Below are 46,663 nucleotides of genomic sequence, written 5' to 3'. Positions count from 1 at the left end.
CAAGACCACGGTCTCCCGGGTCCTCAACACCAGGGCGGATGTGGACTCCCACACCGCGGCCCGTGTTCGTGAAGTGATCGCTTCCCTCGGCTACATCGGCGCCGCCTGCCGCCGGATCGGCTCCGGGTCCGGCGGCGCGTAGGGCTTGGAGAAGAGGGCCAGGACCCCGGGGTGGACGGCGGTGAGTGGAATCTGGTCGTTCTCCGACGCAGCCTCACGCAGCCGTTCGTCGGCGGCCAGCCGTTCCGTGCTGACGTAGAGGTAGGCGTTCTGCGCGTACCAGGGTTCGATCTCCGGGTCCGCCCACAGGCGGCTGCGCAGGCAGTCGACGAGCTGGTGGCCCTGCCGCTCGAACCGGGCCCGCCAGTAGGGCGGCCACTGCTCGTTGCGGTGGTCGCTGCCTGTCTGACCGGGGATGGCGGCGGAGAACAGCACGCACTCGGAGAGGGCGCACAGATTGGCGATGAGAGAGTCGGCGCGGTCGGCGTCGAGGTGCTCCGCCGCTTCCAGGGACATGGCGAGCCCGAACCGGCTGCCGGGCCCGTCGGGGCGCAGCTCCTTGACGTCCAGGGGTTGCGAGAGGTCGTGGGACAGGAAGCTGTCGTACGGGATGTGCAGGGTCTCCTGGGTGACCCATGGGCCGTCCACCCCGAGGACCGTGTCGACTCCGAGCCGCAGTGCGGTGGCGAGCCAGGCGCCGGTACCGCAGCCGAGGTCGACAACGCTGGAGGGCTGGACAAGATCGAGGACGACGGGGAGGACGCGTTCGGCGGAGCGCACCGAACCGTCCTGCTGACTTGCGTAGAACCATGCGCCGTAGGCGTCGTTTTGAGGCATGGCGGGAGAGTTTCACAGCGGGCGGCGCGGGCGGACGAGGCACGCACGGCCCCCGCCGAGGTCGGATAATCGCCTGGCCCGGGTGGGCGAGCCGTGCGGACGGCCTTCGCATGACCTCGCAACAGAGGCCGTTTCAGGGCACGGACACCGGGCCCATGTCCGGGCCGTGCGATATGGCCCGCCCCCGTCGCAGTCGTACTGCGGCGCATCGAAGGTCACCCGGTACGCCACCGGGGCGGGTCCCCGGCACGGGATCCGGCGGGTCACGTACAGGCAGGCCAGAGCTGGTTCGGGCAGGTACGGGGGAGCGGCGGGCCGGCCGCGGAGAGCTGACACTGCGTGCGGGCGGGAGGGCCCGGTGCCATGGCCCTCCCGCCCGTCCTGTCCGGACCGCTCAGGAGATCAGTTCGATCTCCGCGAGCGTCGCCTCGCCCGTGAGCACCAGCCGGTAGTGCTGGTACGAGCGGGGCCTGTCGACCGTGAAGACCCTGGTCTGCCGGTCCCAGGCGAACGACTCGCCCGATCGCCGGTCCAGGTCGGTCCACTCCTCGCCGTCGGCGGAACCCTGCAACACCCAGCCGGCCGGGGCCTTGTCCTTGGCCGACGAGGTGAGCGTGTACTGCACCGCCCGCGTCGCCTGCTTCACCGGCAGCTCCACCGACCCGACCGGTGCGGAGGTGCCGGAGGAGTTGTCGAACAGCGCGCCGTCACCCGTGATCACGTCATGCCGCGGCGTGGGCGCCTTGTCGTCCTGGGTGATGGAGACCGGTGCGGCGTTCTTCCCCGTGCCCCAGGCCGACGGCTTCGGCCCCATCGCGAACTCCAGCGTGCCGCCCTTGGCGATCAGGCTGTGCGGCAGCGCCGTGGACGTCCATGGTTTGCCGCCCACCTTCAGACCCTGCACGTAGATGTTCTTCGCGCTGTTCTTCGGGGCCTTGACGACGAGGTCGCGGCCGTTCTCCAGGTGCACGGTCGCCTTGGTGAACAGGGGTGAGCCGATCGCGTACTCGCCGCTGCCCATCACCAGCGGGTAGAAGCCGAGCGCGGAGAAGAGGTACCAGGCCGACTGCTCGCCGTTGTCCTCGTCGCCGTGGTAACCCTGCCCGATCTCGCTGCCGGTGTAGAGGCGGGAGAGCACCTCGCGCACCTTCTGCTGCGTCTTCCACGGCTGCGAGGCCGCGTTGTACATGTAGGTGGCGTGGTGGGCGACCTGGTTGGAGTGCCCGTACATACCCATCCGCACATCACGCGCCTCGGTCATCTCATGGATGACGGAGCCGTACGAGCCGACGAACTCCGGGGAGGCCGTCTCGGGCGTGGAGAAGTAGGTGTCGAGCTTCTCGCCGAGACCGGAGCGGCCGCCGTACAGATTCGCCAGACCGCGGCTGTCCTGCGGAGCGGTGAAGGCGTATCCCCAGCCGTTGGTCTCGGTGTAGTCGTAGCCCCACACCCGCGGGTCGAACTTGCCGCTCTCGACCCGCCAGTCGCCCTTGAGGTTGCGGCCCTGGAAGAAGCCGGCCTTCGTGTCGAAGAGGGTGACGTAGTTTCGGGCCCGGTCGAGGAAGTACTGCGACTCCTCCTTGTAGCGGTCCTTCCCGGTCTTCGAGTGGAGCGCCTGGCCCATCTTCGCCAGCCCGTAGTCGTTGAGGTAACCCTCCAGCGACCAGGACAGACCCTCATGCGTCTCGGTGGAGGCGTAGCCGAGGAACGGAGAGGTCTCCATGCCCTTGCGGCCGACGCCCGGGGACGGGGGCACCACGGTCGCGTTCTTCAGCGCCGCCTCGTATGCCGCCTCGGCGTCGAACTTCACGCCCTTGACATAAGCGTCGGCGAAGGCCACGTCCGAGCTGGTACCGGTCATCAGATCGGCATAGCCGGGCGACGACCAGCGCGAGATCCAGCCGCCGTCCTTGTACTGCTGGACGAAGCCGTCCACCAGCTCGCCCGCCTTCTTCGGGGTGAGGAAGGAGTACGCGGGCCAGGTCGTGCGATACGTGTCCCAGAAACCGTTGTTGACGTACACCTTGCCGTCGACGATCTTCGCGCCGGTACGGGTCGGCGTGTCGGGACCGGTCATCGGCGAGAACGGGCTCGCGTACTGGTGCTTCGGGCGCGCCTTGGTGCCGGTGTTCTCGAAGCCGGAGTTCGGGTACAGGTACAGCCGGTACAGGCTGGAGTAGAGCGTGGTGAGCTGGTCGCGGGTCGCGCCCTCGACCTCCACCTTGCCCAGCAGACCGTCCCAGGCGTCCTGCGCCTTGCCGCGCACCCGCTCGAAGCGGGTGCCCGCCGGGATCTCGTCGGCCAGGTTCTTCTTCGCCTGGTCGATGCTGATGAGCGAGGTGGCGATACGCAGATTGACGCTGCGGTCCTCGCCCGCGTCGAAGCGGAGCCGGCCGGTGACGCCTTCGGACGCCGAGTCGGTCACCGGCGCGTCGAAGACGCCGTACACGAACAGCCGGGTGGCGCCCGTGGACAGACCGCTCTTGACGTCCGAGAAGGCGGTGAAGGAGCGGGTGTCCGGGTCGAGGGTGAGCCCGGCCTCCTTCGTGACGTTGTCGAGGATGACGCTCGCGTCGCCCGCGGGATAGGTGAAGCGCATCATCGCCGCATGGTCGGCCGGAGCCATCTCGGCCTTGACCCCGTTCTCGAACGTCACGCCGTAGTAGTGCGGACGGGCCGTCTCGTTCTCGTGACGGAAGGGCAGCGCCCGGGCCGTGCGCGAGGTGTCCGGCGTGCCGGCCGCCGCCGACGGCATCACCTGGAAGGTCTGCCGGTCGCCCATCCACGGGCTCGGCTCATGGCTGGTGCTGAAGGCCTGCACGGTCGGCAGATTGTCCGCGTTGTTGCCGCGGGAGTACTCGTACAGCCAGCTGCGTGACCCGGCATTGGTCACCGGCGTCCAGAAGTTGAAGCCGTGCGGGACGGCGGTGGCGGGGAAGTTGTTGCCGCGGGAGAACGAACCGCTGGAGTTGGTGCCACGGGTCGTCGAGGCGTAGTCCGAGAGGTGGGCGAGCCGCTTCTCGGGAGCCTTGGGCGCGAGGGTGATGTCGTCGACCCAGCCCTGGAACTTCGCCGGGCCCTTGGGGGAGTCGTATGCCACCAGCACCCGGTCGACGGTCTTGCCGGCCGCGACCGTGCCGATGCCGGCCGCGACACTGTTCCACTGATTGACGTACATCCGCTTCGCGGCGCCCTGTCCGGTGGGGGTCAGCAGGCCGCCGTGCGAGTCGACCGCACGAAGATCACTCAGATAGGTGCCATCGTTGAAGGCGAGGTCCACCGACACGTTGGTGGCCGGGTAGTTCAGATCGGTTTCGGCCATGGAGGGGAAGATCTTGTACGACAGTTCGGTGTCGCGGCGCACCGTGACATCGATGTCAAAGATCTTGTTGTACGAATACGCCCGGCCGTCGGCCTTGTGCGTGCCGGCGTACTTCAGCGCCCGCGTGCCGGTGAACCCGGCATTGGCCTTGGCGGTGGGGGAGCCGCTGGGGCCGCGGTCGACCTGGCTGCGCATGTCGTCGGGGACCGGGGTGCTGGTGTCGCCGTTGGACAACTGGACGTCGGCCAACTGGGTGGCGTCGGACGCCCCGTTGTTCCTGGTGATCTCCAGCCGGTAGTGCCCGTACGCCTGCACCTCGGACGGAGCGCCGATGTCGAAGGTCCTGGTCTGGAAGCGCTCGGCGAACGTCTCGCCGGTGCGCGAGTCCAGCACCACCCACTCCTTGCCGTCGACCGAGCCCTTGAGCGTCCAGTCCCTGGGGTCGCGGGAGGCGAAGTCGTTGGCGGACGTGAGGGCGTAGGTGGCCACCTTGACCGGTGTGTCGGTGTCGAACTCGATCCAGGCGGTGGGCCGGAACCCCAGCCATTTGCTGCTCGGCAGCAGATCGACCAGGTTCTCCTTCGTCTCACCCCCGCCGGTGTTCTCGTCGCTGGCGCGCAGTTCGATCACCTTGTCGGTGACATTGCCCGGTATTCCGCTGGAGAAGCCGCCATCGACACCGGACGACCGCTTCCTTCCGTCGGTGCCGACATCAACGGTATTGCGCCAGTCCGGCTGCGGTTCGTCCGATTCGAAGGATGACCTGAATTCCAGGCCGGCGGCCGGGGATTGTCCGGACTGCGGGGGCAGTGCTACAGCGGCCGAGGGGGTCGTCAACACGAGCAGAGAAGCGGTCACCGCCAGGGTGACCGCGTGAAAGTTTCTCTGCCGGGCTCTGGTTCTGGGCTGCATCCCGGTCTTTCCTCCAGGGGAAGGTCGCCATGGACAACGTTGTCATCGGTGAAGTGCAGCCACTAGTACGGGGGCAAGTGACATACGGTGTCAAGAGTGTTGACGGAGCGAGGCGGTCCGTTTCGGCCCATCCGCGAAGAATGCAGTGGTCATAAGGGTGCGCAAAGTGCTCATGTATCCGCGAGGTCTCAACTCGGGAAAGACTGCCGGCCAACCTTGTTTTCGATCTTGCCCAGTTGACGTGAAGTGGACTATACCTGTCGGCGTCCGGATAGCTGTTCCAACTGGCAAGGGCCCTAGGGGCGACGGGCGTGCGCAGCGTGCGCATCGCCGATCGCACCAGACTCCGTTGCCCGCCGGCAGCCGTGCACGACCCGAGCTTCACTGAGTTTCCCCCCGGGAATACACAGCAACTGACCGCGGTGGCGGGGCCCTTCGCCTGAGGCGACCAAGAACGGGCGACCGGTACACCGCCTGAGTCCTGGAGAAGGCGAGGACTTGAGCATGGGATCCACCTCCGCCCACGACAACAGTGAGGGTTTCGGCCGCCGAGACCTGATCAAGCGGTCCGCCGCACTCGGCCTGATCGCCGTGCCGACGATGAGTTTCCTGTCCGCCTGCGCCAGCAGCAGCAGCGGTGACGACCAGTCCAAGCAGAAGGGTGAGGTGACGAAGGACAACCCGTTCGGAGTCGCCAAGGGCGGCACCCTTGACGTCGTCATCTTCAAGGGCGGCTTCGGCGACCAGTACGCGATCGAGTGGGAGAAGAAGTACAAGACGGCCTGGGGCGGCAAGATCTCCCACCTGGGCACCCAGGAGATCACCGGCAAGCTCCAGCCCCGCTTCGTCGGCGGCAACCCGCCGGACGTCATCGACAACTCCGGCGCCCAGCAGATCAAGCTCGACACCCTCTACAAGGACGGCCAGCTCGCCAGCCTCGAGGAGCTGCTCGACGCCCCGTCCTTCGACGACCCGTCGAAGAAGGTCCGGGACATCCTGATCCCCGGCACCGCCGAAAAGGGCAACTTCGACGAGAAGATGTACTCGCTGAACTACATCTACACCGTCTGGGGTGTGTGGTACTCGGGCAAGCTCTTCAAGGACAAGGGCTGGGAGGTGCCGAAGACCTGGGACGCCTTCCTCACCATCATGAAGGAGGCCAAGAAGGACGGCGTCGGCGGCCTCGCCCACCAGGGCAAGCACCCGTACTACATCAACGTCATGATCATGGACCTGATCGCCAAGACCGGCGGTCTGGACGCGATGAAGGCGATCGACAACCTCGACCCGAAGGCCTTCGTGGGCAGCGACTCGGCGCAGGCTTCCATCGAGGCGATCTACGAGATCGTCGACAAGGGCCTGCTGCTCCCGGGCACCAACTCACTCGACCACATCGAGTCGCAGACCGCCTGGAACAAGGGCAAGGCCGTCTTCATCCCCTCGGGCTCCTGGCTGGAGAACGAGCAGCTGAAGCAGACGCCCGCGGACTTCGACATGAAGTTCCTGCCGATGCCGCTGCTGCCCGACAGCAAGCTGCCCTTCGAGGCGATCCGGGCTGGTGCCGGCGAGCCGTTCATCGTCCCCGAGAAGGCGAAGAACAAGGCGGGCGGTCTCGAATTCCTCCGCCGGATGCTGTCCAAGGAGTGGTCGACGATCTTCGCCCAGCAGGCGAACTCGCTGACCATCGTCAAGGACGGCGTGGACACCTCGGTCCAGCTGCGGCCCGGTACCAAGTCCGCCGTCGACGCGGTCGCGGCGGCCGGTGAGAACACCTTCGACTACTACTACGTCAACTGGTACAGCGAGATGGACGAGACCATCCGCAACGCGTCCGCCGAGCTGATGGCCAAGCGCATCCAGCCGAAGGAATGGCTCAAGCGGGCCCAGGCGGCGGTCGACAAGGCCGCCAAGGACCCGGCCAGCAAGAACAACAAGCGTCCGTAGGCCCGTTCTCGCACTGACCAGGGGCAGAGTTTCATGCACAAGGGCAAGAACCGGTTCGTCGCCGGCTTCCTGATCGGTCCGCTCGGCCTGTATCTGATCTTCATGATCTGGCCGTACGTCCAGACGTTCGGATACTCCTTCACCAACTGGCGTGGCCAGTCCTCGCAGATGGAGTTCGTCGGTCTCGACAACTACGCGGAGCTGTTCTCCGACAGCGTCTTCCTCCAGGCGCTGTGGAACAACTTCCTGATCCTGGTGAGCCTGCCCCTGGCCACCATCCTGCTCGCCCTCTTCTTCGCCTTCATGGTGAATGTGGGCGGGCGGGGTGGTGCGGCCGGTATCCGGGGCGTACGGGGCTCCGGCCTCTACAAGGTCGTCTTCTTCCTCCCGCACGTCCTGTCGGTGGTCATCCTGGCCATCCTGTGGCGGGCGGTCTACCGCGGCGATGTCGCCGGCCTCATCAACGGCACGCTGATCAAGCTCGGCATCTCCGACGCCGAGCACCCCGTCGAGTGGCTCAATTCCCCGAACCTCGTCCTGTGGTGCGTCGCCTTCGTGCTCCTGTGGTGGGGCGTGGGCTTCTACCTCGTCCTGTTCTCGGCCGCCATGCAGTCGATCCCGAAGGAGATCTACGAGGCGGCGCTGCTCGACGGCGCCGGCCGCTCGCAGACCTTCTTCAAGGTGACGCTGCCCCTGCTGTGGGACACGGTGCAGACCGCCTGGGTCTATCTCGCGATCCTGGCCATGGACTGCTTCGCGCTCATCTCGGTGATGACACCGGGCAGCAGCTACGGCGGCGGGCCCGACCACAGCAGTGAGGTGATGGCCACCTACCTCATGCGCAACTTCCTGGCGTTCGGCAAGAGCGGCTACGCCTGCGCCATGGGCGTGGTGATCCTTCTCCTCACGCTGATCCTGTCCGTCGTCACGCTGCGGATCAGCCGCCGCGAGCGTATCGAGTACTGAGCGGGGAAGCACGAGATGTCCACAACACCCACCATCGACGGCGTGACCAAGGACGCCGTCCCGGTCCAGCGCGGCTCAGGCAAGGAGGCCGGCGGCGCGCGCAGCCGCGACAGTGAGGGCAGGGTCCTCAACGTCTTCTCGCACGGCTTCCTCATCCTGTGGGCCGTGATGATCATCCTGCCGCTGATCTGGATTCTGCTCGGCTCCTTCAAGACCGACGCGGAGATCGGCGCCAGCTCCTGGTCCTGGCCCTCCAACTGGAACTTCGACGCCTTCTCGCGGGCCTGGACCAAGGGCCACATCGGCTCGTACTTCCTCAACACCGTCATCGTGCTGGTCTTCTCCGTGCCGCTGACGATGCTCCTGGGCGCTATGGGTGCTTATGTGCTGGCCCGCTACCAGTTCTGGGGCAACCGCCTCATCTACTACTTCTTCATCGCCGGCGCGATGTTCCCGGTGTACCTGGGGCTCATCCCGCTGTACTTCCTCATCAAACAGCTCGGCATGCTCAACACGTACCAGGGACTGATCCTGGTCTACGTCGCCTACTCCATGCCGTTCACGGTCTTCTTCATGCACGCGTTCTTCCGGACGCTGCCGACCGCGATCCACGAGGCGGCGGTGATCGACGGCGCCTCGCACACCCGGATCTTCTTCCAGGTGATGCTGCCGATGGCCAAGCCCGGTCTGATCAGCGTCGGCATCTTCAACCTGCTCGGCCAGTGGAACCAGTACATCCTTCCGCTGGTGCTCATGCAGCAGCAGAGCGGCTTCGACCCCGACCGCTCGATGCTGACGCAGGGCCTGGTGCTGCTCAGCCAGCAGCAGGGCTATGCGGGCGACCTGCCCGTGATCTTCGCGGGCATGACCATCGCGATCCTTCCCGTGGTCGTCGTCTATCTCACCTTCCAGCGACAGGTCCAATCGGGTCTCACCGCGGGAACGCTCAAGTAACGATCACAGGCGCCCCAGACGCCGCACAGCCCCGGCCGGGCCCCGTTCGACGCATGTCGGGCGGGGCTCGGCCGTTGTGGTCGGGATGCTCAAGGTCTTGACGCGACAGGCCCCCAAGAGTTGAGCTAAGAGTTCACAAGTTGGAGAAACGTCGGGGTTCCGTTGCGGTGACCCCGACCGGGGGCGGTCGTCGTGCCGCCCACCGGGGGCAGGAGTGGATGAGTCGATGGAGACTCCGGGGTCGCAGACATCTCTGCACCGGGCCAACCTCGAGCGGGTCGTGCGCGCCGTGCGCCTGGCCGGCTCGCTCACGCAGGCCGAGATCGCGAGAAGCACCGGCCTCTCCGCGGCGACGGTCTCCAACATCGTTCGTGAGCTGAAGGATGGCGGCACGGTCGAGGTGACGCCGACCTCGGCGGGCGGCCGACGGGCCCGCAGCGTCTCGCTCAGCGGTGACGCGGGCATCGTGATAGGGGTCGACTTCGGCCACACCCATCTGCGCGTCGCCATCGGCAACCTCGCCCACCAGGTGCTCGCCGAGGAATCCGAGCCGCTGGACGTGGACGCCTCGTCCGCCGAGGGCTTCGACCGGGCGGAAGCGCTCGTCAACCGGCTGATCGAGGCCACCGGGATCGGCCTGGACAAGGTGATCGGTGTGGGGCTCGGCGTACCGGGCCCCATCGATGTGGAGTCGGGCACGCTCGGGTCCACCGCGATCCTGCCGGGGTGGACCGGCATCAATCCGAGCGAGGAGCTGTCGGGCCGCCTGGGAGTGCCCGTGTACGTCGACAACGACGCCAACCTCGGCGCACTCGGCGAGCTGGTGTGGGGCAGCGGGCGGGGGGTCAAGGACCTCGCCTACATCAAGGTCGCCAGCGGCGTCGGCGCCGGTCTTGTCATCGACGGGCAGATCTACCGGGGACCGGGCGGCACGGCCGGCGAGATCGGCCATATCACCCTCGACGAGTCGGGTCCGGTCTGCCGCTGCGGCAACCGTGGCTGCCTGGAGACCTTCGCGGCCGCCCGGTACGTACTGCCGCTGCTGGAGTCCAGTCACGGGGCCGAGCTGACCATGGAGCGGGTGGTGCAGCTGGCCCGCGAGGGCGACTTCGGCTGCCGCCGTGTGGTGGCCGACGTGGGCCGCCACATCGGCTCCGGCGTGGCGAACCTGTGCAACCTGCTCAACCCCAGCCGAGTGGTACTCGGGGGTGATCTGGCGGAAGCTGGAGAGTTGGTACTGGGGCCGATCCGGGAGTCGGTCTCCCGCTACGCCATCCCCAGCGCGGCGCGGCAGCTCTCGGTGGCTCCCGGGGCCCTCGGCGGACGGGCCGAGGTGCTGGGCGCCCTCGCCCTGGTGCTCAGCGAAATAGGCGATTCGACCCTTCTGGACAGCTCCCTGCCGACCAGTGCGCCCGCCTTCACTTAGATAACGAATGGCACCGTTGTCATCTCGTTAAGGATTTACTGCTTGACGCTGACGACGGGGCCGAGTTGACTTCGAGCCACCTCGGCCGCAGCGACGCGGCCTCGTCAGGGAGGTTTCTCATCGTGAACGCACATCTGCGTCGTGCCGCTGTTGCTGTCGCCGCCTCTGCGATGGCCGTATCGCTGGCCGCCTGTGGCAGCGCCAAGGAGTCGGGCGACAAGACCGACGAGCCGGCCGCGAAGAAGGGCGACGACATCACGATCGGCCTGCTTCTTCCGGAGAACCAGACCGCTCGTTACGAGAAGTTCGACAAGCCGCTCATCGAGGAGAAGATCAGCGAGCTCACGAACGGCAAGGCGAAGCTCGTCTACGCCAACGCCAAGCAGGACGCCACGCTGCAGACGCAGCAGGTCGACACCATGATCACCAACAAGGTCGACGCCCTGATCGTGGACGCCGTGGACTCCAAGGCGATCGCCGGCGCCGTCAAGAAGGCGAAGGAGGCCGACATCCCGGTCGTGGCCTTCGACCGCCTCGCGGAGGGCCCGATCGACGCCTACACCTCCTTCGACAACGAAGAGGTCGGCCACGTTCAGGGCAAGGCCCTGGTCGAGGCCCTGGGCGACAAGGCCAAGGACGGCCAGATCGTGATGATGAACGGCGCGATCACCGACCCGAACGCCGCGCTGTTCAAGAAGGGCGCGAAGGCCGAGCTCGACGGCAAGGTGACGGTCGGCAAGGAGTACGACACCAAGGAGTGGAAGCCGGAGAACGCCAACGCCAACATGGAGGCGGCGATCTCGGCCCTCGGCAAGGACAAGATCGTCGGCGTCTACTCCGCCAACGACGGCATGGCGGGCGGCATCATCACCGCCCTGAAGGCCGCCGGCTTCGACAAGCTCCCGCCGGTCACCGGCCAGGACGCCGAGCTCGCGGGTGTGCAGCGCATCGTCGCCGGTGAGCAGTTCATGAGCGTTTACAAGCCGTACGCGCCGGAGGCCGCTGCCGCCGCCGAGATGGCCGTGGCGCTCGCCAAGGGCGAGTCGCTCGACTCCATCGCCAAGCAGAAGGTCTCGAGCCCGACCACCAAGGACGTCCCCTCGGTTCTCGTCCCGGTCGTCTCGCTGACCAAGGACAACATCAACGACACTGTCGTCAAGGACGGCGTCTACACGGTCGCCGAGATCTGCACCCCGAAGTTCAAGGCCGCCTGTGACCAGCTCGGCCTGAAGTAAGGCCGCTCGCCGAGGCACCCGGGTCCCCCGGGTGCCGAGGCTCTGTCCGGGACCTCAGGGTTCCGCAGAAACCTTCCGGTGCTCCGTCCCTCCCTCTGTCCCCGCTGAGGGGCGGGGCACCGGAAGGCAACACTTGTTAGCTGCTCAGCCTCCGCGCCTTCCCCCGGCGCGGCATCCCCGCCGGTCAGGCGGCGAAGGAGATGGTTCACGTGTCCGCTACGCCCGTGTTGGCGTTGCGCGGGGTCTCCAAGCGGTTCGGTGCCGTCCAGGCGCTCACCGACGTAGAGCTTGAGGTCCACGCCGGTGAGGTGGTCGCCCTGGTCGGCGACAACGGCGCCGGAAAGTCCACGCTGGTCAAGACGATCGCCGGCGTGCATCCCATCGATGAGGGCGTCATCGAGTGGGAGGGCAGGTCCGTATCGATCAACAGGCCGCACGACGCCCAGAACCTGGGCATCGCGACCGTCTACCAGGACCTCGCGCTGTGCGACAACATCGACGTCGTAGGCAATCTCTACCTGGGCCGGGAGCTCCGCAGCCGCGGGGTCCTGAACGAGGTCGAGATGGAGCGCCGCGCCCTTGAACTCCTCAAGACGCTGTCGATCCGGATCCCCAGCGTCCGTATTCCGATCGCCTCGCTCTCCGGCGGTCAGCGTCAGACCGTGGCCATCGCGCGCTCGATGCTCGGTGAGCCCCAGCTCGTCATCCTGGACGAGCCCACCGCCGCCCTCGGCGTCGAGCAGACCGCACAGGTGCTCGACCTCGTGGAGCGGCTGCGCGAGCGTGGCCACGCCGTCATCCTCATCAGCCACAACATGGCCGATGTGAAGGCCGTGGCCGACAAGGTGGCGGTGCTGCGGCTCGGCCGGAACAACGGCGTCTTCGACGTCAAGTCCACCTCGCAGGAAGAGATCATCTCCGCCATCACCGGTGCCACGGACAACGCCGTGACCCGTCGTGCGGCGCGCACCTCGGAGGTTCAGAAGTGAGCACCGAAAAGACCTCCACCCCCGTCGGCGAGGCTCACCAGGTGGTGAACCCGGAAGCAGCCCACGACGCGGTCACCGCGGTGGACCCCCGGCTCCTGGTGCGCGAGCAGGGCCTGGCCGGTTACGTTTCCGAGTTCAAGCGGAAGCTGCACGCCGGTGACCTCGGCTCGATCCCGGTCGTCATCGGCCTCATCATCATCGCCGCCATCTTCCAGAGCCTGAATTCGCAGTTCCTCTCCGCGCAGAACCTCAGCAACATCGCGGTCACGATGGTCGCCACCGGCATGATGGCCGTCGGCATCATCTTCGTGCTGCTGCTCGGCGAGATCGACCTGTCGGTCGGTTCGGTCAGTGGTGTCTCTGGCGCGATCGTCGCGGTCCTGAGCGTCACCCACGGGATGAACGAGTGGCTGGCAGTGCTGGTCGCCCTGGTGAGCGGCGCGGCCATCGGGGCCGTCCACGGCTTCTTCTTCGCCAGGATCGGCGCTCCTGCGTTCGCCGTCACCCTGGCCGGTCTGCTGTTCTGGCTGGGCTTCATGCTCCAGCTCCTCGGTGAGAACGGCACCATCAACCTGGACAGCGAGGGCGTGGTCGGCCAGCTGACCACGTACTACTTCACGGACGTGGCGGCCGCCTACGGCCTCGCCGCGGTCGCCGTGGCCGGCTTCTTCCTCTCCTCCTACTTCGACAACCGCCGCCGTGCGGCCGCCGGCATCCCGTCCCGGCCGCTGTCCGACATCGTGCTGCGCACGGTCGTGCTCGGTGTGATCGCCTTCGCCGCGGCGGCCATGTTCAACCAGTACAAGGGGCTGCCGCTCGCCCTGGTGCTGTTCCTGGCGGTTCTGGTGATCACGGACTTCGTGCTCCGCCGCACTGCCTACGGCCGCAAGATCTTCGCGCTCGGCGGCAGTGTCGAGGCATCGCGCCGTGCGGGTATCAACGTCGCGGCGATCCGTATCTCCGTCTTCGCCCTGGCAGGGTTCTTCGCGGCGGTCGGCGGCCTCTTCTGGGCCTCCAAGATCGCGGCGGCCAACCAGAGCGCCGGCGCCGGTGACCTCCTCATGAACGTCATCGCCGCGGCCGTCATCGGCGGCACCAGCCTCTTCGGTGGCCGGGGCCGCACCTGGAACGCCCTGCTCGGCGTCATGGTGATCGTCTCGATCCAGTACGGCCTGGCGCTGGAGGGTATCGCGACCCCGATCCAGTACATGATCACCGGTGGTGTTCTGCTGGCGACGGTCGTGATCGACTCGGTCACCCGCAAGACGCAGAAGACCGCAGGTCGCGCCTGACACGACCGCTCAGTGCCCGGCACCGCATGTGCGGTGCCGGGCACTGCCGCGTTCTGTGCCACAGGCGTGACACAGAACGCGCAGCCCGATGACCAAGATCGCGACCGGAATATTAGACTCGGGCAATCGGCAAGCTCGATCAACTCGAATGCAGCTCGAAGCAAGGAGGCACGGGTGGCACTGCTTTCCCGTATGAAGGGACCGCGCGACCTGGACCGGCTCGGCCCGGAGCAGTTGGAGCAGCTGGCCGCAGAAATCCGCGCCTTCCTGGTGGACGCCGTCTCCAAGACCGGCGGCCACCTCGGCCCCAACCTCGGCGTGGTCGAGCTGACCATCGCCCTGCACCGTGTCTTCGACTCGCCGAAGGACAAGGTCCTGTGGGACACCGGCCACCAGAGCTATGTGCACAAGCTGCTCACGGGCCGTCAGGACTTCTCCAGGCTCAAGATGAAGGGTGGCCTCTCCGGCTACCCCTCGCAGGCCGAGTCCGAGCACGACATCATCGAGAACTCCCATGCCTCCACCGTGCTGGGCTGGGCCGACGGCCTCGCCAAGGCCAACGAGGTGCTGAAGAAGGACGACCATGTCGTCGCCGTCATCGGTGACGGTGCCCTCACCGGCGGTATGGCCTGGGAGGCGCTGAACAACATCGCGGCCGCCAAGGACCGCCCGCTGGTCATCGTCGTCAACGACAACGAGCGCTCCTACGCCCCGACGATCGGCGGCCTCGCCAACCACCTGGCCACGCTGCGCACCACCGACGGCTACGAGCGGTTCCTGGCCCGCGGCAAGGACATCCTGGAGCGCACCCCGGTCGTCGGAAAGCCGCTCTACGAGACCCTGCACGGCGCAAAGAAGGGTCTCAAGGACTTCATCGCCCCGCAGGGCATGTTCGAGGACCTCGGCCTGAAGTACGTCGGCCCCATCGACGGCCACGACATCGCCGCCCTCGAGTCCGCCCTCGCCCGCGCCAAGCGCTTCGGCGGGCCCGTGATCGTGCACTGCCTCACCGAGAAGGGCCGCGGCTACCAGCCCGCCCTCCTGGACGAGGCGGACCGCTTCCACGCCGTCGGCAAGATCCACCCGGACACCGGTCTGCCGATCGCGAGCTCCGGCCTCGACTGGACCTCGGTCTTCGGCGAGGAGATGGTCAAGCTCGGCCGGGAGCGCGAGGACGTCGTCGCCATCACGGCCGCGATGCTCCAGCCGGTCGGCCTCGACAAGTTCGCCAAGGCCTTCCCCGACCGGGTGTACGACGTCGGCATCGCCGAGCAGCACGGCGCGGTCTCGGCCGCGGGTCTGGCGACCGGCGGTCTGCACCCCGTCTTCGCCGTGTACGCCACCTTCCTCAACCGCGCCTTCGACCAGGTCCTCATGGACGTGGCGCTGCACAAGTGCGGTGTCACGTTCGTCCTCGACCGGGCCGGTGTCACCGGTACCGACGGCGCCTCGCACAACGGCATGTGGGACATGTCGATCCTTCAGGTCGTCCCGGGCCTGCGCATCGCCGCCCCGCGCGACGCCGACCAGGTGCGCGCCCAGCTGCGCGAGGCCGTGGAGATCGACGACGCGCCGACCGTGGTGCGCTTCTCCAAGGGTGCGGTCGGCCCGGCCGTCAAGGCCGTGGGCAAGGCCGGCGGCATGGACGTCCTGCGCCGTCCGGACACGGACCGGCCGGATGTGCTGCTCGTCTCTGTCGGAGCCCTGGCCCCCATGTGCCTGGAGATCGCCGATCTGCTGGACGCCCAGGGCATCTCGGCGACCGTGGTCGACCCCCGCTGGGTCAAGCCGGTCGACGAGGCGCTCGCGCCGCTCGCCGAGCAGCACCGCGTGGTCGTCACCGTCGAGGACAACAGCCGGGTCGGCGGTGTCGGCTCGGCGATCGCCCAGGCACTGCGCGACGCGGGCATCGACCTGCCGCTGCGCGACTTCGGCATTCCACCGCGCTTCCTGGACCACGCCTCGCGCAAGGAGGTCATGGCGGAGATCGGGCTGACCGCCCCGGACATCGCGCGCCAGGTCACCGGCCTGGTGGCAAAGCTCGACGGCCGTCTCGAGAGCGAGGCCGTGGAGCCCGCCCGGGACTGACCTCCCCCATCCGGCGTACACATTGGGCCGGTCGGAGCACCCCTCGGGGTTTCCGACCGGCCCTTTCGTGTGAAACGCATCGGGAGGGCGCGCGAGGTCCAGCACCCCTCTCGATCATGGGTATACGGCCATGGCTACGGAGGTACGCCGGTGAGCACAGACCAAAAGCCCCCCCAGAGCACCGGGGTGTTCCGCACCAAGACTGTGGAGCAGTCCATCCGCGACACGGAGGAGCCCGAGCACGCGCTGAAGAAGTCCCTGTCCGCATGGGATCTGACGGTCTTCGGCGTCGGCGTCATCATCGGTACCGGCATCTTCGTGCTCACCGGCATCGCGGCCCGGAACAACGCCGGACCCGCCACCGCCCTCTCCTTCGTGGCCGCGGGCATCGTCTGTGCCCTCGCGGCGCTCTGCTACGCCGAGTTCGCGTCCACGGTGCCGGTGGCCGGCTCGGCGTACACCTTCTCCTACGCCTCGATCGGGGAACTGCCCGCCTGGATCATCGGCTGGGACCTGGTCCTCGAATTCGCTCTCGGCACCGCCGTGGTGGCGGTCGGCTGGTCCGGGTACGTGCGCCACCTCATGAGCACCAACCTGGGCTGGGACATGCCCGTCGCGCTGTCCGGGCCCGACGAGGGAGGACACTTCGACCTGCTGGCATTCCTGCTCGTCCTGGTGCTGACCGCCATCCTGGTCGTCGGGACGAAGCTCTCGGCCCGGATCACCGCGATCGTGGTCGCCATCAAGGTCACCGTCGTGCTGATGGTCATCATCGCGGGCCTGTTCTTCATCAAGGCCGACAACTACTCCCCGTTCGTTCCCTCGGCCGAGCCGCAGCCCGCCGGCAGTGGCCTCCACGCGCCGCTGGTCCAAGTGCTCTTCGGATTCGAGCCCACCAACTTCGGCGTCATGGGCATCTTCACCGCGGCCTCTCTCGTCTTCTTCGCCTTCATCGGCTTCGACGTCGTGGCCACCGCCGCCGAAGAGACCCGCAACCCTCAGCGCGACATGCCGCGCGGCATCCTCGGCTCGCTGCTCATCTGCACGGTGCTCTACGTGGCCGTGACGCTGGTGGTCACCGGTATGCAGTACTACAAGGAGATGTCGGCGACCGCCCCGCTCGCCGAAGCCTTCAAGTCCGTGGACCAGCCCTTCTTCGCGGGTGCCATCAGCCTCGGCGCCGCCGTCGGCCTCATCACCGTCTCCATGATCCTTCTGCTCGGCCAGACCCGCGTGTTCTTCGCGATGAGCCGTGACGGACTGCTGCCGCGCTTCTTCTCCATCACCCACCCGAAGTTCCGCACGCCCTATCGGGCGACCGTTGTGCTCGGCGTGGTGATCGCCGTCATCGCGGGCTTCACCAGCCTCGAGAAGCTCGCGGAACTGGTGAACATCGGAACTCTCTTCGCCTTCGTCGTCGTGGCGCTCGGCGTCATCGTCCTCCGCCGCACCCGGCCCGACCTGCACCGCGCCTTCCGCACCCCCTGGGTGCCGGTGGTCCCGATCCTGTCGATCGCGGCGTCGCTCTGGCTCATGCTCAACCTGCCGACCGAGACCTGGCTCCGGTTCGGCGTCTGGATGCTGATCGGCGTCGTCGTGTACTTCCTCTACGGGCGCTCCCACAGCCGGCTGGGCAAGCTGGGCAAGGACGCCACGTTCTAGCCCGGCCGCCGCACCGAGCGAGGCCCCAGGCAGCGGGCCCCGTACGCCTGGACCCGGAGCCTGAGCTCCCGGTCCGCGGTGACCACGACGCAGGGGCGGCCCGATCGGGCCGCCCCTGCCGCCGGTTCAACGATCAGATCGTCGCCGCTGCCCGGCGCCGACTCCACTCGGACTCCCGGCACAGGCTCCACCCCGCTGGCGGCCCCTTCGACGACGAGCACGATCTCCACCGGCCCCGGCACGGCTTCGGTGCCGCGGTCCGCGAGCGTGTCCCGCAGCCGCTCCGCCGCCCCGCGCCGGTCCTGCCACCACCCTCCCCCACAGCCTTCGGCGTGGGCGGTGCCCCCAGCACGGAACCCACGACGTCGGCGCCGTCGGCGACGAGCAGAGTGTCCATGGAAGCGAGCCTGGCACAGCGGGGCCGGCGGCCGCCGACGCCCGCTCGATGCGGGGTCAGCCGCCGGTCGCCGGAGATTCCTTTGCGGCGGCCGGAATGTCCGCGTCGTCGCGGATCGCCTTCCACAGCTGGCCGGCCTGCGGCTCGGCAGCCACGACGCGGTTCGGGTCCGCCGTGTCGTACCTGACCGGCAGCATGATCGTCTCCATCGAAGCGGGGTCGACGCCCTGCATGCTGCGCGCGAATTCCGCGAGCTTGGTGAGCGAGTCCAGGCCGGAGTCGGTGGTCAAGGACCTGGTGAGCGAGTCCGCGATCGTGAACGACTTGGCGGGACTGCCCAGCAGGTCCTGCGCTTTCACCTCGTTGAGCAGCGCCAGCATGAACTGCTGCTGCAGACCGATCCGGCCGAGGTCGCTGCCGTCGCCGATCCCGTGCCGCGTCCGGACGAAGGCCAGCGACTGGGTGCCGTTGAGCTTGTGGGCCCCGGCCGTGAGGTCGAGACCGGATTCCTTGTCCTGTATCGGCTGGTCCACCTCGACGGTCACGCCGCCGATCGCGTCGACCAGGTCCTTGAAGCCGGAGAAGTCGATCTCCATATAGTGATCGATCCGGACCCCGGACATCTTCTCCACGGTCTTGATCACACAAGCCGGACCGGCGCTGGTGTAGACGGAATTGAACATCACCCGCTTGGCGGAGGGAAGTGTGGAGCCGTTCTTCCCGGTGCACTCGGGCCGAGTCACCAGAGTGTCGCGCGGAATGCTGACGGCCACGGCCTTCTGCCGGCCCTCGGGTACGTGGACGACCAGGGCGGTGTCGGAACGCGCGGTGCCGCCCACGTTGCCGCCGGCAAGGTCCTTGTTGCCCCTCGAGCGCGAGTCGGAGCCGAGCACGAGGATGTCCTTGGCTCCGGTGGCGAGCTTCTCGGGACGCTCGCCGTTGACGGCGTCGTCGATGTCGAACGACTCGATGTTGTTGTCGAGGCTGCTGTAGAGCCAGTAGCCGGTCCCTGCCGAGGCAAGGACGAGTACGAGCAGCGTTCCGAGGATGATCCGCAGAACGGGCCGCTTCGCGGAGCCGGTCCGCTTCCTGCGGCCGCCTTCGTTAGCCATGGTCCAACCTTCGTGCTGAGCCCGGTCGGGCAGGTGTCATCGCGTCACCGTGAACGGCCATTGGAGTGGGGGCTGCTGCCACGCGGACGAACGGCCGGGGCCGGTGGCACGGCCTTCTCCGGGCGTGCCTGTACCGAGCAGGGCAGCGACGCAGTGATCGTACGTGGCCGGCAGGTGCCGGGGCCGGTCGTCGGCTCATGGGTTCGCCCCGGGCGCTGTGCGCGTGGGGTTCGCTGAAGGCGGCACGAGCCTCGGGTCGAGCGATGTGGCGTCCGACGGCGGTTGGGCCTGGGAATCCGGCTGGTCCTGGAACGAAGGCGAGCACGTCGTCGAGGTCTTCGGGGTGGACCGGGCCGGCCGAGAGTCCGAGCGGTCGTCTTCTGCGTGACGGTCACTTATGCCGTACAGCCGCAGGACAGTTGCTTCGCCGGGGCCGCTGACCGCGGTCGGCGGCCCCGGTCGGCCCGCCGGGACGAAGGGGCGCGAAAGAGCACGGGCCGTACGGGAACTCCTCCCGTACGGCCCGTGCTTCGTGCTGTCGGCGTTACGCCGGGACGCTCGCGACGCCCTGAGCCAGGAACGGCTTGCCGTTCACGCGCTCCGAGACACCCTCACGGTCCAGGTACGGCGTGATGCCGCCCAGGTGGAAGGGCCAGCCGGCGCCCGTGATCAGGCAGAGGTCGATGTCCTGGGCCTCGGCCACGACACCTTCCTGAAGCATCAGACCGATCTCCTGCGCGACCGCGTCCAGGACGCGGGCGCGGACCTGCTCCTCCGTCAGGACGACATCGCCCTGCTTGAGGAGGGCGGCGACCTCCGGGTCCAGCTCGGGCTTGCCCGAGTCGTAGACGTAGAAGCCGCGCTTGCCGGCCTTGACGACCGCGGCCAGGTTCTCGGAGACCTTGAAGCGCTCCGGGAAGGCGCGGTTGAGGGTCTCGGAGACATGCAGGCCGATGGCCGGGCCGACCAGCTCGAGCAGCACCAGCGGCGACATCGGCAGACCGAGCGGCTCGATGGCCTTCTCGGCGGTGGCCACCGGGGTGCCCTCGTCGATGACGTTCTGGATCTCGCCCATGAAGCGGGTCAGGATCCGGTTCACGACGAACGCCGGGGCGTCCTTGGTGAGGACCGCGGTCTTCTTCAGCTTCTTCGCGACACCGAAGGCGGTGGCGAGGGAGGCGTCGTCCGTCTTCTCACCGCGGACGATCTCCAGCAGCGGCAGGATCGCGACCGGGTTGAAGAAGTGGAAGCCGACCACACGCTCCGGGTGCTGGAGCTTGGAGGCCATCTCCGAGACCGACAGCGAGGAGGTGTTGGTGGCGAGGATCGCGTGCGCCGGAGCGACGGCCTCGACCTCCGCGAACACCTTCTGCTTGACGGACATCTCCTCGAACACGGCCTCGATGATGAAGTCCGCGTCCGCGAAGCCCTCGGCCTTGTCGAGCACACCGGAGACCAGGGCCTTCAGGCGGTTGGCCTTGTCCTGGTTGATCCGGCCCTTGCCCAGCAGCTTCTCGATCTCGGCGTGGACGTAGCCCACACCCTTGTCGACACGCTCCTGGTCGATGTCGGTCAGCACGACCGGCACCTCGAGGCGGCGCAGGAAGAGCAGGGCCAGCTGGGAGGCCATCAGACCGGCGCCGACGACGCCGACCTTGGTGACCGGGCGGGCCAGCGACTTGTCCGGGGCACCCGCGGGGCGCTTGCCGCGCTTCTGCACCAGGTTGAAGGCGTAGATGCCGGAGCGCAGTTCGCCGCCCATGATCAGGTCGGCGAGCGCCACGTCCTCGGCGTCGAAGCCCTTCTGCAGGTCTCCGTCCTTGGACGCCTCGATGATGTCGAGGGCGCGGTACGCGGCCGGGGCAGCGCCGTGCACCTTGGAGTCGGCGATGAACCGGCCGCGGGCCACGGCCTGGTCCCAGGCCTCACCACGGTCGATCTCGGTGCGCTCGACAGCGGTCTCGCCCTTGAGGACGGACGCCGTCCAGATCAGCGACTGCTCCAGGAAGTCCGCACCCTCGAAGATCGCGTCGGCGATCCCGAGGTCGAAGACCTGCCGGCCCTTGAGCTGCTTGTTCTGGTTGAGCGAGTTCTCGATGATCACCGAGACCGCGCGGTCCGCGCCGATCAGGTTCGGCAGGATCGTGCAGCCGCCCCAGCCCGGGACGAGGCCCAGGAAGACCTCCGGCAGCGAGAAGGCCGGCAGGGCCTTCGAGACGGTCCGGTAGGTGCAGTGCAGACCGACCTCGACACCGCCGCCCATGGCCGCGCCGTTGTAGTACGCGAAGGTCGGGACGGCGAGGGACGCGAGGCGCTTGAAGACCTCGTGGCCGCCCTTGCCGATGGCCAGCGCGTCGGAGTGCTGCTTGAGCAGCTCCACGCCCTTGAGGTCGGCGCCGACCGCGAAGATGAACGGCTTTCCGGTGACACCGGCGCCGACGATCGCACCCTCGACGGCCTCCTTCTCGACCTGGTCGATGGCGGCGTTCAGGTTCGCCAGTGACTGGGGGCCGAAGGTGGTCGGCTTGGTGTGGTCGAAGCCGTTGTCCAGCGTGATGAGGGCGAAGGTGCCCGCGCCGCCGGGAAGGTCGAGGTGGCGCACGTGCGCCTGCGTGACGACCTCGTCCGGGAACAGCTCGGCCGCGCCCTTCAGGAGCTCAGCGGTGGTGCTCACTTGTTGCCTCCGTCGAAGTGCGGGTTCTCCCAGATCACGGTGGCGCCCATGCCGAAGCCGACGCACATCGTGGTGAGGCCGTAGCGGACCTCCGGCTGCTCCTCGAACTGGCGGGCCAGCTGCGTCATCAGACGCACACCCGAGGAGGCCAGCGGGTGGCCGTAGGCGATGGCGCCACCGTACTGGTTGACGCGCGGGTCGTCGTCGGCGATGCCGTAGTGGTCGAGGAAGGCCAGCACCTGCACGGCGAAGGCCTCGTTGATCTCGAAGAGGTTGATGTCCTCGATCGTGAGGCCCGCCTGCGCGAGGGCCTTCTCGGTCGAGGGGATCGGGCCGTAGCCCATCACCTCGGGCTCGACGCCGGCGAAGGCGTACGAGACCAGGCGCATCTTGACCGGGAGGTTGTTCTCCCGGGCGAAGTCCTCGGAGGCGATGATCGACGCGGTGGCACCGTCGTTGAGACCGGCGGCGTTGCCCGCGGTGACGCGGCCGTGCACACGGAACGGCGTCTTCAGACCCGCGAGGGACTCCAGCGTGGTGCCCGGGCGCATCGGCTCGTCGGCGGTGACCAGGCCCCAGCCGGTCTCCCCGGCCTCGGGGTTGGTGCGGCGGACGGAGACCGGCACCAGGTCCTGCTGGATCTTGCCGTTGGCGTACGCCTTGGCGGCCTTCTCCTGCGAGCGCACGGCGTACTCGTCGGTGCGCTGCTTCGTGATCTGCGGGTAGCGGTCGTGCAGGTTCTCGGCGGTCATACCCATGAAGAGGGCGGACTCGTCGACGAGCTTCTCCGACACGAAGCGCGGGTTCGGGTCGACGCCCTCACCCATGGGGTGACGGCCCATGTGCTCGACACCACCGGCGATCACGGCGTCGTACGCACCGAAGGCGATCGAACCGGCGACCGAGGTGACGGCGGTCAGAGCACCGGCGCACATGCGGTCGATGGAGTAGCCGGGAACGGACTGCGGCAGACCGGCGAGGATGCCCGCGGTGCGGCCGAGGGTCAGGCCCTGGTCACCGATCTGGGTGGTCGCGGCGATGGCGACCTCGTCGATCTTGGCGGGGTCGAGACCCGGGTTGCGGCGCAGCAGCTCCCGGATCGCCTTCACGACGAGGTCGTCGGCGCGGGTCTCGTGGTAGATGCCCTTCGGGCCCGCCTTGCCGAACGGGGTGCGGACGCCGTCGACGAAGACGACGTCCCTGACGGTACGAGGCACGATGGCTCTCCTCCAGGGTGCGGGGTGGCACTGCTGCGTTGCACGCGGCTAAGCGCGCGCTTGCTGCCCTCATGCTACTTGTGGGTAACCAGGTTGCCCACCCCTCGTGGCGGGAGCGGCGAACGTCACACGGACGGGTGCGGGGAGACTGCCCGCCGCAGCGGGCGCGCCCCCCGGCCAGGCCGTGTCCGGCACAGGGCGCCGCCCGCCCGCAGGGCGGGCGGCGCGGCGTCCGGTGCGTGCCATCGCAAGGCGGTGGAGGGTAAAGCCCGGCCGGAGGCCGGGGGAGATCATCCTCGTACTGGATGCACTCGGATGACACCGGCGACGCAGCCGGGGCTACCCCCGGGCGAAGCTCCGGGGGAGTGCGTGCCGGGCGTCGCGCACCAGGCGGGATGTGTCACGCACGGATCAGGCCGGCTGCGCCGTCAGCGCGGTCGCCAGCAGAGGTGCCACCAGCCCGATCTGCCAGGGGCGGGCTCCGAGACCGGACAGCGTGTCCGACACCGCAGCGACCGAGGACTCCGCAGGCGGCTCCCAGCACACCCGGCGGACCGTGTCCGGAGTCATCAGGTTCTCCTGCGGCAGGTTCAGCTCCTCCGCGAGCGCCGAGACCGCCGCCCGCGCCGCCGACAGCCGTGCCGCGGCCGCCGGGTCCTTGTCGGCCCAGGCGCGCGGCGGCGGCGGGCCGTTCAGCGGCGGGCCGGGCTGCGGCAGCTCCGACTCGGGCAGTTCCCTCGCCCGGTCGACCGCCGCCTGCCACTGCTCCAGCTGGCGCCGACCCATCCGGTGCCCGAAGCCGGGCAGTGCTGTCAGCGCATGCACGTTCGCGGGCACGGCGAGCGCGGCCTCCACGATCGCTGCGTCGCCGAGCACCTTGCCGGGTGACACGTCACGCCGCTGCGCGATCGTGTCGCGCGCTGTCCACAGTTCCCGTACGACGGCCATCTGACGGCGACGGCGCACCTTGTGCATCCCGGACGTGCGGCGCCACGGGTCCTTGCGCGGGGGAGCGGGCGGGGCAGAGACGATCGCGTCGAACTCCTGGAGGGCCCATTCGAGCTTGCCCTGCCGGTCCAGCTCCTTCTCCAGCGCGTCCCGCAGATCGACCAGCAGTTCCACGTCGAGCGCGGCGTAGCGCAGCCAGGGCTCCGGAAGCGGGCGGGTGGACCAGTCGACCGCCGAGTGGCCCTTCTCCAGGGCGTAGCCGAGCACGCCCTCGACCATCGCGCCGAGTCCGACCCGGGGGAACCCCGCGAGCCGGCCCGCCAGCTCGGTGTCGAACAGGCTGGTGGGAAGCATGCCTATTTCACGCAGGCACGGCAGGTCCTGGGTGGCCGCGTGCAGGATCCACTCCGTACCGGCCAGCGCCTCGCCGAGCCCGGACAGGTCGGGACAGCCGACCGGGTCGATGAGCGCCGTACCCGCGCCTTCGCGGCGCAGCTGTACGAGGTAGGCCCGCTGGCCGTACCGGTAACCGGAGGCGCGCTCGGCGTCGACGGCGACGGGGCCGGTGCCCGCCGCGAAGGCGGCGATCACCTCGGCGAGGGCAAGGTCGTCCGCGACCACCGGCGGAATGCCTTCACGGGGCTCCAGCAAAGGGATCGGCGCCGGTTCGACGTCGTCCAGGGGAGCGCCCCCGGTGGTTCGCAGTGCTGTCTCTGCTGCGGTCTCTTGGGCGTCGGTCACGTGTCAAGGGTATCTGTGAACGGAACGCGCCCGTCGACGGAACGTTCCGTCGACGGGCGCGGAAGATCGGTACGGCGGTCAGTGGATGATGCCGGTGCGCAGCGCCACGGCGACCATTCCGGCGCGGTCGCCCGTGCCGAGTTTGCGTGCGATGCGGGCGAGGTGGCTCTTGACGGTCAGTGCGGACAGGCCCATCGAGACGCCGATCGCCTTGTTGGACTGGCCTTCGGCGACCAGGCGCAGCACCTCGACCTCCCGTCCGGACAGTTCGCGGTAGCCGCCCGGGTGGCTCGGGGCACCCGGGGGGCGGCGGTGCATACGCCCGGCCGCGGCGCCGAGGGGGGAGGCGCCGGGACGGGTGGGGTGTCCGATGTTGGTGCGAGTGCCGGTGACCACATAGCCCTTGACCCCGCCTGCGAGTGCGTTGCGCACGGCGCCGATGTCGTCGGCGGCGGAGAGCGCGAGGCCGTTGGGCCAGCCCGCGGCGCGGGTCTCGGACAGCAGGGTCAGCCCGGAACCGTCGGGCAGGTGGACGTCGGCAACGCAGATGTCACGCGGGTTGCCGACGCGGGGACGAGCCTCCGCGATGGACGACGCCTCGATCACGTCGCGGACCCCGAGTGCCCACAGGTGGCGGGTGACGGTGGAACGGACGCGCGGGTCGGCCACGACGACCATGGCCGTCGGCTTGTTCGGGCGGTAGGCGACCAGGCTTGCGGGCTGCTCGAGTAGAACGGACACCAGGCCTCCTGGAAAGGTGCGGGACGGAGCCGGCTCGGGGATGAAGCCGGGGCGAACCGTGCAGTTAGGTCATTGACCTCTTCGGCAGCAAACCTGCCCGCCTTTAGAGAATGATCACGATTTGGTGAGTAATAATGGGGCAATTCGGACAGGCGATCGATCATCCTACGAGCGAACCGCTCATGTGCACGGCGTCCGGTCAGTGTCCCGGGGATCGAGCGGTGACTCGTGCCGGATCAGCTCATGCCTGCTGCGGCCCGCGCCGCTGCGGAAGGGTCACCACACCCGTCGCCGTGTCCGCCGGACCGGCCGGCGACGGGGGCAGCCCGGCGACCTGACACAGCAGGTCGCACCAGGCGGCCAGGTGTGCGGCGGCGTCCGGGACACCCCCCTGGCCCTCCCGCGGAGTCCACGACGCGCGGATCTCGATCTGCGTCGCCGGACGGCGGTCCGAGAGTCCACCGAAGTAGTGAGAACCCGCACGGGTGACAGTTCCGCTCGGCTCCCCGTACGTCAGCCCGCGCGCCTCCAGCGCCCCCGTCAGCCACGACCAGCAGACCTCCGGAAGCAGCGGATCCGCCGCCATCTCCGGCTCCAGGTCGGCGCGCACCAGCGTCACCAGACGGAAGGTCCCCTGCCATGCCTCGTGCCCGGCCGGTTCGTGCAAGAGCACCAGGCGGCCGTCGGCCAGGTCCTCGTCGCCGTCGACGACCGCCGCCTCCAGGGCGTACGCGTGCGGGGCCAGCCGCTGAGGGGGCCGCGTCGGGTCCGCCTCGATCTCCGGCCGCAGCCGGGCCGCCCGCAGCGCGTCGACCGCCTGCAGGAACGCGCGTGGGACGGCGTTCCGCTCCGCGCTGTCCGAGGTGTCAGCACCGTTGGAATGATCGGAAGAATGTCCCTGAGCCGCAGCCATGCGGGGAAGAGTAGGCGGAACGGGAGCTTCGCGCAGGGAGGGACACCCGGGCCGGGGCAGCCACTTCTCGCGTACGTGCGAAGATTCTGGGCGTGAGCGCCAACGACCTTCCCCTGACCCGAGGCTCCGCCCGATCCGGGGACACCCCATCCCCGGGCCGGCAGACGAAGACCCACGATTCAGCGTTCCTCAAGGCATGCCGGCGCGAGCCCGTGCCGCACGCGCCGGTCTGGTTCATGCGGCAGGCGGGGCGCTCACTGCCCGAGTACCTGAAGGTGCGTGAGGGCACCGCGATGCTCGAGTCGTGCATGCGGCCGGAGCTCGTCACCGAGATCACGCTGCAGCCGGTACGGCGCCACAAGGTCGACGCAGCGATCTACTTCAGCGACATCGTGGTGCCGCTGAAGGCCATCGGCGTCGACCTCGACATCAAGCCGGGCGTCGGCCCGGTCGTCGCGGAGCCCATCCGCACGCGGGCCGACCTGGCGCGGCTGCGCGATCTGACGCCGGAGGACGTGCACTACGTCACCGAGGCGATCGGGATGCTCACCGAGGAGCTCGGATCCACCCCGCTGATCGGGTTCGCGGGTGCGCCGTTCACTCTCGCGAGCTACCTCGTGGAGGGCGGGCCCTCGCGCAACCACGAGCACACCAAGGCGCTGATGTACGGCGACCCGCAGCTGTGGGCCGACCTGCTGGACCGGCTCGCGGAGATCACCTCGGCGTTCCTCAAGGTCCAGATCGAGGCGGGCGCTTCCGCCGTCCAGCTCTTCGACTCCTGGGTCGGGGCCCTTGCCCCCGCGGACTACCGCCGCTCGGTGATGCCCGCCTCCGCGAAGGTCTTCGACGCGGTCGCCTCGTACGGCGTCCCGCGCATCCACTTCGGCGTCGGCACCGGCGAACTGCTCGGCCTGATGGGCGAGGCGGGGGCGGACGTGGTCGGCGTCGACTGGCGCGTCCCGCTGGACGAAGCGGCCCGCCGGGTGGGCCCGGGCAAGGCACTTCAGGGCAACCTCGACCCGGCGGTGCTGTTCTCCTCGCCGGAGGCGGTCGAGACGAAGACCCGTGAGGTACTGGACGCGGCGAAGGATCTCGAGGGGCATGTGTTCAACCTGGGGCACGGGGTGCTGCCGACGACGGATCCGGACGCGTTGACGCGGCTGGTGGAGTACGTCCACGAGTCGACGACGCGGTAGGTCCTGGCGGGGGCGTGTTCCCCTACCCTCCCCCTACGCCTGGCGGCGTGGGGGGGACCCCCACTTCCCGAAGAGGGCGAGCCCCCAGGCCCCGTACGGCCTGAGGTGGGGGTACCCCCCATGCCCTGAGGGCGCAGGGGGAGTGTCCTCAAACGCCGGACGGGCTGGAGTTGCCGGCGTCAATCAGCCTCGTGGGGGTCGCCCCGGACGGAGTCTGGGGGAGATCGAGGCGCGGGGTCTGGGGCGGAGCCCCAGTTCGGGATGGGGGTACCTCCCACGGCCGCCAGGCCGTAGGGGGGCGGGGTGGGGAACCCGCCCGCCGCAGGTGCTACGTACCCGCCTTCCGTACCGCCGTCGTCGCCTTTCGTGCCGCGACCAGGACCGGGTCCCACACCGGGGAGAACGGCGGCGCGTAGCCGAGGTCCAGCGCCGTCATCTGCTCCACCGTCATGCCTGCCGTCAGTGCCACGGCCGCGATGTCCACCCGCTTTCCCGAGCCTTCGCGGCCCACGATCTGGACGCCCAGCAGACGGCCCGTGCGGCGTTCCGCGAGCATCTTGACCGTCATCAGGGCCGCGCCGGGGTAGTAGCCCGCGGTGCTCGTCGACTCGATCGTCGCCGTCACGTACTGGAGACCCACCTCGCGGGCGTCCTTCTCACGCAGGCCCGTGCGGGCGATCTCCAGTTCGCACACCTTGCTGACCGCCGTGCCCACCACGCCGGGGAACGTCGCATAGCCGCCGCCCGCGTTCGAGCCGATGATCTGGCCGTGCTTGTTGGCGTGCGTGCCCAGGGGGACATGGCGTTCGCGGCCGGAGACCAGGTCGAGCACCTCCACACAGTCGCCGCCCGCCCAGATGTTGTCGTGGCCCCGCACGCGCATCGCGAGATCGGTGAGCAGGCCGTCGTATGCGCCCAGGGGGAGGCCCGCGGCACGGGCGAGCGTGGTCTCCGGCTCCACGCCGATGCCGAGGATCACCACGTCCGCCGGATACTCGGCCTCCTCCGTGACCACGGCGCAGGCACGGCCGGAGTCGTCCGTGCGGACGGCGGTGACGGCAGTGCCGGTGGCGGTCCTGATGCCGAGGCCGTCCATCGCCTTGTGGACCAGACGGCCCATGTCGGGGTCGAGGGTCGCCATCGGCTGCTCGCCGCGGTTGACCACCGTCACCTCGTAGCCGCGGTTCAGCAGCGCCTCGGCCATCTCCACGCCGATGTAGCCCGCTCCCACCACGACCGCGCGCCGGCCCTCCGTACCGGCCAGCGTGTCCAGCAGGGCCTGGCCGTCGTCGAGGTTCTGCACACCGTGCACGGCCGGCGCGTCGATGCCCGGCAGCCGGGGACGCACCGGCCGTGCGCCGGTCGCGATCACCAGCTTGTCGTAACCCGTCCAGCCCTCCGTGCCCGTCTCCAGGTCGCGCGAGCGCACCCTGCCGCCCGCGATGTCGATCTCCGTCACCTCCGTGCGCATCCGCAGATCGATGTCACGCGCGCGGTGCTCGGCGGGAGTGCGGGCGACCAGGTCGTCGCGTTCGGGCACCTGACCGCCCACCCAGTACGGAATCCCGCACGCCGAGTACGAGCTGAAGTGCCCGCGCTCGAAGGCGACGATCTCCAGCTCGTCCGCTCCCTTGAGCCTGCGTGCCTGCGATGCGGCGGACATGCCCGCCGCATCGCCCCCGATGACCACCAGTCGCTCCGTTGTCATGGGGAACACGCTACGGGGGAGCGGGTGTTCAGTCCTCGTCCGAACCGCGTGCGGGCGTGGGCCCGGAGGCCGGGCGCTTCGGGAGCCGGGGGCGCACCAGCCACCGCCACAGCGCGTAGAGCACCGCCGCGACCGCGGCGAACGGAGCCACCGCACCTATCGCCACGGTGACCCATCGCAGCGTCGCCACCAGCGCGCCCCAGCCGCCCGAGAGCGCGTCGAGGAAGCCGGGTTCGTCCTCGTCCTTCTTGGCGTCCTTCTTCTCGGTCTCGGAGAGCGACAGGGTGATCGTGGCCAGCGTCGTACGGTCCTTCAGCGAGGCCTGTTGCGCCAGCAGCGACTCCAGGGCCGCCTGACGGCTGCTCAGCTCGCCCTCCAGCGTCACCACGTCCGACAGCTTGGTGGCCCGCTCCATCAGCGCCCGCACCCGCGCCACACTCGCCCGCTGCGTCGCGACCCGGCTGTCCACGTCCACGACCTGGCCCGTGACGTCCTTGGCGTCGGCCGTGCGGGACAGCAGCTTGCCCGCCCCGGCCAGCTCGGCCAGCACCGAGTCGTAGTGCTCCTGCGGCACGCGCAGCACGATGCGTGAGGACACATGGGTCTCGTCGATCCGCTCCGTGGTCTCGTTCTCGACCCGGCCGCCGGCTCGCGCGGCAGTCCTGCGCGCCGCGGCGAGCGCCTTCGCGGCGTCCTTCACCTCCACGGCGAGGTCGGCGGTGCGGATGATGTGGGCCGGCACGGCCGACGGCTGCTTCGGCGACCCCTCCCGGCCCGCGCCGTCGTCCGCGGGCTTCTCCGCGGCCTGATCGCCCGCGAAACCGGGGGCGGCAGCCCCCGCCTTGTCCTGGGCCTGTGCCTTCGCCGCGTCCCCGCCGGAATCGGCCGCGCCGCACCCGGCGAGGGTGAGTGAGGTGAGCAGTAGCAGTGCCGCGAACGCACGTGGTGCGCGCATGGTCGGCCCCCTGGGCTATGGGTGATGAGTGTTGTTCCTTCGACGTTTGCGATCACGTCGTGGGTTGTCCGGATCAGATTCCGAACCGGTCACGTTCGGGACTCGGAACGGCGTTTGAGAGAGTTGGCCCATGCAGCGTTCTCCTCACCGCATGGACACAGCAGCACCTCATGTCGTCGTGGTCGGCGGCGGCATCGCCGGTCTCGCCGCCGCGCACCGGCTGCTCGCCGCCGGCGCACGGGTGACCCTTCTCGAGGCCACCGGCCACCTCGGAGGCAAGCTGCAGGCAGGCGAGATCGAGGGCGCCCCGGTGGACCTGGGTGCCGAGTCGATGCTCGCGCGCCGTCCCGAGGGGGTCGGGCTGGCCCGTGCCGTCGGCCTCGGCGACCGTCTGCAGCCGCCCGCCGTCGCAGCCGCCACGGTCTGGACGCGCGACGCACTGCACCCGATGCCCAAGGGCCATGTGATGGGTGTCCCCGGCACCCCCGAGGCACTGGCGGGGCTGTTGTCGCCCGAGGGCATCGCCCGTATCGGGAGAGAACGCGACCTCGCCCCGGCCGAGCTCGGCGACGATGTGGCGATCGGCGCGTATGTCGCCGATCGCCTCGGCCGTGAAGTCGTCGACCGGCTCGTGGAGCCGCTGCTCGGGGGCGTGTACGCGGGCGACGCGTACCGCATCTCCATGCGCGCCGCCGTCCCCCAGCTGTTCGAGGCGGCCAGGACCCACGCCTCACTGCTCGACGGCGTACGCGACATCCAGGCCCGCGCGGCGGCCGGGGCGCAGGCCGACGGCCCCGTCTTCATGGGCATCGACGGCGGCTTGGGCCGGCTGCCGGGTGCCGTCGCCGACGCCGTACGCGCACAGGGCGGCGAGATCCGCACAGAGACACCCGTACTCGGCCTGACCCGTGGCGCCGACGGCCACGGCTGGCAGATCCGCACCGACCGCTCGCCGCTCACGGCCGACGCCGTAGTCCTCGCCACCCCTGCCTGGTCCGCGTCCGCGCTGCTCGCCGCCGAGTCCCCGGTGGCGGCCTTCGAGCTCGGCCAGGTCGAGTACGCCTCCATGGCGCTGGTCACCATGGCCTTCCGCCGCGCGGACCTGGCCGCGACGCCGCCCGGCAGCGGCTTCCTGGTCCCGCCCGTCGACGGCCGCGGCATCAAGGCCTCGACCTTCTCCAGCAACAAGTGGGGCTGGGTCGGCGAAGGCGCGGGCGATCTGTTCCTGCTGCGCACATCCCTCGGCCGCTACGGCGAGGAGCAGATGCTCGAGCGCGAGGACGACGAGCTCGTGGACGTGTCGCTGAGCGATCTCGGCAAGGCGATCGGCCTGACCGCCCGGCCCGTGGCCACCGAGGTCACCCGCTGGACCGGCGGCCTGCCGCAGTACCCCGTCGGGCATCTGACCCGGGTCGCCCGCATCCGCGACGAGGTCGCCCGACTGCCCGGCCTGCGGGTGTGCGGCGCGGTGTACGACGGGGTCGGCATCCCCGCCTGCATCGCCAGTGGGCAGCGCGCGGCGGACGAGATTCTCGCCACGCCCACCCTGGCGCAGGGCACTGATCGCGGCGCGGGAGAATAGCTGTATGAGTGCGCCCGAAAAGATCCCGAACGCAGGCAAGAAGGCCAAGGACCTCAACGAGGTCATCCGGTACACGCTGTGGTCCGTCTTCAAGCTGCGCGATGTGCTCCCCGAGAACCGCTCCGGCTACGCGGACGAGGTCCAGGAGCTGTTCGACCAGCTCGCCGCCAAGGACGTCACCGTGCGCGGCACGTACGACGTGTCCGGGCTGCGTGCCGACGCCGACGTGATGATCTGGTGGCACGCCGAGACCGCGGACGAGCTCCAGGACGCGTACAACCGCTTCCGGCGCACCCGTCTGGGCCGCGCGCTCGAGCCGGTCTGGTCGAACATGGCGCTGCACCGCCCCGCGGAGTTCAACAAGTCGCACATCCCGGCCTTCCTGGCCGACGAGACGCCGCGCAACTACGTCAGCGTCTACCCCTTCGTGCGCTCCTACGACTGGTACCTGCTGCCGGACGAGGACCGCCGCCGGATGCTCGCCGACCACGGCAAGATGGCCCGCGGCTACCCGGACGTGCGCGCCAACACGGTCGCCTCGTTCTCGCTCGGCGACTACGAGTGGCTGCTCGCCTTCGAGGCCGACGAGCTCTACCGGATCGTCGACCTGATGCGTCATCTGCGCGCCTCCGAGGCCCGTATGCACGTCCGCGAAGAGGTCCCGTTCTACACGGGCCGCCGCAAGAGCGTGGCCGACCTCGTGGCCGGCCTGGCCTGAGCCTCGACAGGACCTTGTGGCCGGGACTTCGGTCCCGGCCACAGCTCGGGCCGGCCCTGGCGAACTCCACGAGACCGTGCGGTCGGGCGTATCAGCCCCGTGGGAACCCACAAGACCGTGCGGTCGGGCTGGATCAGGCCCCGTGGAACCCACCACCGGCAAGGGCCGCGCAAGGCCCCTGCCCCGGTGAGCCACTGGCTGGGCAAGGGCCGGCCCATGACCCGGAAGATCAGACGGCGTGCGGCAGCTTCTTCGGCTGTGCGGTCCGCCGGTCCAGCGACACCGGGTCCGGCTCCGGGTGCGGCGCGCATGCAGCGCGCCGCACCGGCGTCCTGCCCGTCAACAGATAGTCCTCCAGGTACGCGTTGACGCACTTGTTGCTGCCGCCGCCGATGCCGTGCGTACCCGCGTCCTCCTCCGTGATCAGTACGGAGCCGGCGAGCCGCCGGTGAAGCTCCAGCGCACCCGCGTAGGGCGTCGCCGCGTCCCGCTCCGCCGCGAGGATCAGTGTCGGCGGGAGCACGCCGTACCGGGTGTGCACGTCCAGCGGCTGCTGCCGCGCCATCACAGGCCAGAAGGCGCACGGCAGGTTCATCCAGGCGTTGTCCCACGTCTCGAACGGGGCGCGCCGCGCCAGCAGACTGTTGTCGCGGTCCCAGGTCTTCCAGTCCGTCGGCCACGGGGCGTCGTTGCACTCGACCGCCGTGTACACGGCGGTGCTGTTCTCCTCGGACCGCGCGGACTCGGGATTCGGCGCGGCCTGGTCGACCAGAGGTTTCGCGTTGCCCCGCAGATACTCCGAGAGCGCGCCCGCCCGCTTCGGCCAGAAGTCGTCGGAGTACGCGGTCGCGAGGAAGGCGGCGTGCAGCTGCCCGGGTCCGACCTTGCCGCCCGCCGGTTTGTGCGCGAGCCGGGCACGCACCTTCTCGTAGTTGCGCGCCACCGCTTCGGGCGTGGTGCCCAGCTTGTAGGTCTTGTCATGCTTGGCGACCCAGGCGCGGAAGTCGGCCCAGCGGCCTTCGAAGGCGAGTGACTGGTCGAGGTTGCTGCGGTACCAGATCCGCTGCGGGTCGGGGTTCACCGCGGAGTCGAAGACCATACGGCGCACATGGGTCGGGAACAGCGTCGCGTACAGCGCACCGAAGTAGGTGCCGTAGGAGGCGCCCATGAACGTCAGCCGTCTCTCGCCGAGCGCCGCTCGCAGCACTTCGAGGTCACGGGCGTTGTTGAGCGACGTGTAGTGGCGCAGTGCCGCACCTGCCCTCCGCGCACAGCCCCGCGCGTATGCCTTGGCCTGGGCGACGCGCTCCTTCTTGTACGAGGCGGAGGGGTGCGTCGGGGCCAGGGTCGGGGCCTTGACGAAGTCCGACGGTTCCTGGCACGACAGCGGGGCGGAACGGTCCACACCGCGCGGTGCGTAGCCCACGAAGTCGTACGCCCGCGCGATGCGCTTCCACTCCGGGAGCTCGGCGGCCATCGGGAAGAACATGCTCGAGGCGCCCGGGCCGCCGGGGTTGTAGACGAGGGCGCCCTGCCGCTCCGTACGCTTGCCGCTCGCCTTGACCCGGCTGACGGTGAGCTTGATCTGACGGCCCGACGGGTTGGCGTAGTCGAGCGGGACCTTCACGGTGCCGCACTTGACCGACGCCGCAAGCTCCTCCACCTCGGGGCAGTTGCCGAAGGTGATCCCGGCCGCCGCCGCGCGCCCGGCGGCCAGTGCGGTGCCGTAGGACTCGAGGCCGTACGACTCGGGGCCGAGGGTGGCGCCGCCGGCCGGTGCGACGGTGAGAGCGCTGAGGACCAGACAACCGAGGCCCGTTACGACGCCGTATTTCGCAACTGCTCGCATCGCGTTCCCTTCGTACGCACGACGGCGGCCCGCAGGCCACAGGACAGAGGGATCCTTCGCAGGGCAGTTGCGGGTTGTAAAGCACCGACGTGGGGTGTCGGAATCAAAGACTCCGATGCGCTGAAGCCGATCCGCCGTCCGCCAGCGCCGCACGCAACTCCGGGTCCTCCAGGGCGCCCACGCCGAGGACCGCGACCGAGGTGAGCAGCGCGTGCTCGCCGCCCGCACCCGTTCCGTACCGCGTCACGAGCGACCCGAGCAGGCGCCGGCCGTCCGGCGAGGCCCAGCGGGTGTAGGGGTGCACCTCGACCCGCGCGATCGCCAGGCACCCGACGACCAGCAGCAGGGGGAGCGTGAACCAGGCGAGCACCCGGCCTGTGTCGGCGCCGTCCAGCGGAGCCGTCAGTACGGCCGCGGTCGCCAGCGCCGCGGTCGCCAAGCCGGCCGCCCGGACGCCGCGCACCGCGGACACCATCTGCGTTCTGGCGGAGTCGGGGACGGCGAGGCCGTCCCCGACGAGCCGGTCGGCCAGCACCCGTACAGCGTCGGCAGTGGACGCGGTGCTGCGCACCGCCGCTATCGGGGCCTGGCCTGCCGGGCCTATCGCGCCGATGACCGAGCGCTCCAGGTCGTCCTCGCCCACCGGGTCGACGACCGTCGCCCAGCCGGTGTGTGCGAGCAGCAGCCTGCGTCTGCGGTGCATCGAGATCAGCGTGAGGTCGGTGACCCGGTGGGGGCCGCCGGCCAGGAAGGCGGCTTCGTACAGGCTCAACTCCCGGTCGCTGCCCGTGCCTTCGGGCAGAGGCGCGGCTTCGGATGCGGCGACGCACAGACGTATGCAGTTGAGGCCCGTCACGGCCCAGGCAACCAGCAGGAACAGGACCCAGAACATGGCCGAGTTGTACGCGAGGAGGACGCGACCACGCCATGTGTTGTTCCCCACGCGAACGCAGAGTTATCGCTTCGTGACGGGCCTGTGGGGTGGTCAGGAGCTGCTGCTGCAGCTGGAGGAGCTCGAGGAACCGCAGCTGGACGAGGAACTGCCGCAGCTGGAACCGCTGCTGCTGCCCGATCCGCAGCCGGAACCGCCGCTGCCCGATCCGCAGCCGGAGCTTCCGCAGCCGGAGCCCGAGCTCGAACCGGCGCACCACACAGGGGCGATGTACGGGGAGTCCGGGGTGGAGTGGTGGTACGGCGCCTGGTTACGGCCGCGTTGGGGCATCGCCGCCGCATTCAGCTGACCCCTCAGATCCCGGTCGGGCAGACCGCGCACCCCGTGGAGTGCGACCAATGCGGCCGGACCGTGGATCTGCCCGTGACCCGAGCGGTACGCGTGCAGGGCGTTGCGCCCGGCAGGGGTGACGCGGCGTCCCGCCCGGTTGGCCATCAGGAAGCCGACCACGCAACCCGTCAGCAGTACCGGGAAGAGCAGAGTGGCGACCGGCGGGCCGTCGGACGCGAAGAGCTCGGCGAAGGTCAGCACGAAGGAGAACGGCACCGCGAGCATGCATATGACCCCTTGGGCCATGCCCCACGCCGCCGCCCCGGTGTTCCGGCCGGGCGGCAGCATCAGCCCCCGCGCCGCGAGGCCATCACCGATTTCCTGCACGGCGGGGCTGCGCATGACCTCGCGCCGCAGTGTGTGCAGCGCGCCGTGCGGAGCGGCGGCGAGCACGTCGAAGACAGCGCGCTCCACGGGGTCCTGGGCGACGGGCCGCAGCACGCCGGCGATTCCGGGGCCGCCGATGACGATCCTTCCGTCCGTGTGCAGCGCGGCAAGGGCGGCGTCCACGACCCTGCCGGGGCCGCCCGCGATGAAGGCGGCCTCGTACGCGTCGTGGATGCGGGCGTCGCCCGCGCCGCCCTGCTGGGCAGCGGACACCTTGACGATCAGCAGGGTGGAGGAGAGACCGATGGCGAGACAGACGAGGACGACCAGGACGGTCATGTCACTCACCTCCTGACGAGTGCGGCTCGGGCGGCGCGGACCAGGCGGGTGGCCCTGCGCGGCGGGCGGACGGTGGCACGCTCCCGCCACCAGTGGGTCAGTGAGCGGCGGGCCTCGGCGTCCTCGGGGCGCCCGGAGACGAGCAGATGCTCGGCGAAGTCGAGCGCGTCGCGCCGGTAGCCGGCTTGCATGGGCCGCGCCTTGGCGTAGGCGAGGAACGCGGGTCGGTAGCCGGTGCCCAGGATCTCCGGCAGCTCGGGTGCCACCTTGGCGACGACATCGGCACGCTTGGCGGCCAGGGCCCGGCTCTGCACGCGCAGCCGCCGCAGGTCGAACCCCTCGGGCGCGGGCGTCCCGGCGACAAGGGCGGACAGCAGGGCGGCCTGCGCGAGTGCGACCCGCTCCCGGGGAGCGTCGGCGCGCGCCGGCACTTCGTCGGGCCGGGTGGGCGCGGCGGGTGCCGATGCCTGCGGCACGGCAACCGGCACCGCCGGGACGGCAGCCGCGTCGGCGGCCTCGGCCCCCGCCACGAAGGGGTGTTGAGTGGTGTCCCGCTCAGTGGCGGCGCGGGATGCAGCCTCCGTCTGCCCGGCGGAGCCCGTTGTGGCCGAGGGTATCTCCGCCTCGGCCGGCCGGCGCGCGGCTCGACGAGCTGATGACGCCTCCCGCGTGGCGAAGGTGCGAGTCTCCCCGGTGGCCGGCGCTGCGGTCGTCGCCCGCCCTGCGGGCATCCCGGCCGGAGCCTCCGCGCCCGCGGACCGGGTGGCGACGGCGTCGTCCCGCTCTGTCGCCACGTGCGCGACCGCCGCCGTGGAGGCGATCACGGCCTCCGGTGCGGCGGCCACGGCGGCGTCCCCGGCCGCCTGGGCAGAGGGGGCGGCAGCGTGCCGCACCGTCGGGAGCGGTCCGTGCGACGCATGGACCAGGTCGGCCGAGCCGCGCTTGCCCGCCGGCGGGGCAGCCGTCACCGACGTCACCACCGTGCGGATGGTCGTCAGTTCCGCCTCGAGCTCCGCCTCGGACGGGAAGTCGTCGTCCCGCTCCAGCAGGACGCCCGGCGGGGCGACCCGGCTGCGCAGCTCCGCCAGGATGTCCAGGACCGGCTTGGTGACCGGGTGGGCGTGGGTGTCGTGCCACACGCCCTCGCGCTCGATGCCGCCCGCGACATGGACATAGGCGATCGCCTCGACCGGGAGTTCGTCGAGTGCCTGCGACGGGTCCTCGCCGCGGTTGACGTGGTTGGTGTGCAGATTGGCCACATCGATCAGCAGCCGTACGCCGGTCCGTTCGACCAGTTCGGCGAGGAACTGCCCCTCGGTGAGCTGCTCGTCCGGCCAGCAGATCAGCGCCGCGATGTTCTCCAGCGCCAGTGGCACCGGCAGCGAGTCCTGGGCGATGCGCACGTTCTCGCACAGCACCTTCAGGGCGTCCCAGGTGCGCGGCACGGGCAGCAGATGGCCCGCCTCCAGTATTGGTGAGGCCGTCAGCGCGCCGCCGGCCCGTACGAACGCGATGTGTTCGGTGACCAGCGGCGCGTCCAGCGCCTGTGCCCGCCCTGCCAGCTCGGCGAGCCGCTGCTCGGACGGCCGGTCCGCGCCGCCGAGACCCAGGGAGACGCCGTGCGGCACGATCCGGGTGCCGCGCGAGCGCAACCTGCTCAGGGAGGCGGGCAGGTGGCCGGCGCAGACGTTCTCCGCGACGACCTCGACCCAGTCGAGGCCCGGCAGCCGTTCCACCGCGTCCGCGATCTCCGGCCGCCAGCCGATTCCGATGCCGAGTTCCATGGGGTCCCCCTCCTCCGTGCCCGACGTATGACGTGCGGTGCAGAGGTCATGGCCCCGCCGAACGGCGGTGAATCCAGAGGAGGGGACGTTCAGAGCTTCATTTGAGGTTCCGGGGGCCTGGCCGCCGCGCGGACCGACCCTTAGCCGGCGGGTTCCGGAGCCTCCGGACGGTTGGTGTTGACGGTGCCCGGAGCCACGGGAGAGGGGCTGGACGTGAGCTGCTGGTTCCCCGAGGGCTCCGCGGGCTTCGGGGCCGGAGGCAGGCTGCCGTTCGGCGGCGGCGGACCCGTGGGGCTGGCCGTCGCACCGGTGGCCGCCTCGTTGGCTATGGCGTCGAAGTCCACCATCCCGGTGTTCTCCAGCATGGTGATGTGGTCCAGCACCGTCACGTTCGCGTCGCTCGCCAGCTGCCGTATCAGGGTGTTCCGGGTGGTGTGCCGGACCTGGGCGACCAGGGCGAAGACCTTGCCGTGCGCGTTGCGCAGCAGGTTGGCGAACTTGTACTCGTACTCCCGGCCGCTCGCCGCCGACAGCTCCCGCAGCCAGCCCTGCTGCTGCTCGGTGGGCTGGTTCGGCAGCTCCACGCCGAGCTTCGCCGCCACGTCGCGCGCCCGCTTGTCGAGGTCGGAGTGGCCGACGATCAGGTGATCACCGGCGTCCCTGATCGCCTTGGTCGGCGCACGCTCGATGGCCTGCTGTCCCGCGGGCAGCTCCCAGAGCCCGGCGAGCCGCACCTTCACCAGGAAGTCCCGGTCCGTGGCCGACAGAGGCCCCCACTGGGTTGCCACGCTCGACGCGTTGAGATTGTCCTGCCCGGTGCCGGAACGGTCGGCATAGGACCACACCGGGAAGGCGAGCGCCCCGACCGTGGCGACCAGGGCCGCGATGATGAGTGCTGTTCCGTTGATGCGCCGCAACAATGTGCCTCCAGTGCCGATGCGTTACACGGCAGACCAACCGCCGACTGAACCGCCGCACAAACTACTTGGCGGTACGGAGAAGTACGTAACGCAGGGCCCTGTTGTTCAGGTGCGCAGCGACGGATGGTCGGCGACCACCGTGCAGGAGCCCGGAGCGATCTCGGTCGGGGCCAGACCTTGCATTGTGCTTCTCACCTGCTTTGACCCCCTGTCCGTCTGCTCCTGACTGCTGTGGACCCCACGGGTGGTGACGCCGTTGCCTCGGAGGGGTACGGACTCTGAACCCGAGATCCGCGAGCTCCTTGAGGCGCTGCCTCTCTTGTGTCACAGGCGAGCGGTCGCCCGCGCCACGGTCAAAAGAGCGTCCTGGTCTGGTGGAGCAGCGGGGGCACGCCCGTGGTGGGCACGGCAGAGACCCGACACGGTTGCGACTTTTCGAGTAGGCAAGCCATGTCGAACCCGGGAGGGCTGGGCGATCCCGAAGGCCACGCTTCCCCGGGCACGGTCAGAGTGTTGTTCGTGGCTTTCCGTGGTGCGTGTCTGGCCGGGTGAGCATCGTCCTGACGGTCCCAGAGCAGCCAGACTCTCATCAGGGTCCGGGCGGCAGGACCACGCAGGCGATGCGCGTGCTCCCGCACAACGTTACTGCGGCGGTTCAACCGCATCGGTTGGTAGCCCGTGATGTCGAAATCGAGCATTGCGTCATCTTGTCAGAGCCGCCTCAAGTCAGCTCGACGCAGGCCCACCGAGAGTCGACCAACCACTTCTCAGACACCCCTCCCGGGACAGAACACCCTTTAAGATCGAGCTCGAGTCGGCCCAGGAGCAGGATGCTGCCACCGCCGAAACGGTGCACTGAATCCATGAGGCAAGATCACTCCTCTGGAGTTGGTGCCAGCCGAACAAGTAGCGAGCCGTATCGCGGCTGTCCGCCCGAGGCACTAGGAAACCGTGCAGCTGCGCCACATCCATGCACCGCACTCGGCCGTACCCGAACTAAGAGGTCAGGCGTGCGGGACAGCGACGGCCGTGGCCACCAGCCCGTGCTGGATGGTCCAGCGGCCCTCGAAGCGGTCGAGGCGGCGGTCGCCCACGCGCGGGCCCGGTACAAGGAGCTTGGCGCGGAAGGTGCCGTTTGACGGGCCGCCGGGGTCCACGAAGATCTCGATTTCAGCTTCGTCGAAGTCGAGCCACTTGACTGTGAGGGGGGACCATACCTTGTAGACGGATTCCTTGGCGCTGAACAGGAGCCGGTCCCAGTGGATCCCGGGCGCGTCTGCGGCGAGCCGGCGCAGCCGGTTGCGTTCTGCGGACAGGGACACCAGGGGCAGCACCCCGTCGGGCAGCGGCCCGTCGGGCTCGGCGTCGATACCGAGGGAGGCCATGTCAACGGTATGGGCCAGTGCGGCAGCGCAGTAGCCCTCGCAGTGGGTCATGCTGCCGACCAACCCGGCCTGCCAGCTCGGGGCACCATGCTCGCCAGGCAGTACCGGCTGCGGCGGCAGACCGAGCGCCGTCATGGCGCGGCGCGCGCAGGAACGTACGGCTGCGAACTCTCGGCGACGCGTGTCGACCGACCGCGCCACGAGTGCCGCTTCCTCGGGGTACACCTGCGCGTCCGTGGTGCTGTGGTCGTAGGCCTCCACGACGACCACGGCCTCCGGAAGCAACTCTTCGATCACTGGGCACCGTCCTTTCCCGACATGGATGTGGCGCAGCTGCACGGTTTCCTACCTGCGCGCACCGATCACGCCTCTTGGCTCGGGAACGGCCGAGTGCGGGTGTGTGGCCAGGTAGGGGACACGCGGCTGCCACGGGGCACCGGCGTCCGGGTAGAGAGGCCCAAGCCCGGCCGCTTGGGCAGCGCGCATGGTCACCCGATGGGTGTGCACGTGTTCTGGGTGTCCGGGCAGCCCGCGGTAGGCGTCATGGGTGGGCGCGTGTACCGCAGTCGGCCCCGGGCTGCTGCCTCGCAGGAGCCGGCCTCACCCTCCACCCCCGCATGACCCGACAACACGAGTTCAAGGTTCAGTAATGGAGCGAGCATGTCGCGCTGTGGGGCCGCGGACCCCGGTCGGCAAGCCGTGGCGTTCGGTGTTCGCTTCGGTGTTGCGCTCGGCTGCGGCGGCGATGTCGAGAGGATCCTTCGAGGGCACCACGGTCATACGATTCTGATGGCCGCTGTCGGGCACCGCTCGGCGGCCTCCTTCACCGCCGCCCGCTGCTCGGCGCGGGGGGTGGCGTCGGACCGCGCGGTCTGCAGGCCGGTGACCAGGTGGCCGACGTGCCCATCGGGGTACCGCAGCGGGGTCATTGGGCACTCCTTGCGCGCTTGTGTGAAGGGGACGGGCGGGTCGAAAGGACAATCTGAGGGGCGTGCCGTAGAGAAGGGCTGCGCTGAGTGATTCTCGGCTGCTTGCAAATGCACCATGAAAGACGGGGCCTCTTCATCAGAGGAAAATGGGGAAGGTCATACAAGCTGTAGTTCTCCCACAACTGCCCCTAGGGTTCTCCTTAGATTTACCCCGGCTGCCGGTGCTCGTCCCGTCGCCCATTGGGGATTCCCCTAGATCTGATCCGCTGCAGCCGCGGTACGCGGCCACGGGCCCGAAACTAGGGTCACACTGCAACTTGTCGCCGCCCGGTCGAGCCGATCGCCCGTACCGAGGCCAGCACGGTGCGGTGCCTTTTCGTTCTCTGTGTGGGTGGTGGAGCGCAATATGGTCGAGTCCGAGCTCAACGGAACGGGGAATCGGGCCGGTTCGGCTTTGGCGGATTCGGCCGATGGCATAGCCGTCATCGGCTTGGCGTGCCGGCTGCCAGGGGCCGCCGACCCGGCAGCCTTTTGGCGGCTGCTCAGCGAGGGCACGGACGCGATCACCGACGTCCCCCCGGACCGGTGGGACGGGGCCGCGGTGGCCGACGCCGACCCGTCCGCGCCGGGCAGGACCGACATCCGCCGGGGCGGGTTCCTCGAACGCATCGGCCACTTCGACGCCGGGTTCTTCGGGATCTCCCCCAAGGAGGCCGCCGCCATGGACCCGCAGCAGCGGCTCGTACTGGAGCTGGCCTGGGAAGCGCTGGAGGACGCGCACGTGCGCGCCGGGACGCTGCGCTCCACCCGGACGGGGGTGTTCGTCGGCGCCATCTGGGACGACTACGCGACCCTGCACCACCGCTCCGGGCTCACCGCCATCTCCCCGCACACCGTCACCGGACTGCACCGCAGCATCATCGCCAACCGGGTCTCGTACTTCCTCGGCCTGAACGGCCCCAGCTTGACCGTGGACTCCGGCCAGTCCTCCTCCCTGGTCTCGGTCCACCTGGCCTGCGACAGCCTCCGCAAGGGCGAGTCGACGATCGCCCTCGCGGGCGGCGTGAACCTCAACATCGTCCCCGAGAGCACCCTGGGCGCCGCCAAGTTCGGCGGCCTCTCCCCGGACGGCCGCTGCTTCACCTTCGACGCCCGCGCGAACGGCTACGTCCGCGGCGAGGGCGGCGGCATCGTCGTCCTCAAGCCGCTGGCCCGGGCCGTCGCGGACGGAGACCCGGTCTACTGCGTGATCCGCGGCAGCGCGGTCAACAACGACGGCGGCGGCGACGGGCTGACCGTACCCCTGCAGTCCGGGCAGGAGCAGGTGCTCCGGCTCGCCTACGAACGGGCCGGAGTCGACCCCGCCCACGTCGGCTACGTGGAACTGCACGGCACCGGCACCAAGGTCGGCGACCCCATCGAGGCAGCCGCGCTCGGCGCGGTGCTCGCCACGGGGCGCGAGTCCCGCCGGCCGCTGCGGGTCGGCTCGGCCAAGACCAACGTCGGCCACCTGGAGGGCGCCGCCGGCATCACCGGCCTGCTCAAGGCCGCCCTGTCGCTCCGCCACCGCGAACTTCCCGCCAGCCTCAACTTCGACACCCCCCACCCGGCGATCCCGCTGACCCGGCTGAACCTCCGGGTGCAGACCGAGCACGCCGCGTGGGAGACCCAGGACCACCGCCCGCTGCTTGCCGGAGTCAGCTCGTTCGGCATGGGCGGCACCAACTGCCACATCGTGCTGGCGGAGCACCGTGCCACGGCGGACGGGCCCGAAGGCGGCGGGTCCGCGACGGGTGCGGATACGGATTCGGGCACGGGTACGCGTACGGACATGGTGACGGTCACGGCACCGGCGCTGTGGCCGCTGTCCGCCAAGACCGCCTCCGGGCTGCGTGCCCAGGCCGCCGCCCTGCTCTCGCACGCCGAGGCGCACCCCGGCCTCGCCCTGCCTGACGTCGGCTGGTCGCTCGCCACTGGCCGCACCGCCTTCGAGCACCGGGCCGTCGTCGTCGGCCACGACCGCGAGGACTTCCTGCGTGCCCTGCGCGAGCTGTCCACCGGCGGAATCGACGCCGCACTGACCACGGGCCGCACCGGCCCGCGCGGCAAGCTCGCCTTCCTCTTCTCGGGCCAGGGCAGCCAGCGAGCCGGCATGGGCAGCGAACTGACCGAGGCGTTCCCGGCGTTCGCCGCCGCGCTGGACGAGGTGTGCGCACAGCTCGACCCACGCCTGCCGCGGGCGCTGCGCGAGGTTATGTTCGCCCCCGAGAACTCCGGGGAAGCGGCCGAACTCGACCGGACCCTCTACACGCAGACCTCGCTGTTCGCCCTCGAGGTCGCCCTGTTCCGGCTGCTGGAGAGCTGGGGCCTCACCCCTGACCTGCTGATGGGCCACTCCATCGGCGAACTCGCCGCCGCGCACGTGGCCGGCGTCCTCTCGCTTGCCGACGCCTGCGCCCTGGTCGCCGCGCGCGGCCGCCTGATGCAGGAACTCCCCACCGGCGGGGCCATGATCGCGATCCAGGCCGCCGAGAACGAGGTCCGCGCCCGCATCGGCGACCGCACGGACCGTGTGAGCATCGCCGCGCTCAACGGCCCGGACTCCGTCGTCGTCTCCGGTGACGAGGACCTCGTCACCGAGATCGCCGAGGCCTTCGCGGCCCTGGGGCGCAAGACCAACCGGCTGCGGGTCAGCCACGCCTTCCACTCCCCGCACATGGAACCCATGCTGGCGGAGTTCCGTCGGGTGGCCGAAGGCCTTACTTTCCACGCCCCGCGCATCCCGATCGTGTCCAACGTGACGGGCGAGTTGTCCGAGGGGCCCGGGGAGTACGAAGGCGTAACTGCCGAGTACTGGGTCCGCCACGTCCGTGACGCGGTCCGGTTCGCCGACGGCGTCGCCCGCCTCGACGAGCAGAGCGCCCGCACGTACCTGGAGCTCGGCCCCGGCGGTGTGCTGACCTCCATGGCCCGTGCCGGCGCCGGCGCCGATGGCGAGGCCCTGTTCGTGCCCGCCCTGCGCGCCCGCCGCCCCGAGGCGCATGCCCTGCTGGCGGCGGTCGCCTCGCTGCACGTCCACGGCGTGGAGCCGGACTGGACCGCCCTGTTCGACGGGCGAGGCGTACGTCGTAAGGTCGCGCTCCCCACCTACGCGTTCGAACGGCAGCGGTACTGGCTGGACGGCGCTGCCCCGGCCCCCGTCGCCACCCCCTGGGCGCCTGCCGTCCCGCAGCCGGAAGGGACCGCCGGGACTACCGAGACCGATGGGATTGATGGGACCGCCGGGACCGGGAGCGCGCCCGCCGGCGCCCTGGCACAGCGGCTGGCCGGCCTACCCGAGGCCGAACGCGACGAAGCCGTAATCGACCTGGTCCGCGCACACATCGCTGCCGTCCTGGGACACGCCGAAGCCCGCCAGGTCGAGACCGAGTGGACGTTCAAGGACCTCGGCTTCGACTCGCTCAGCTCGGTGGAACTGCGCAATCAGCTCGGCGAGGCCACCGGGCTGCGCCTGCCCAGCGGACTGCTGTTCGACCACCCGACCCCTGCCGCGCTCGCCCGCCACCTCGGCGCGGAATCCCTGGGCGAGGGCACGGCGGTCGTCTCGCCTGGGATGCCCGGGACGGTGGCCGACCCCGACGAGCCCATCGCCATCGTGGCCATGAGCTGCCGCCTCCCTGGCGGGGTGCGCTCACCGGAGGACTTGTGGCGGCTGGTCGCCTCCGGCGGCGACGCCATCTCCGGATTCCCGACGGATCGCGGCTGGGACGTCGAAGCGCTCTACGACCCGGAGCCCGGCACCGCCGGCAAGTCCTCGACCCGGCAGGGCGGCTTCCTCCACGAAGCAGCCGAGTTCGACGCCGGCTTCTTCGGCATCAGCCCCCGCGAGGCCGCCGCCATCGACCCGCAGCAGCGGCTGGTCCTGGAGACCGCCTGGGAGGCCTTCGAGCGCGCCGGCATCGACCCGGCCACGCTGCGCGGCTGCCGGGCGGGTGTGTTCATCGGCGCGACGGCACAGGACTACGGCCCCCGGCTGCACGAGCCGGTCGACGGCATCGAGGGCTACCTGCTGACCGGCACGACGACCAGCGTCGCATCGGGCCGCGTGGCCTACTCGTTCGGCCTCGAAGGCCCGGCCGTCACGGTCGACACCGCATGCTCGTCGTCCCTGGTCGCCCTGCACCTGGCCGTCCAGTCGCTGAGGAGCGGCGAGTGCACGATGGCCCTGGCCGGCGGCGTGACCGTGATGTCCACGCCCGGCATGTTCGTGGAGTTCAGCCGTCAGCGGGGCTTGTCGGCGGACGGCCGCTGCAAGGCGTTCGCAGCCGGCGCGGATGGCACAGGCTGGGCCGAAGGAGTCGGCATGCTGCTGGTGGAGCGGCTCAGCGACGCCGAGCGCAACGGACACCGGGTGCTGGCGGTCGTGCGGGGCAGCGCGGTGAACCAGGACGGTGCGTCCAACGGCCTGACGGCTCCGAACGGTCCGTCGCAGCAGCGGGTGATCCGGCAGGCACTGGCCTCCGCCGGACTCGCGCCCGCCGACGTCGATGCGGTGGAGGCGCACGGTACGGGAACGCGGCTCGGCGACCCGATCGAGGCAGAAGCCCTCATGGCCGCCTACGGCCAGGGGCGGGACAGCGACCGGCCGCTGTGGCTGGGCTCGCTGAAGTCCAACGTCGGTCACACGCAGGCCGCGGCGGGTGTGGCTGGCGTGATCAAGATGGTGATGGCGATGCAGCACGGCGTGCTGCCGCAGACCCTCCACGTGGACGAGCCGACGCCGCACGTGGACTGGTCGGCGAGCGGCGTACGGCTGCTGACCGAGGCAGTGGAGTGGCCTGACAGCGACCTGCCGCGCCGCGCGGCGGTGTCCTCGTTCGGCATCAGCGGCACCAACGCGCACGTCATCGTCGAACAGGTCCCGACGAGCGAAGCACCCGCCCGTGAGGCGGCTGCTGTGGGACCGGTTCCGTGGGTGCTGTCGGGGAAGAGTGAGGCGGCGCTGCGGGACCAGGCGGGTCGGCTGTTGTCCTTCGTGGACGCGGAGGGTGCCGATGCTGGGCCGGCTGATGTGGGGTTCTCGCTGGCCACGTCCCGTGCGGTGCTGGAGCGCCGTGCGGTCGTCGTGGGTGAGGACGTTGCTGAGTTGCGGCGGGGGCTGGAGGCGATTGCTTCTGGTGCTGCTCCGGTGGGCGGTGCTACTGGGGGCAAGGTCGGGTTCTTGTTCTCGGGTCAGGGGTCGCAGCGGTTGGGGATGGGGCGTGAGCTGTATGCGGCGTTCCCGGTGTTCGCCGATGCGTATGACGAGGTGTGTGCGCG

General features: G+C 69.8%; 31 protein-coding genes and 2 pseudogenes. 15 read left to right on the top strand and 18 right to left on the bottom strand.

Going from position 1 to position 46,663, the window contains the following annotated elements:
- Positions 1-139: pseudogene (locus ABZ208_RS34190) on the top strand (LacI family DNA-binding transcriptional regulator); the annotation flags it as partial.
- Here ABZ208_RS34190 and ABZ208_RS34185 read toward each other — a convergent pair.
- Both ABZ208_RS34185 and ABZ208_RS34180 read right to left on the bottom strand, forming a co-directional pair.
- On the bottom strand, positions 91-837 hold the full coding sequence (locus ABZ208_RS34185) for a methyltransferase domain-containing protein (protein WP_356913332.1): 747 nt from the start codon (positions 835-837) through the stop codon (positions 91-93). The pseudogene ABZ208_RS34190 and the gene ABZ208_RS34185 sit on opposite strands and share 49 nt — an antisense overlap.
- A gap of 394 nt (positions 838-1,231) precedes the next feature.
- Complete coding sequence (locus ABZ208_RS34180) at positions 1,232-5,071, bottom strand: GH92 family glycosyl hydrolase (RefSeq protein ID WP_356913331.1); 3,840 nt, start codon at positions 5,069-5,071, stop codon at positions 1,232-1,234.
- Positions 5,072-5,575: 504 nt separating this feature from the next.
- Between ABZ208_RS34180 and ngcE the strand changes: the two genes are divergently transcribed.
- From ngcE to ABZ208_RS34135, 9 genes are all read left to right on the top strand, one after another.
- Positions 5,576-7,015 carry an N-acetylglucosamine/diacetylchitobiose ABC transporter substrate-binding protein gene (ngcE, locus tag ABZ208_RS34175; protein ID WP_356913330.1) on the top strand — a complete coding sequence of 480 codons (1,440 nt, stop codon included), beginning with the start codon at positions 5,576-5,578 and terminating at the stop codon, positions 7,013-7,015.
- A gap of 33 nt (positions 7,016-7,048) precedes the next feature.
- Complete coding sequence (locus ABZ208_RS34170; protein WP_328395091.1) at positions 7,049-7,981, top strand: sugar ABC transporter permease; 933 nt, start codon at positions 7,049-7,051, stop codon at positions 7,979-7,981.
- Between the two features lie 15 nt (positions 7,982-7,996).
- On the top strand, positions 7,997-8,935 hold the full coding sequence (locus ABZ208_RS34165) for a carbohydrate ABC transporter permease (protein WP_356913329.1): 939 nt from the start codon (positions 7,997-7,999) through the stop codon (positions 8,933-8,935).
- A gap of 226 nt (positions 8,936-9,161) precedes the next feature.
- Positions 9,162-10,361, top strand: coding sequence for an ROK family transcriptional regulator (locus ABZ208_RS34160; protein WP_356913328.1), 1,200 nt, complete (start codon positions 9,162-9,164; stop codon positions 10,359-10,361).
- 122 nt (positions 10,362-10,483) lie between these two features.
- Positions 10,484-11,596 (top strand): substrate-binding domain-containing protein, encoded by a 1,113-nt coding sequence (locus tag ABZ208_RS34155; RefSeq protein ID WP_356913327.1) that lies wholly within the window; start codon positions 10,484-10,486, stop codon positions 11,594-11,596.
- A 200-nt stretch (positions 11,597-11,796) separates the two neighbouring features.
- Positions 11,797-12,585 (top strand): ATP-binding cassette domain-containing protein, encoded by a 789-nt coding sequence (locus ABZ208_RS34150; RefSeq protein WP_356913326.1) that lies wholly within the window; start codon positions 11,797-11,799, stop codon positions 12,583-12,585.
- A complete protein-coding gene (locus tag ABZ208_RS34145; RefSeq protein ID WP_356913325.1) occupies positions 12,582-13,877 on the top strand; it encodes a sugar ABC transporter permease in 1,296 nt (431 codons plus the stop codon). The genes ABZ208_RS34150 and ABZ208_RS34145 overlap by 4 nt, the downstream gene beginning before the upstream one ends.
- Before the next feature lie 174 nt (positions 13,878-14,051).
- On the top strand, positions 14,052-15,965 hold the full coding sequence (gene dxs, locus ABZ208_RS34140) for a 1-deoxy-D-xylulose-5-phosphate synthase (RefSeq protein ID WP_356913324.1): 1,914 nt from the start codon (positions 14,052-14,054) through the stop codon (positions 15,963-15,965).
- 150 nt (positions 15,966-16,115) lie between these two features.
- Positions 16,116-17,627 (top strand): amino acid permease, encoded by a 1,512-nt coding sequence (locus ABZ208_RS34135; protein WP_356913323.1) that lies wholly within the window; start codon positions 16,116-16,118, stop codon positions 17,625-17,627.
- Here the strand turns inward: ABZ208_RS34135 and ABZ208_RS34130 are convergent.
- A pseudogene (locus tag ABZ208_RS34130) lies at positions 17,624-18,024 on the bottom strand (NTP pyrophosphohydrolase). The gene ABZ208_RS34135 and the pseudogene ABZ208_RS34130 sit on opposite strands and share 4 nt — an antisense overlap.
- A gap of 56 nt (positions 18,025-18,080) precedes the next feature.
- Positions 18,081-19,136 carry an LCP family protein gene (locus tag ABZ208_RS34125; protein ID WP_356913322.1) on the bottom strand — a complete coding sequence of 352 codons (1,056 nt, stop codon included), beginning with the start codon at positions 19,134-19,136 and terminating at the stop codon, positions 18,081-18,083.
- Between the two features lie 223 nt (positions 19,137-19,359).
- On the opposite strand from ABZ208_RS34125, the gene ABZ208_RS34120 reads away from it, so the two are divergent.
- Positions 19,360-19,524: a hypothetical protein gene (locus ABZ208_RS34120; RefSeq protein WP_356913321.1), complete on the top strand. Its 165-nt coding sequence runs from the start codon at positions 19,360-19,362 to the stop codon at positions 19,522-19,524.
- 156 nt (positions 19,525-19,680) lie between these two features.
- Here the strand turns inward: ABZ208_RS34120 and ABZ208_RS34115 are convergent, their stop codons facing one another.
- The 5 genes from ABZ208_RS34115 to ABZ208_RS34095 form a co-directional block, all read right to left on the bottom strand.
- The gene (locus tag ABZ208_RS34115) at positions 19,681-21,810 is read right to left on the bottom strand and encodes a 3-hydroxyacyl-CoA dehydrogenase NAD-binding domain-containing protein (protein WP_356913320.1); all 2,130 of its coding nucleotides are present in this window, start codon (positions 21,808-21,810) and stop codon (positions 19,681-19,683) included.
- The gene (locus ABZ208_RS34110) at positions 21,807-23,027 is read right to left on the bottom strand and encodes an acetyl-CoA C-acyltransferase (protein WP_356913319.1); all 1,221 of its coding nucleotides are present in this window, start codon (positions 23,025-23,027) and stop codon (positions 21,807-21,809) included. The genes ABZ208_RS34115 and ABZ208_RS34110 overlap by 4 nt, the downstream gene beginning before the upstream one ends.
- Positions 23,028-23,438: 411 nt before the next feature.
- Complete coding sequence (locus ABZ208_RS34105; protein ID WP_356913318.1) at positions 23,439-24,716, bottom strand: ribonuclease D; 1,278 nt, start codon at positions 24,714-24,716, stop codon at positions 23,439-23,441.
- A 78-nt stretch (positions 24,717-24,794) separates the two neighbouring features.
- Positions 24,795-25,457: a response regulator transcription factor gene (locus tag ABZ208_RS34100; RefSeq protein WP_328395063.1), complete on the bottom strand. Its 663-nt coding sequence runs from the start codon at positions 25,455-25,457 to the stop codon at positions 24,795-24,797.
- Between the two features lie 241 nt (positions 25,458-25,698).
- The gene (locus ABZ208_RS34095; protein ID WP_356913317.1) at positions 25,699-26,370 is read right to left on the bottom strand and encodes a DUF3000 domain-containing protein; all 672 of its coding nucleotides are present in this window, start codon (positions 26,368-26,370) and stop codon (positions 25,699-25,701) included.
- Between the two features lie 113 nt (positions 26,371-26,483).
- Between ABZ208_RS34095 and hemE the strand changes: the two genes are divergently transcribed.
- On the top strand, positions 26,484-27,566 hold the full coding sequence (gene hemE / locus ABZ208_RS34090; RefSeq protein WP_356913334.1) for a uroporphyrinogen decarboxylase: 1,083 nt from the start codon (positions 26,484-26,486) through the stop codon (positions 27,564-27,566).
- A 328-nt stretch (positions 27,567-27,894) separates the two neighbouring features.
- Here the strand turns inward: hemE and ABZ208_RS34085 are convergent, their stop codons facing one another.
- Both ABZ208_RS34085 and ABZ208_RS34080 read right to left on the bottom strand, forming a co-directional pair.
- Entirely contained in the window at positions 27,895-29,274 is a 1,380-nt protein-coding gene (locus ABZ208_RS34085; RefSeq protein ID WP_356913316.1) for an FAD-dependent oxidoreductase, read from the bottom strand.
- 28 nt (positions 29,275-29,302) lie between these two features.
- Entirely contained in the window at positions 29,303-30,229 is a 927-nt protein-coding gene (locus ABZ208_RS34080) for a DUF4349 domain-containing protein (RefSeq protein WP_356913315.1), read from the bottom strand.
- 130 nt (positions 30,230-30,359) lie between these two features.
- Here ABZ208_RS34080 and hemG point away from each other — a divergent pair, with 130 nt between their 5' ends.
- Both hemG and hemQ read left to right on the top strand, forming a co-directional pair.
- On the top strand, positions 30,360-31,811 hold the full coding sequence (gene hemG / locus ABZ208_RS34075) for a protoporphyrinogen oxidase (protein WP_356913314.1): 1,452 nt from the start codon (positions 30,360-30,362) through the stop codon (positions 31,809-31,811).
- Positions 31,812-31,815: 4 nt separating this feature from the next.
- On the top strand, positions 31,816-32,529 hold the full coding sequence (gene hemQ, locus ABZ208_RS34070; protein ID WP_356631692.1) for a hydrogen peroxide-dependent heme synthase: 714 nt from the start codon (positions 31,816-31,818) through the stop codon (positions 32,527-32,529).
- Between the two features lie 229 nt (positions 32,530-32,758).
- On the opposite strand, the gene ABZ208_RS34065 is transcribed toward hemQ, so the two are convergent.
- The 7 genes from ABZ208_RS34065 to ABZ208_RS34035 all read right to left on the bottom strand — a co-directional run bounded on the left by ABZ208_RS34065 (position 32,759) and on the right by ABZ208_RS34035 (position 41,344).
- Positions 32,759-34,378 (bottom strand): alpha/beta hydrolase, encoded by a 1,620-nt coding sequence (locus ABZ208_RS34065; RefSeq protein ID WP_356913313.1) that lies wholly within the window; start codon positions 34,376-34,378, stop codon positions 32,759-32,761.
- 103 nt (positions 34,379-34,481) lie between these two features.
- The gene (locus tag ABZ208_RS34060; RefSeq protein WP_356913333.1) at positions 34,482-35,270 is read right to left on the bottom strand and encodes a TIGR04222 domain-containing membrane protein; all 789 of its coding nucleotides are present in this window, start codon (positions 35,268-35,270) and stop codon (positions 34,482-34,484) included.
- 93 nt (positions 35,271-35,363) lie between these two features.
- On the bottom strand, positions 35,364-36,326 hold the full coding sequence (locus tag ABZ208_RS34055; protein WP_356913312.1) for a TIGR04222 domain-containing membrane protein: 963 nt from the start codon (positions 36,324-36,326) through the stop codon (positions 35,364-35,366).
- A gap of 5 nt (positions 36,327-36,331) precedes the next feature.
- On the bottom strand, positions 36,332-38,110 hold the full coding sequence (locus ABZ208_RS34050; protein WP_356913311.1) for a DUF692 domain-containing protein: 1,779 nt from the start codon (positions 38,108-38,110) through the stop codon (positions 36,332-36,334).
- Between the two features lie 140 nt (positions 38,111-38,250).
- Positions 38,251-39,027 (bottom strand): DUF4142 domain-containing protein, encoded by a 777-nt coding sequence (locus tag ABZ208_RS34045; protein ID WP_356913310.1) that lies wholly within the window; start codon positions 39,025-39,027, stop codon positions 38,251-38,253.
- Positions 39,028-40,034: 1,007 nt separating this feature from the next.
- Positions 40,035-40,712, bottom strand: coding sequence for a 4'-phosphopantetheinyl transferase superfamily protein (locus tag ABZ208_RS34040; RefSeq protein ID WP_356913309.1), 678 nt, complete (start codon positions 40,710-40,712; stop codon positions 40,035-40,037).
- Between the two features lie 479 nt (positions 40,713-41,191).
- Positions 41,192-41,344, bottom strand: coding sequence for a ferredoxin (locus tag ABZ208_RS34035; RefSeq protein ID WP_328395044.1), 153 nt, complete (start codon positions 41,342-41,344; stop codon positions 41,192-41,194).
- 406 nt (positions 41,345-41,750) lie between these two features.
- Between ABZ208_RS34035 and ABZ208_RS34030 the strand changes: the two genes are divergently transcribed.
- Positions 41,751-46,663, top strand: a 4,913-nt coding sequence (locus ABZ208_RS34030) for a type I polyketide synthase (protein WP_356913308.1), incomplete at its 3' end; no start/stop codon positions are given.

It is taken from the genome of Streptomyces sp. NPDC006208 (genome assembly GCF_040613775.1).
In the GTDB taxonomy this organism is placed as follows: Bacteria; Actinomycetota; Actinomycetes; order Streptomycetales; family Streptomycetaceae; genus Streptomyces.
The sequence above is the reverse complement of the archived record's forward strand: the minus strand, read 5'-3'. Positions and strand labels throughout refer to the sequence as shown.

What these genes read in the sequence shown, in the direction of transcription:
- ABZ208_RS34185 (WP_356913332.1), bottom strand. Translation starts at nt 837, where the DNA reads ATGCCTCAAAACGACGCCTACGGCGCATGGTTCTACGCAAGTCAGCAG.
- ABZ208_RS34180 (WP_356913331.1), bottom strand. Translation starts at nt 5,071, where the DNA reads ATGCAGCCCAGAACCAGAGCCCGGCAGAGAAACTTTCACGCGGTCACC.
- ngcE (WP_356913330.1), top strand. Translation starts at nt 5,576, where the DNA reads ATGGGATCCACCTCCGCCCACGACAACAGTGAGGGTTTCGGCCGCCGA.
- ABZ208_RS34170 (WP_328395091.1), top strand. Translation starts at nt 7,049, where the DNA reads ATGCACAAGGGCAAGAACCGGTTCGTCGCCGGCTTCCTGATCGGTCCG.
- ABZ208_RS34165 (WP_356913329.1), top strand. Translation starts at nt 7,997, where the DNA reads ATGTCCACAACACCCACCATCGACGGCGTGACCAAGGACGCCGTCCCG.
- ABZ208_RS34160 (WP_356913328.1), top strand. Translation starts at nt 9,162, where the DNA reads ATGGAGACTCCGGGGTCGCAGACATCTCTGCACCGGGCCAACCTCGAG.
- ABZ208_RS34150 (WP_356913326.1), top strand. Translation starts at nt 11,797, where the DNA reads ATGGTTCACGTGTCCGCTACGCCCGTGTTGGCGTTGCGCGGGGTCTCC.
- ABZ208_RS34125 (WP_356913322.1), bottom strand. Translation starts at nt 19,136, where the DNA reads ATGGCTAACGAAGGCGGCCGCAGGAAGCGGACCGGCTCCGCGAAGCGG.
- ABZ208_RS34095 (WP_356913317.1), bottom strand. Translation starts at nt 26,370, where the DNA reads ATGGCTGCGGCTCAGGGACATTCTTCCGATCATTCCAACGGTGCTGAC.
- ABZ208_RS34085 (WP_356913316.1), bottom strand. Translation starts at nt 29,274, where the DNA reads ATGACAACGGAGCGACTGGTGGTCATCGGGGGCGATGCGGCGGGCATG.
- ABZ208_RS34080 (WP_356913315.1), bottom strand. Translation starts at nt 30,229, where the DNA reads ATGCGCGCACCACGTGCGTTCGCGGCACTGCTACTGCTCACCTCACTC.
- hemG (WP_356913314.1), top strand. Translation starts at nt 30,360, where the DNA reads ATGCAGCGTTCTCCTCACCGCATGGACACAGCAGCACCTCATGTCGTC.
- hemQ (WP_356631692.1), top strand. Translation starts at nt 31,816, where the DNA reads ATGAGTGCGCCCGAAAAGATCCCGAACGCAGGCAAGAAGGCCAAGGAC.
- ABZ208_RS34065 (WP_356913313.1), bottom strand. Translation starts at nt 34,378, where the DNA reads ATGCGAGCAGTTGCGAAATACGGCGTCGTAACGGGCCTCGGTTGTCTG.
- ABZ208_RS34060 (WP_356913333.1), bottom strand. Translation starts at nt 35,270, where the DNA reads ATGTTCTGGGTCCTGTTCCTGCTGGTTGCCTGGGCCGTGACGGGCCTC.
- ABZ208_RS34055 (WP_356913312.1), bottom strand. Translation starts at nt 36,326, where the DNA reads ATGACCGTCCTGGTCGTCCTCGTCTGTCTCGCCATCGGTCTCTCCTCC.
- ABZ208_RS34050 (WP_356913311.1), bottom strand. Translation starts at nt 38,110, where the DNA reads ATGGAACTCGGCATCGGAATCGGCTGGCGGCCGGAGATCGCGGACGCG.
- ABZ208_RS34035 (WP_328395044.1), bottom strand. Translation starts at nt 41,344, where the DNA reads ATGACCCCGCTGCGGTACCCCGATGGGCACGTCGGCCACCTGGTCACC.